The sequence below is a fragment of the Gordonia lacunae genome, assembly GCF_002149015.1.
Taxonomy (GTDB): Bacteria; Actinomycetota; Actinomycetes; order Mycobacteriales; family Mycobacteriaceae; genus Gordonia; species Gordonia lacunae.
The window spans coordinates 172,512-228,904 of record NZ_NGFO01000002.1; the positions used below are offsets into that span (position 1 = coordinate 172,512).

The following is a 56,393-nucleotide window of genomic DNA, read 5'->3' on the forward strand; positions in this document are numbered from 1 at the left end:
CGACGTCAAGATCGGCTTCTTCCTGCACATCCCGTTCCCGCCGGTCGAACTGTTCATGCAGATGCCGTGGCGGACCGAGATCGTCGAAGGCCTCCTCGGCGCCGACCTCATCGGGTTCCACCTGCCGGGCGGGGCACAGAACTTCCTCTTCCTGGCGCGGCGCCTCGCCGGTCAGGCGACGAGCAAGGGCACCGTCGGCGTGCGCTCGCGTTTCGGCGTGGTGCAGGTCGGGTTCCGGACGGTGCGCGTCGGCGCATTCCCCATCTCGATCGAGTCCGGCGAGCTCGACGCACTGTCCAAGACCCGCAAGATCCGCGAACGCGCCGCCGAGATCCGCCGTGAGCTGGGCAATCCGAAGACGATCATGCTCGGCGTCGACCGACTCGACTACACCAAGGGCATCGACGTCCGGCTCAAGGCCATCTCGGAACTGCTGGCCGAGAAGCGCCTCGACCCCGCCGACACGGTGATGCTGCAACTCGCGACGCCGAGCCGGGAACGCGTCGAGAGCTACAAGCAGATGCGCGCCGGCATCGAACAGCTCGTCGGGAACATCAACGGCACCTACGCGAGCGTGGGGCAACCCGTGGTGCAGTACCTGCACCGTCCGGTCCCCCGTGAGGAACTCCTGGCCTTCTTCGTGGCGGCCGACGTCATGCTGGTCACGCCCCTGCGCGACGGCATGAATCTGGTCGCCAAGGAGTACGTGGCCTGCCGGGGCGATCTGGGCGGCGCGCTCGTGCTCAGCGAATTCACCGGCGCGGCAGCCGAATTGCGCTCGGCCTACCAGGCCAATCCGTACGACCTCGACGGCGTGAAGGACGCCATCGAGGCCGCGGTCGAACAAAGCGAACACGAGGGCAGGCGGCGCATGCGCGCGCTGCGCCGGCAGGTCCTCGCGCACGATGTCGCGAAGTGGGCGGAGAGCTTCCTCGGCACCCTCGGCGCCGATTCCGACACCGAGCTGTCACCCAATCGGGGTGTGCACCTGGTGGGCGAGCCGGAGTGAGCGACAACGGGATTCCCGCCGAGCTCACCGACGCGCTGACGCGGGCCGCCGGTGTGGGGGTGCTGCTCCTGGCGAGCGACTACGACGGATGCGTCTCGCCGATCGTCTCGCGACCCGAGGACGCCGTCCCCGACCCCGCGTCGATCGACGCTCTCGTGGCCGCCGCCGCACTGCCCGACACCGTCGTCGCCGTGGTGTCCGGTCGCGAGCGCGCCGTGCTCGCCGCGCTGTCCGGCCTCGAGGCACCGGTGGTGCTGGTCGGCAGTCACGGCAGCGAGTTCGAGTCCGGCTTCGCGGTCGAGATCACCGACGAGGCCCGGGCCTTGCTGAACCGGCTCATCGACGAGCTGTCCTCGATCGCCGCCGACTTCCCCGGCAGCACCGTCGAGGTCAAACCCGCCAGCACCGTGTTGCACGTGCGCAATGCCTCGGAGACCGACGCCGTCGCCGCCCTCGATCGTGCTCGCAGCGGCCCGGCCTCCTGGCCCGGCGTGCACACCACCGAGGGAAAGGCCGTTCTCGAACTCGCGGTGATCGAGACCAGCAAGGGTCACGCGCTCGACACCCTGCGCGACCGGATCGGCGCCGACGCGGTCATCTACCTCGGTGATGACGTCACCGACGAGAAGGCCTTCGCCCACCTCCGGCCGGGAGACGGCGACATCGGCATCAAGGTCGGTGAGGGCGACACCGCCGCCGGATTCCGCATCGCCGACACCGACGACGTCGCAACGGTTCTCGCGTTCGTGGCCGACCAGCGGGCGCGCGCGTCGTCGACCGGTTAGGCCGACTGGGCCGGCGCCGCGACGAGCGGGTCCGTCGGCACCGCCCGGCGGGCACTCTCACGGATCACCTCGTGCACGAACCCGAGTTTGCGGACGACCGGCTCGGGGATCGTGAAGGGGTACAGCGGTCGGCGCCCCATCGCCACATTCACCCGATTCAGCATGAGCGACAACCACTTCCAGTCGTAGAGCAACCGTTCGATCGGCTCGTCGGCATACGACCGGAGCGGCACGATGTCACGCTCCATCGTGAACCGGACCTGCTGGGCATCGAGATTGAGACCGGATTCCCGTGCGGTGTCGATGGTTCCGGTGATGTGCAGGTAGTGCGCGAAGCACTCGGCGAAGTCCTCCCACGGGTGCATCGTGGCGTACTCGGAGATGAACGACTCGTGCCAGTTCTCCGGTGCCCCGAACCGGTAGTGCCGGGTGATCGCGTCGGCGTAGCTCGCGCGTTCGTCGCCGAACAACTCCCGGCACCGGTCCAGGTATCGGTCCGCGCCCGGGCCGGTCTCGACGAGGACGTGTTCGAAGTAGTGGCCGGTCTCGTGCCGGAAGTGACCGAGCATCGTCCGGTACTGCTCGCCGAGGTCGACCCGCAACCGCTCGCGATAGGCATCCTGGGTCTCGGCCAGGTCGATCGTCACGACGCCGCCCGCGTGACCGATCATCACCGGCCGGCCGAGGGTCTGACTCGACAACAGGTCGAACGCCAGGCCGCCCTCGGTGCGCCAGAACGGCTCCACCGGCAGACCCAGATCGACGAGTTGGTACACCAGCAACCGCAGATCGAACGACGCCGGCGCGAGCTTCTCCAGCGCGATGGTGTCCTCGGCGTCGGGCTGACGCCGGATCAGCGACTCCGGGAAACAGCGTCCCCGGAGACCGATGTTGTCCTCCGTGACCTCGGCCGGGGTCAACCAGTTGCAGTGCGTGCGGTCCCACAGCGAGCACCGCACCCACCGGCGCGTCTCACTCGGCCCGCCCGCTCCGCTCCCGGCGCCGGCGTCGATCTCGACCCCCTCCGGCGAGACCGCGTACAGCGACCGCGACGGCAGATGGACGCCGACCGTCGTCCCGCAGTTCGGGCACGTCTGACGGTCGAAGCCCGACAGCGCATTGCAGACCGGGCAGGTGAGCGCGTGCACGCGGCTCAGCCTATCCGGACGCGTGCGATCCCGTCGTCGATCGGAAGCTCGCCGCGCACCGTTGCGGTCACCTCGTAGGAGTTGAGGTTGATCGAACCACGATGGTTGTCGAGGAACGCGGTGTCGGCGGCATCGCGGCCGGTCGAGATCCGCACGATGCTCTGCCGCGGAGCGAGTCCGGTCGCGTCGACGACCACCCACTCGCCGTCCACGATCGCCTCGGCGACGGCGTGGAAGTCCATCGGCGAGCATCCCGGCGCGTAGACCGCGACGAGACGCGCGGGGATGTTGAGCGCCCGCAGGAGCGCGACGACCAGATGCGCGTAGTCGCGGCACACGCCCGCACCGGCGAGCAGTGTGTCCGCGGCACCGTCGATGGGGTCGGAGGTCCCGGGGATGTAGCTGAGCCGATCCGACACGAACTCGGTGACCTGGCTCAGGATCTCACCGTCGGGCAGCGACGAGTCGAACTGACCCGCGGCGAATCCGAAGAACTTGTCGCACTCGGCATACCGGCTGGGACGCAGATACGTCGAGCGATCGGCGATGTCGACGGGCAGCGGATCGGCGGGGGTGAGCACCGACGCCCAGTAGTCGATGGTCAGAACACCCCGCTCGAGTTGTAGCCGGTGGATCCGTGATCCGTGCGGGCCGATGATCTCCTCCGGGGTCACCGACCGACCGTCGAACTCGAGCTTGAGTTCCTCCTCCAGCTGGAGTCCGGGCAATCGGGCGACGGTGATCTGCATCTCCAGTTCGGTGGGGTCGTCGACCCGCACCTCGAGCCGTGCGGACACATCGCGGGGCAGCGTCATGGACTCACCGTAGGGGATGCGCGCGTCGACGGCAGCGGCAGGCGGCGGGGCGACCCGCTACAGCGTCGCCATCGCCGCGACCGGGTCCGCGTAGATGACGCTGAGCGCCACCACGACCGCCGCGCTCTCCTGCACGCGCACACCGAATCTCGAGGGCGCGATCTCCAGCGGCCAGGTGAGCGTCGTCGCCTCGTCGAAGGCCGCCTGGACCGGTGCGAGTCCGCGCGGGTGCGCGGCGAACGCATCGCCGGCGACCACGATGGCGTCGGGATTGATCACGTCCCGGATGAGCGCGACCGACTCACCGAGGACGCGGGCCCGTTCGTCGACGATCCGCGCCGACGTGGGGCTGATCCCGAGACGACGCGCCGCGGCCTCCGCGGCGTCGTCGCCGATGACGTTCTGCAACCGGACCCGGGTGAGCCCGGGGGCGAGCACGGGCGCCGTCACCGGCAGGTGGGCGATGGTGCCCGCCCCGCGTCCGGGCACATGCACCCGACCGTCGAGAGTCATTGCCATTCCCGCGGTTTCACGGGCGTAGAAGAACAACCCGGATCCGCCGCCGTCGCGCGGATGCGACAGGAGCAACTCGGCGGCGGCCATCGCCTCGACGTGCTCGCACACCGATACCGGGGTGTCGAGGTGCTCGGCAAGCGTTGCGCCCACGCCGAGCTGATGCCAGCCCAGGACCCGGTGGTTCACCACCCCGGTCTCGGCGTCGACCGCGCCGCCGACGGCGACCCCGCCCCACAGCACCCGACGCCCACTGAAACGCGCGGCGAGTTCGGCGAGCAGTGCGCTGAGGTGCTGCAGGGCGTCCTCCTGGTCGCCGGCCGGCGTCAGCACCGCGTGGCTGTGCAACGTTCGCCCACCGAGGTCGGCGATGGCGAGCACGGTCCGCCGCGCGCCGATGTGCATGCCGGCGACACACAGCGAGTCACGGTCGATCGTCAGCGGGTTCTTGGGCCTGCCAATGGATTTCGGGGTGGCAAGATCGGGGCGTTCGACGACGAGGCCGTGGGCGGCCAGCGCATGAACCTGACGGTTGATGGTGGCCGGCGACAGACCCGTCGTCGAGGCGAGCTGATCCCGGGTCACCGGTCCACCGACCCGGATCGCGTGCAGGACCGCCGCCGCCGGGGTGGAGGTCAGTTGCAGCGCTGCCGGGATCACTCCCCCACGCATGCGATGAATGTAGCAGCGCTGTCCGTAAGGTTGAGCCCATGAGCACCGACACCGCCTCCCAGTCGACGGACAACCGACCGATCGCCGTGGTCACCGGCGCGAGCTCGGGAATCGGCGCGGCCACCGCGCGGCAGCTCGCCACACAGGGCTACCACGTGGTGCTCGGCGCCCGCCGGCTCGACCGGGTGACCGCCCTCGCCGACGAGATCGGGGGCACCGGACGGCAACTCGACGTCACCGACGACGACTCCGTGGCGGCGTTCGTCGCCGGGCTCGACACGGTGAACGTGCTCGTGAACAACGCCGGTGGCGCGAAGGGCCTGGATCCGGTGTCGACCGCCGATCTCGACGACTGGCGCTGGATGTGGGAGACCAACGTGCTGGGCAGCCTGCGGGTCACCAAGGCACTGCTCCCCGCGCTCATCGCCTCCGGGGACGGACTGATCGTCTCGGTGACCTCGATCGCGGCGTTCGAGGCCTACGACAACGGCGCGGGATACACCTCGGCGAAGCACGCGCAGGGGGTCACCCACCGGACGCTTCGCTACGAACTCCTGGGAAAGCCGGTACGGCTCACCGAGATCGCCCCGGGCATGGTGGAGACCGACTTCTCACTCGTCCGTTTCGAGGGCGACCGGGAACGCGCCGACGCGGTCTACGCGGGACTCACCCCGCTGGTCGCCGAGGACGTGGCCGAGGTCATCGGGTTCGTCGCGTCCCGCCCGCCCCACGTGAACCTGGATCAGATCATCCTCAAACCGCGCGATCAGGCCTCCGCGCGGCGGAACGTCAAGACGGGCTAGCCGCTAGCGCGGCGCCGGGGCGTTCGAGGTGGGCGCCCCGCTGGGGGTCGCGGGCACCGAGGTCTCGCGGACCTCGCCCTTGATGGCCGACATGCCCTGCCAGGTCTCCCAGTCGTAGATCCAGTCGTAGATGTCGCCGTCCGCCTCCGACAACGCGATCCGGGTCCCGGTGACCTCCACCGGGTCGCCGTAGACCGCGACCCCGAAGTACCGCTCGGCGTCGGACTCGGACAGGTTGATGCACCCGTTGGTGACGTTCGCCGAACCCTGCACGTTCACGGTCTCGGGGTTGGCGTGGATGAACTCACCGTTGTTGGAGATCCGCACGGCCCAGCGTTCGCGGATGTTGAAGTAGCCCGCGGCCGGGTTGCTCATGAAGAACTCTTCGTACTTCTCGGTGACCACGTGGATTCCCGAACGCGTGACGTTCCGGTCGAGGTCACCACCGCCATAGCTGCACGGCAGGCTCATGAGTTCGGCACCGTCGCGGAGCACGACGATCTGGTGTGAGGACTCCTCGGCCTTCACCACCTGCGCCCGCCCGATGGAGAAATCGCTGGTGACGTCGGCAGCACCATAGGCCCCGCCGCCGTGGTCGAGACCGTAGAGCTTGGCGGCCATGCTGACCTTGGTGCCGGGGGCGTAGTACTCGCGCGGGCGCCAGTGCACCCGGGAGCCGTTGTCCTCGCCGAGCCACGCCCACGACCCCTCGGTAGGCGGGGTGGTGGTGACCGTCAGCGCACGCTCGACCGCCTCTTTGTCCTCGACCGTGCCGTTGAACTTCAGGATGATCGGCGCCGCGATGCCGACCTCCTGCCCGTCGCCGATGTTGACGACGACGTTCACCTGACTCGACGGGGTGAGCGTGGTGAACGTCCCGGCGACCGGCACGACCTTGCGGTCGATTCCCACCGCCGTTCCGCTCCAGGTGTATTCGGTGCCGTAGCCCAGCGGTTCGCTGATCGTGTAGGTCGTCCGGTCCTCCGACAACTGGCCCTTCACCACGACTCCGCGCGGATTGGTCAGTTTCACGTCGGGGTTGAGAAATCCGTCCGTGGCCTTCACCGAGAACTCGGCGGTCGGGCCGGCCGGTTCGGCGTCGAGTGCCGGTGTGAAGGTCAGACGGACCGAGGGGTCGGCCGGGGTGTCCCCGCCGGGACCGAGGCCGGAGCCCGAGCAGGCCGCCACCGCGACCCCGAGCGCGCCGACCCCGGCCGCGGCGAGCACGGAGCGTCGGTTCACCGAGGTCTGAGGAGTCATCACCGCAACAACAGTACCGATGCGCCGCCCCGCATCGGTGGTGTGCGGGCCGCGGAGTCGGGTGGTCAGGCGTCCGGGGCGCCCGCGGGGTCATCACCGTGCGCCGCGGGTGCGGTCCGCACGGACGGCAGATGAGCACGCTCGCCGGCGTGATCCATCATCGACAGCACCTCCGCCGGACCCTGGTACGCGCAGATCGCATGCGGGATCATCGTCGAGAACTCCGCGGCGTCGCCTTCGGGCACGAGGATCGTGCGGTCGCCCAGCCACAGCTTCACCGTTCCCGACAGCACCGTGAACCACTCGTACCCGGGATGCACACGCAGCTCACCGACGGGTTGCTCGCGGTCGAAGCGCATCTTGGCCACGGTCACGCCCTGCGGCGCGTTCTCCCGCGAGAGCAGCCACATCGTCATCCCTTCCACCGTGTGCGGCTGGGGCCGGATCACGACGTCGGTGTCATCGGCGGGCTCGACCAGCTGGTCCAGGGTCGTGCCCAGCGCCCGGGCGATCGGCACGAGCTGGTCGAGGGCCACTCGACGATGCCCGGTCTCGATCCGGCTGAGGGTGGACGGTGACAGGTAGCACCGGGCGGCGAGGGCATCGAGCGTCCAGCCCCGTGCGATCCGCAGCCCGCGGATTCGCTGGCGGACGACCGTGTCGAGTTCTTGCGTCATCGGCAAGACTGTATGCCATAGGGGCATGACGGCGCTACCGTGGAGACATGACCAGCACTCACCACCACCAGCCGGCCGCCGGACACCACGCACACACGAACCACACCGACCACCACGACCACGCCCGCCTCGCCGCGGTCCTCGACCTGGACGCCGAACTCATGGCCGACTACCTCGACGACGCCGCACGCATGATCGCGGAATCGCTGGGTCATGCGCCGGCGCGGATCGCGGATCTGGGCGCGGGCACCGGGACCGGGACCGAGGCACTCGCCCGCCACTTCCCGCAGGCCCAGATCGTCGCGGTCGACGGCTCGCCCGACATGGTCGCGCTCGTCGAGCGCCGCGCGCGAGACGGCGGTGTCGCCGAACGGGTGACCACCGTCGTCGCGGATCTCGACGACGGACTGCCGCCGCTGGGGTCGCCGGATGTCGTCTGGGCGGCCATGTCGCTGCACCACGTCGCCGATCCACAACGTCTCTTGCGGGAGGCAGCGACCTCGCTCGGGCCGGACGGGGTCCTCGCGATCACCGAGATGGCGGCCGTTCCGCGTTTCCTCCCCGCACACGATGACGTCGAACTGCGCGGCCTGCAGGAGCGCTGCCAGACCGCGGCGACCGGGGCCGGGTGGGAGGCGCTCGTGGACTGGACCGACGCGTTTGACGACGCCGGGTACGAGGTACTCCGGGCCGAGACCGTCCACGTCCAGCGCAGCGACCCGAGCCAGTCGGTCGCACGGTACGCGCGGCACTGGTTCGCCCAGTTCCGGCACCGTCTGACCGACACCCTCGATCCCGCCGACCTGGCCCTGCTCGATGACCTGACCGATGATTCCGATCCCGACGCAGCGCGTCGACTCGATGACCTGACCCTGTCTGCCGGACGGCTCCTCTGGATCGCCCGCCCGCGCACCACCACGATCTCCACCCCCGAGAGCGAGTGACGATGACCATCCCTTCGGCAAGCGAGAATATCTCCACCACAACCGAATACGACGTCGCCATCGTCGGCGGCGGCGCCGCCGGGCTCAGTGCCGCGACGGTATTGGCGCGATCCCTGCGCAACGTCGTGGTGATCGACGCGGGACAGCCGCGCAACGCGCCGGCCGCCGGAGCCCACAACGTGCTGGGACAGGACGGGATCTCCCCGCTGGACCTGCTCGCCCGCGGCCGTGCGGAGGCGACGGGATACGGGGCCGAGATCCGCCCGGGCACCGTCGTCGACGCCGCCGGCTCGGTCGACGACTTCACGCTGCGTCTGTCCTCGGACGACGTCGTCAAGGCCCGGCGCCTCATCCTGGCGACCGGACTGGTCGACGAACTCCCCGACATCCCCGGGGTCGCCGAATTGTGGGGACACGACGTACTGCACTGTCCGTACTGCCACGGCTACGAGGTGCGCGGCACCCGGATCGTCCAGATCGCGACGAGCCCGATGTCGGCACATCAGGCGCTCATGTTCCGCCAGCTGAGCGAGCAGGTCACGGTGATCGCGCACGATCCCGCCGCCTTGTCGGCCGACGATCGCGAACACTTCACGGCCACCGGGATCGACGTCGTGGACGCCCGCGTCGAGCGCGTCCGCACACGCGACGACGACGGGTCGGCCCGCCTCGACGGGGTACTCCTGTCCGACGGCGGCGTGGTCGAGGCCGACGCGGTCGTGGTCTCGCCGAAGTTCGTGGTCCGCGGTGAGCTCTACGAGCGACTGGGCGGCACCCTCGACGAGGGCCCGATGGGCGGCCTGGTCGGGACCGGCCCGATGGGCGAGACCGCACTGCCCGGCGTATGGGCAGTGGGCAACACGACCACCGTGCATGCGATGGTGACCGTCGCCATGGGCGAGGGCGTGTCCGCGGGTGCCGCGGTCAACGCCAGTCTGGTGATGGCCGAACTCGACGACAAGGTCTCCGCCCTGGCGTGACCGAGGAGCATCCGCGTCGTCGGCCGCCTACTCGGGGAAACCGTCGAGGACGGCGGCCGACGCGGACAACCCGAGTCGGGTCGCGCCGGCAGCGATGAGTTCGGCAGCGGCGTCGGCGGTCCGGATCCCACCACTCGCCTTCACCCCCACCCGATCGCTCACCGCCGCACGCATCAGTCGCACCGCCTCGACGCTCGCGCCGCCCGCCGGATGGAACCCGGTCGACGTCTTCACCATGGACGCACCGGCCCGTTCGGCGCGGCGGCACACCTCGGTGACGGTGTCCGGCCCGGCGAGCTGCAGCAGCGCCGCCGACTCGATGATCACTTTCAGGAGGGTCTCGTCCCCGACCGCCTCGCGGACCGTGAGAACGTCGGCGAACACCTCGTCGAACCGGCCGTCGACGGCCGCGCCCACATCGATCACCATGTCGACCTCGTGCGCGCCGGAATCCACGGCCAGGCGCGCCTCGGCACCCTTGACCAGGGAGTGGTGCTTTCCGGAGGGGAACCCCGCCACCACGCAGGTCCGCTGTTCCCCGGTGTCGATCGGGAGCATCGACGGCGACAGACAGACGGCGAACACCCCGAGCCGCGCAGCCTCGGCAACAGTGGCCTCCGCGTCGGCGCGGGTCGCCTCCGGCTTCAGCAGCGTGTGGTCGATGATGGCGGCGACATCGCCGCGTCGCAGGTCCTTGTTCGTCACACCGACGAGCTTGGCACACTGACTGTCGTGGCCCCCGGACAGACGACCCAGACGAGTCGAACCCAGACAGATCAGACCGAGCACCGGTACGTGCTCACGCTCGGCTGCCCCGACCGCACCGGCATCGTGGCCCGGATCTCGACCTTCCTCACCGACGTGGGCGGCTGGATCACCGAGGCGGCCTACCACTCCGACGAGGAGACCGGCTGGTTCTTCACCCGCCAGGCCATCCGCGCCGACTCGGCGTCGTCGAGCGCCGCGGAGCTCCGCGCCCGGTTCGCCGCGGAGGTGGCCGCCGAACTCGGGCCCGAGACCGAATGGCGCCTGACCGATTCGCGAGAGACCAAATCCGCGGTCCTCCTGGTGAGCAAGGAGAGCCATTGCCTCATCGATCTCCTCGGTCGCGCTCACCGAGGAGAACTCCCGGCCGAGATCCGGGCCGTCGTCGGCAACCACCGCGAACTGGAGGACCTCACCACCCGTTTCGGTGTTCCGTTCCACCATGTGCCGTTCGGGGGCGAACGCAAGGCCGAGGCCTTCGCCGAAGTCGGCCGGATCGTGGCGGGCTACGAGCCCGATGCGGTGGTGCTGGCGCGGTTCATGCAGATCCTGCCGCCGCAACTGTGCGATGCGTGGGCCGGGCGTGCCATCAACATCCATCACAGCTTCCTGCCCAGCTTCATCGGCGCCCGGCCCTACCATCAGGCCTTCGCGCGCGGGGTGAAACTGATCGGCGCCACGTGCCACTACGTCACCGCGGACCTCGACGCCGGGCCCATCATCGAGCAGGACGTCATCCGCGTCGACCACAGCGACTCGGTCGCCGACATGGTCCGCCAGGGTCGCGACATCGAGACCCTCGTACTCAGCCGCGGCCTGCGGTGGCACCTCGAAGATCGTGTGCTGGTCCACGGACGCAAGACCGTCGTCTTCACCTGATTTCCCCGACAACGACAATCGCCCCGCGACGTGATGTCGCGGGGCGATTGCCAAGTCTGTGCCGGCTTACGTCGGGTCTTCGTCGCCGCCGAGCGAACCGGTGAGTACGTTGCCGAGGATCTCCTCGATAGCGCCGGAGATGCCGCCTTCGATTGCGTCTGCCATATCTACTCCTTCGTCATCGGTGAGATTGTTCGTAGATCACCGTCCGCTCTCACCCGTGCGTCGGCTCGAAATCGACGTTACATATTCATTTCGAGAATGTCTGCCCCGTTGGCGGAATTCGACCGCTCGCTTGTGTGAGATCCGACGGCGGTCTTTTACGAAACGGCAGATGAGAGGCAATATCGGCAAAGTTATGATCAGCAGAAATCGAATCTCGCGAATACCTGAATGCATCGACAATGCAACGTGGCGGGGGTCGTTGTGCACCGTGAACGGCCACCGAAACAGTTCGGCAGTTGGTGCCGACACGCGTCACCAACTGCCGAACCGGAATTCGTCGACTCAGTTTCCGGAATCGCCGCCGTCGATCGATCCGCCGCCGATCGAACCCGCGTCTCCGAGCCCGCCGAGAATCGCCTCGACCGCCCCTCCGATCGCACCAGCGATACCGCCCTCGACTATGCCTGCCATATCCGTCTCCCTTGGTGATGGTGAGATGTCCGGGTATGCGGTCGCGCGTCTCACCTCGCAGAACGACCTGCGGGCGACGTTACAGACCGATCACGGAAACGTCCTCCGATATGAATAATTCGCAGTTTACGTTCTCAAATGGAGGGCTAACAAAAGAACGACCATGCGCTTTGTCTCGCAATAGCGCCCGGTCACCCACAACCCGCTTCGATGGCGGCGTGAATATGGTGATATGACGAGATGACCGAGGTGCAGACGACCGGTGTGCGGGTATGCCCCCTCACCGCCGACGACCGGGACCGCGCGCTCGGACTCCTCGAGAGCGGGATACGCGAGGTCCCGGTCTATCGATGGCTCCTGGGCGACGACGCCCCGGCCGAGGCATTCCGGTGGTACGGCGACATCTTGTTCACCGACCACCTGCCGGGTGCGCGCGGAATGTTCACGCCCGACGGCGAATTGATCGCCCTGATCGCCGTTGCGGGCCCCGACCACCGCACCCAGCCGGTCGACGATGAACTGGCGGCCCGATCACGGCATTTCGTGATCGCCCTCGACGGTTTCATCGCACGATTTCGTGAACTCCAGGAGAAATCGCGCGCCTGCACGGTCGACGGCGCGATCAGCATCGTCTTCGCGCTGGTCCACCCGGACCACCGCCGACACGGGACACTCGCGGCGCTGCTCGATCCGGTTCTGCGACAGGCCGCCGGCGCCGGCTCGCCGGTCACCGCCAGCACCGCGGACGCGCACATGATCGATGTGTATGCCCGCAGATGGGGTGGCCGGGTCTTCGACGAGTTCATCCTGACCGACGGCCCGACGGTCTGGTTCCTGACGGTCGATCCACCGGAGACGGTCTAGGCCCGACGCCGGAGCGCGCACCCGGTCAGACCGAGCAGCCGCCCGACTGGCCCTGTGACGACGAGCCGGTCATCTCACTGGTCAGCTGCACATCCGAACCGCTGACCCCGAACTCGAGCCCGGTGTCGGTCACCTTCAGCGAATCGACCTGCACCTCGTCGAAGAACGGGCCGAGCGACGACGTGGTGATCTGGTCGACGATCTGCTGCGCGAAGTCCGGCGGGATGCCGAAGACCAGCGCGCTGGCCTTCACGACCTCGAAGTCGACGCGACCGTCCTTCAGGACGGGCTTGATGGTCGCCGACACCGGCACCTGGAAGACCATGACCGGGAAGGCGGCCTGGACCTCGAAGGTGCCGTCGGCCGCGTTGCCGGTGATCTGCTCGACCGCGCCGACGCCACCCGCGCCGGTTCCGGTGCCGGTCCCGGCGCCGGAAGACTGCTCCTTGCTCAGCTCGACGATCCGCTCGTACGGGATGAAGCCCGTGCCGTTGAGACTGCGGATGTCGGTGGAGTTCTCGGTGCCGGAGATGCCGTCGGCACGCATGTGCAGACGGACGCCCCCCGCACTGTCATCGGTGTCGACCTGGACGAACGGGATGTCACCGCTGCCCTGCAGGAGGATCGGTTTACGGCTCAGCGAGACCTCGGTCGGCACGCCGGTGAGTCCGCTGAAGGACTCTTCGAGACAGTTGGTCACCTTGTTGCGCAGGTACAGCTCGCTGCCGACCGCAACGATGACCGCCAGGAGCAGCACGCCGACGAGGCTGAAGGCCACGATCTTGGCCGTGCTGCGCTTCTTGCGCGGTGAGGTGACGACAGGGCCGCTGCCGGTCGGGTCGGCGGGACCCGGGGCGATCGGTCCCGACGCGGTGGCAGAGGGCCCGTACGGGTCCTCACCGGGCGCGAACTGTGAGGTCGGCGGCTTGGTGCCGCCCAGATCCGCGGTGTCGCCGTCGGACGGCGGGATGGCGGAGTAGGCCTGCCCACCCGGGACGATCGGTTCGGTCGCGAACTGTTCGGTCGCCGGCGGCTCACTGTGGCCAGCGCCGGGCACCGGCTTCCATTCGCCGCCCGGTCCGGTCGGAGCCGGCTCACCGGTCGCCGGATCGGAGCGGGTGGGGTCACCGGCGTGCGGGTCGATCTCGCCGGTCTCGTCGGCGGGGTCCCCGGATGAGGAATCGGGGCGGGGCGTGTTGCTGTCGCTCATGGGTTCCGTCCTGGGTCGTCTGACTCGCGGAGCCGCGCGGGGGCCGGCGTCACGTCGTTGTCCGTTCCACCGCCGACCGGCAGGGGCCGCTCGTTGGCGAGGACCGCCAGTTGCGTACGGGCCTTCTCGACCAGTGCTAGGTCGAGGTCGTGCACGTCCACCCGGATGCTATCCGGATACGCGGCGACCAACGTACCGAACGGGTCTGTGATTTGGCTGTGTCCGATTCCGGTGGGCGCGCTCGACGACGCGGCCTTCTCATCGGTGGGGAATGCCTGGTCGACGGCCACCACGAAGGTCGTCGAGTCCAGCGCCCGGGCCGCGGCGAGCACCTCCCACTGACGGAGCTTGCCCGGACCGGCGCCCCACGAGGTGGGCACCACGATCACCTGGGCGCCCTGCCGCGCGAGGTGGGTGAACAGCGCCGGGAAGCGGATGTCGTAGCAGGTGGCGACGCCGACGGTGACGTCGCCGACCTCAAAAGTCAGTGGCTCCGAACCCGGTGCGACGTTCGTCGACTCGGTGAACCCGAACGCGTCGTAGAGGTGGATCTTGTGATATCCGAGACGCGTCCCGTCCGGCTGGGCGACGACGACGGTGTTGCGGACGCGCCCGTCCCCGGAGGGGGTGAACATACCGGCCACCACGGTGACACCCGACGCCGCGGCCGCCTCCGACACCCCGCGCGCCCACGGGCCGTCGAGGTCCTCGGCGACCGGCTTCAGCGGCACCCCGAACCGGCACATGGTGGCCTCGGGGAACACGACGAGCTCGGCGCCGCGGGACGCCGCGTCTTCGGCTGCCGAACGCAGCGTCGCCAGGTTGGCGGTCGGGTCATCGGTCGAACTGATCTGGGCCATCGCGACACGCATAGCGGCCACAGTATCTACCTGGGCGCGACCGCCTCCCACGGAACCGTGAGCACGTTGTCCGACAGGCGGCGCCTGGGCACCTCGCAGTCGACCCCACGGTCGCGCAGCAGACCGACCGCATGCACCCACCGGGCGCGCGGGCCGTACGGCGCCAGCGGCGCGGCGACATCCCAGCACTGGTCGGCCAGGGCCAGCAGCGCATGGACCCGCTCACCCGGGACATTGCGATGGATCAGCGCCTTGGGCAGCCGCTCGGCCAGTTCCGACGGACGGTCCGAATGCTCCGGCGCCCAGCTGAGGGTCAGGCTGACCGGCCCGTCGGCGTCGAGCAGGACCCAGCTGCACCGTCGGCCGATCTCATCGCACGTGCCCTCGACGAGGACCCCGCCCGGCGCAAGCGCGGAGCGCATTCGGGCCCATGCGTCGTCGACCTCGTTCTCGTCATACTGGCGCAGGACGTTGAACGCACGCACCACGCGCGGCCGCAGGCCACCCAGCTCGAAGCCGCCCAGTCCGAACCGGACACCGTCGCGAGGCTCCACGACACGGTCGGGGTCGATCTCGAGGCCGACCATCTCCAGATCCGGCGCGACCCGGCGGAGCCGCACGGCCATCTCGACGGTCGTGTCCGGGCGTGCACCGTAACCGAGGTCGACGACGAGGGGGCGCGGGACGTCCAGCGCGGACCGCACGTACGGCGAGTGGACCATCCATCGGTCCACGCGCCGAAGCCGGTTGATGTTCGTCGTACCCCGGGTGACCCGCCCCTGCGGTCTGGGTGTTCGGCCGAGACCGGGACGGCTCACAAGTTCTTGTCGACCCAGTCCTTGGCGTACTCGGCCTCGGCGCGGAAGAGGTCGACGAGGTTGATCAGGATCATCTGCTCGAGCTTGCCGTTGACGAACGGGACGAAGACCTTCGCCTCGCTGGTCCGGCGGATCGTGCAGCCACCGTTCTCCGTCGGGAACAGCTCCTGCCAGCCGTTGAGGCTGCCCGGTCCCGCCGGGATCGACGCGTTGTACGTGCCCTTGGTGTTGTCCGGATCGAACGGGCCCAGGGTCTCCTCGCGGGTGATGACCATGTCCTTCTTCATCACCGTCTGCGCCAGCGCGGGCAGTTGGTCGCGCCCGATCGTCTGCTTGAGGACCACCCGGATCCCCGTCTCGTCGGAGACGAAGGAGTCGACCTCGCAATGCGGGGAGATCATCTGGAAGCCCGCCATCATGTCGTCCCAGTACTGCTTGATGCTCTGGGCCTGGTAGAGCTTCTCCGCGGACTGTGCGTACCGAGCGGAGTAGCTGAGCCGTCGTGCCATGCAGACCAGGCTACGTCAGCGGGTTTTCGCTCTCCCACTCGACGGTGTGTCCACGCTCGGCGTCGAGCAGTGCCGACAACTCGCTGACCACCGACTTCTCGATCTTGCCGCCGAAGAGCGGCAGGTTGACCGACACCTCGGCGCGGTTGTCGGTGGTCGCCGGATCGCCGGTCGTCAGCAACGTGCCGGTGACCTCGACCGGCACCGGCGCCCCGTCGACCGTCGCCTGGGTCTCCCCCTCGATCCGGTCGCCGACCAGGCGGTATGTGTTCTTGCGCGGGATTCGGAGGTCGCCCGGCATCACCTTGGTGACCGCGGAGGGCAGCTTGTCCGCGGGGATGCCCTGCTGGATCTCCACCGTCACCGTGTCCTCGGCGATGGTCACCTTCTCGACATGCCCGTGCCCGGAGTTCATGCGCTCGACGAGGTCGTGCCAGTACTTCTCGGTGGTGTAGATCGCCCACAGACGCGCGGTGGAGAAGGGATAGGACACCGTGTGCTGCAGCTTGCTCGCCATGATGAGAACGCTACCGCCCGCCGGTTAACGTTGAGGACGTGACCGACACGCAGGCGCCGCTGAGCGCGCCCCTCGCCGAGCTGACCACCCTGCGTCTGGGCGGCCCGGCGCGCGAGATCCTCCGGTGCGAGGACACCCGAACCATCGTGGAGACCATCCTCGACCTCGACGAACGCTCCGAGCCGGTCCTCGTAATCGGTGGCGGCTCCAATCTCGTCATCGGCGACGCCGGCTTCGACGGGACCGCGGTCGTGCTCGCGAGTGACCGCATCGACTTCGGCTCGGGTCGCGAATCGGGCCGCCCGCACGTCGTCGCCGACGCCGGGGTCGGCTGGGACGAGCTGGTCGCCGCGACGATCGACGCGGGCCACGGCGGACTGGAGTGCCTGTCCGGCATCCCGGGCGCCGCGGGCGCGACGCCGGTGCAGAACGTCGGCGCCTACGGCGTCGAGGTGGCCGACATCCTGCGGTCCGTGCAGGTCCTGGACCGACGCTCCGGCACCCTGCGGTGGGTCTCCCCCACCGAACTCGGCCTGGGCTACCGCACCAGCAATCTGAAGCACCGAAACGACTTCGTGGTGGTGGCGGTGTCGTTCTGGCTGAACGAGAATCGCGCGAGCCAGCCCATCCGCTACCGCGAGCTCGCGACCCGCGTGGGCGTCGAACCGGATGATCGTGTCGACGCGGCGGAGGTCCGTGCGGCCGTCCTGGACCTGCGGGCCGGCAAGGGCATGGTCCTCGACGCCACGGATTTCGACACCTGGAGTGCCGGTTCGTTTTTCACGAATCCGATCGTGCCGGGGGTCGAGGCCCCGGCGGTACTCGAGCGGATCGCGGCGCGCGTCGGCGACGATGTCGCGATCCCGACCTATCCCGCCGGTTCCGACGACGCCGACCGGGCGATCAAGTTGTCGGCCGGGTGGCTGATCGAACGGGCCGGATTCCACCGCGGACACCCGGGTCCGGACGCGGCGGTCCGGTTGTCGACCAAACACACTCTGGCACTGACCAATCGGGGCTCAGCGACCACCACGCAACTGCTCGACCTGGCACGCGAGGTGCGCGACGGCGTCGTCGATGCGTTCGGGGTGACGCTGCGACCCGAGCCGGTCCTGGTCAACTGCAGTCTCTGACGAGGATCGTCAGACCGACTGGATGTCCTTGCGCTCCTCGGTGGCCCGCGAGCTCTCGGCGACGACCTCGTCGAGGAGCGCGTTGAAGCGCTCGGCGGCCTCGATGCTCGACATGTGCCCGACACCCTCGTAGACCACCAGGTCGCGCAGGGAACCGTTTCGGCGCAACACCTCCGCCATCTGCTCGGCGTGCAGTCGCGGCGTGAGCCGGTCCTCTGTGCCGACGACCACCGTGGTGGGCACCGACAGCACCGCGAGTCCGGCGGTGACGTCCAGCTTCCCCATCGCCGACCCCCACCCGGCGCGGGCGCGGGGCGGGCACGCCCCGATCATCTCGTCGACGAACTCCACGTGCGCCCGGCGGGCGTTGGGGCCCAGCGCGATGTAGTGGGAGAAGCGCACGCCGTAGGACGTCTTCGGGATGGGCACGGGGACCGAGGTGATCATCTTCGCGGCCGCGGGCGCGAACGGCTTGGCGTAGACGGGCAGGTCGACCGGGATCAGCAGATGGTTGTCCATGACCGCCTTGGCCGCGGTCGACACCAGGACGACCGACGACACCCGCGACCCGACCTTCTCGGGGTTCTGGGCGGCCCACGACATGATCGTCATGCCGCCCATGCTGTGTCCCACCAGGATCGCGCGCCGGTCCGCGGGCACCGCGGCGTCCAGCACCGCGTCGAGATCCTGACCGAGCATCGCGACGGTCGGCCGGCGGCGACCGCGTTCGCTGCGACCGTGACCCCGCTGGTCGTAGGTGACGACCCGCCGGGAGCCTCCCTCGGTGGCGGCGAGGTGATTGATCTGCGGATACCAGTAGGCGGTGTTGCAGGTCCAGCCGTGGACCATCACGATGACATCGCCCGTGTCGTTCACGTCGGGGTCGGCGGAATCCCCGTACACCTCGACATTGAGCCGCGTGCCGTCGGCGGTGCGGACCTCGAGGCGCTGCGGGGGGTTGTCGGGCCGGGTGAGGAGATCGTCCGGGCCGTCGTCGACGGCGACCTCGGCGTGCAGCGCCTCACGCGCGAGGCGCGTGAAGATGGTTCCGATCCCCAGCGCGACCGCGCCCACTCCGATCGCGGTGGCGACTCCGCCCGCACTGGCCAACGACTTCGTGTTCACCCGGCACTCCTCACCTCTGGAGGACCTCGCCGGCCCTCTGGCAGGCACCGAATCCGGCTCAGCGCCCCGTCTCAGGGTTTAATGTACCAACGTCCGTTGTCTCATAGTCCGGCTGTACCTGGTCCGACTCCTCGTCGGCAGGCAGGATCGGCGCGGGAACCTCGGCGTCGAAATAGGTGGCCGCCCGACCGATGGCCTTCGAGATCTGCTCGTCGAGCGCCTTGCGGAAGGTGGTCTCGACGATCTCGTGGGCGATCGGCCGGACGGTCTGGATCAGGTCGGCCATCTCGCTGACCCCGGCCTCCCCCAGGTCGGGAAGGTTCTCGTCGAAGTACTTGTCGGTGATGATCGAGACGAAGCTGGTGGCGACGTCCTCGAGGTCTTCCTGGACGCGTACCCACCGGTCGAGCAGGACATCGATGTCGACCCCGCTCTTGACCAGGATCTCGGCGCCCTCGAGTAACTCCGGGTTCCGGATGGCGTAATGCGCACCGTCCTTCGCCAGCAGCCCGAGCTTCTGACTGAGTGCGATGGACCGGTCGCTGGCATTCAGCGTCTTGCGCAGCTCGGTGATGGTGATCGTCGCGGCGCGTTTGAAGTTGCGGAACCGGCCGCCCTTCGGCGTGCCACGCAGGATCTGCTCGACCCGCATGCCGTGATGCGCCGCGTGGAGGAGCTCACTGATGGTGGCGAAGGTGTACCCGCGCTCGAGCATGCGCGAGATGAGGTTCAACCGGACGAGGTGCTGGTCGGAGTACCAGCCGGCGCGGCCGCGGATGGTGGGAGGCGGCAGCAGTCCGCGGTCTTGGTAGACCCGGATGTTGCGCACGCTGACCCCGGACGCCTCGGCCAGCTCGTTGATCCGATATTCCGCCACGACGAGTCAGGCCCTTTTGCTGAACCAGGACTTGCCCTGGATGTCGTCGACCCGTTTGCGCACGTCGACGAGGTACACGAGCATCGCGACCACACCGATGATGCCGAGGAAGTTCACCGCTCCGAAGAACCAGATGAACAGGGTCGCGGCGGCAAGGATCGAGACCCAGATGACCTTGCTCTGCCGGTCCACCGCCGGGAAGGCGTCGGGACGCTGGATGGCCGCATGGATCAGCGCGACGGTCGAGGCGATTCCCGCGACCAGCGTCAGGGTCAACATGATCAGACTCTGGCCGTACGCCAATACGCTGAAGAAGTCCACGTCGAACACTGTAGTCGCGCGAGTCCGGTTTGCTGCGACACCCTACGATGCGGGGCCCGTCACCTGCCCCGCTCGGCGTCACTCGGCGCCCGGGGGCGCCTTCTTCGCCGGCGTCTTCTTGGCCGGGGCTTTCTTGGCCGGGGCTTTCTTCGCCGCGGTCTTCTTCGCCGCGGTCTTCTTGGCCACGGTCTTCTTCGCCGGAGCCTTGGTCGCGGCGGCTTTCTTGGCCGGGGCCTTCTTCGCGGGTGCCTTCTCCTCCGGCGCCTTCGTGGCCGGGGTGGCGGCCCCCGCCGTCTTCGTGGCCCCGGCGGTCTTCTTGGCCCCCACCGTCTTCTTGGCCCCCACTGTCTTCTTGGCTGCGGCGCGTTCGGCCGCACCTCGAACGGCCGCGGCCTTCTTGGTGGCGGCCTTGGCGGGTGCCGCCTTGCCGGCGGCGGCTTTCTTCGCCGGGGCTTTCTTGGCCGGGGTTTTCTTCGCCGGGGTTTTCTTCGCCGGCGCCTTGGTCGCCGCCGTCGCTGCCGCCTTCGTGGCGGAAGCCTTCGTCGCAGCGGCGTTCTGGGCCTCGACCGGCTCGGGAGCCGTGCTCACCGGCGCCCGGTCGACGGCCGCCTTGACCTCCGCGACCTTGGCCGCCGCCTTCGGCGAGAGCGCCTTGGCTCCCGACTGCCCGGACCTCGGGGTGTCCGCCGGCGCCTCGGCATCGCCGTCGGTACGGCTGGCCAGCTTCAGGGCGCGTTCGCCGACCGCGCGTGTCTGCACCGAGATCGTGCCCAACGCGTCTTCGGTGAGGCCGACGGCGTCGTTGTACACCTTCTCGAGCTTCGGCAGGTTCTCGCCGACGAGCGGCTGGGCCTTGAGCTTCTCCACCGCCTCGTCGCGTCGTTCCGACAGCGCGGTCAACAGTCCCGCGGCCACCGCCAGGTACGCCTCGGCGACCTTACGAAGCTCCTCCGGCGAGAACCGCGCCTTCAGGTCCTCGATCTCCGCGGGCAGCTCGACCGGCAGGGCCGACAGCTTGGTCCTCGCCTCCTCGAACAGCGCCAGGGCCGTCGCGAGCGCCTCGTCGATCCGCGCCTGCGCATCGTCCCGCGAACCCGTCAACCGCGCCTCGAGTTTCGACTGTGTTGAACCGACAGTCTCGGCAAGCCTCGACTGGGTTGAACCGACAGTCTCGGCAAGCTTGGATTGGGCATCGGCGACCTTGGCCTGGGTGGAACCGACCGTCTCGACGAGCTTCGATTGGGCCTGCTCGCTCGCGGCCTCGCCGCGCTCGCGCACGTCTGCGAGCAGAGCAGCCACCTGCCCCACGGCTGTGGTCAACGGGTTCTCGCTCATCAGCTACTCCTTGCCGGTCGACTCGATCGTGTTCTCTTTTCGGAATGACTCGTAGATCTCCAGCAACATCTGCTTCTGGCGTTCGTTGATGGAGTCATCTGCGATGAGAGCATCACGGACCGGGCTCGCGGGCCGTTCTTCGAGTATCCCCGCCCGCACATACAGGACCTCGGCCGACACGCGGAGCCCCTTGGCGATCTGGGCGAGCACCTCGGCCGACGGTTTCCGCAGTCCACGCTCGATCTGACTGAGGTAGGGATTGCTCACGCCGGCCCGCTCCGCGAGCTGACGCAGCGAGACCTTGCCCGCGACGCGTTGCGATCGGATGAAGGCGCCGATGTCCTGGGCCGCGTTGGCAACCGCCTCCACCGCCTCGACAGCGATGGGGGTCGACCCGTCCTGCTCGGCTTCCGCAGAGCCGGGATCGGCTGCGGCAGTCGATGATTCGCCCGCCCCACCGGCGTCGCGGACCACTTCTGCGACCGAGGCGTCGTCCGCGTCGCGAGACGCTTCGTCCTTCTCGGGCTGCATCAAACGCTCCGTTCTCCTGGACCTGCTCCGGTGTCGTCGGTCGGGGCATTCGGCGATGTGTCCGACTTTCGCCCGTTCCCCCAGTATCAACACGACTGCTAACCCGTGCAAGCACACAGCAAACTGCCGGAGCCGCGGGCTGCCACCCCATGACTCGTCAGGAGAAGATCAGCACCGACGTGGAGTAGATGACGAGTCCGGCGAGTGCACCGACGACCGTGCCGTTGATCCGGATGAACTGCAGGTCCCGGCCGACCTGCAGTTCGATCTTGCGACTGGTGTCGTCGGCATCCCAGCCACGCACGGTCTCGGTGATGACCGAGATGATCTCCTGCGAATAGTTCGCGGCGACGTGGTGGGCGACCCTCGCCACCCAGCCGTTCATCTTCTCCTGCAGCGGGCGATCGTCGCGGATTCGCTCGGCGAGCTGGATGATCGAGTCCGACAACGTGTTCCGCAGAGTGCTGTTCGGGTCCGACAGCATCTCCTCGATCACGGCCTTGCCGGTCTGCCATGCGGTCGACGCCGCGCCGGTCACCTCGTCGCGACCCACCAGTTCGAGCTTGAGCGCCTCGAACTTCGCGATCATCTCGGGGTCGTTCTGCAGATCGTCGGCGAACTTCTCCACGAATTCGTGCATGGCGCGCCGCAATTCGTGATCGGGATCCACCCGCACCTTGTAGGTGAAGTCGACGAGTTCACGATAGATCCGGTCGCCCACGAGGCTGTTCACGAACTTCGGCGTCCACTGCGGCCCGTCCCGGTCCACCACCCGGTCGACCAGGTCCTGACTGCCGACCGCCCACTCGTGGGCGCGGTCACACAGCAACTGGAAGACCGGCTCCAACCGGTCCTCGGCGATGAGCTGTTCGAGGATGCGCCCGGTGGGCGGCGCCCACTGCGGTTCGGCCGCCCACTTCAGCGCCGCCTGGATGAGCTGTTCGACGTCCTCGTCGCGCAGCATCTCGGCGGCGAGTTTGATCGCGCGCGCGGCCTCACCGCTCACCCGCGGTGCGTTGCGCGGGTCCGCGACCCACGTCGACAGGCGCCGGGGCAGATCGAGTTGCTCGGCGCGATAGACCACCACGTCGGGCGTCATGAAGTTCTCTTCGATGAAGCCGCCGAGCTGGTCGCCGATGTCGTCCTTCTTCTTGCGGATCAACGCGGTGTGCGGGATCGGGATGCCCAGCGGATGGCGGAACAGCGCGGTCACCGCGAACCAGTCGGCGAGCGCGCCCACCATTCCGGCTTCCGACGCCGCACGGACATAGCCGACCCACGCCGCCACGTCGGCGCCGTCGCGATGCTCGAGGTAGCGGGTGAACAGGTACACGATCGCCGCGAAGACCAGGAAGCCCGTGGCCACCGCTTTCATCTTGCGTAGGTCCCTGCGCCTGCCCTCGTCTCCGGCGCTGTTCCCGCCGAATCCGGGCGCGGACGCCTTCGCCGGCGGACCCTCGTGCTGACCGGCGACTCCCGGGATGACTGTCGATGCCATGGAACCAGTGTCACCCATCGAGCGACTACGCTGGCTGCGTGATGGCCAACCGCCCGAATCCCGCCGCAGCGGCGCGCGCAGCAGTGGCGGCCGCGGCCAACGTGACGCGCGGGCTGGAACAGGTCCTGAACACCGTCAGCGAGTCGGTCGTGGAGACCGGCGCCAAACCCGACGGCCGCAAACAGCGCTGGGAGAAACACAAGCTCGCACGGCGCACCGAGCTCACCGACGGCGTCATCGCCGCGGTCCGTGCGCTGGGTGCCGACGTCGGCATGGACGAGATCGCCGCGCACATCGGCGTCTCCAAAACCGTCCTCTACCGCTATTTCGCCGACAAGAGCGACCTGGGTGTCGCGACGACGGTGCGCTTCTTCGAGACGACCATCTACCCGCGGCTGACCGAGGCGATCGCCGACGATCTCGACGAGTACACGCTCACCCACACCATCATCGGGGTGTACGTCCACGCCGTCGACGACGAACCGCAGCTGTACCGATTCGCACTGGCGAGTTCACCCACGTCGTCGCCGGCGCCGGCCGACTCCGTACGGCTGGTCACCCAGTTGGTCATGGGCAGCATCCAGATGCGGATGGCCGAACGTGGCGCGGACACCACCGGGGCCGAGCTCTGGTCCCATGCCCTCGTCGGCGGCATCCAGCATGTCGTGGACTGGTGGATGACCAAACGCACCCTCAGCGCCGACGAAGTGGTGGATTATCTGACCATGATGGTCTGGAGCGCGGTGGTGGGTGTGTGGCAGGTCAACGGTTCGCGGGAGAAGTTCCTGGCGGCGCCGCCTGCGCTCTTCGATCCCATGCCCGCCGACCCCTCCTCCGGGACCCCCGGCGCCTGATGGCACGCGTCGCTCTCGTGACCGGCGGCAGTCGCGGCGTCGGATACGGAATCGCTCGTGCGCTCGTCGAGGACGGGTGGACGACGTATGTCACCTCGCGGAGGGGTTCGGGACCCGACGGCGCCCGCGCGCTCGTCTGTGACCACGCCGACGACGCCTCGGTGTCCGCGGTGTTCGACGAGATCGCCTCGGACGCAGGTGGACTCGATCTGCTCGTCAACAACGCGTGGGCCGCGCCGAAGGGCTTCGGGGGATTCTCCGAGCCGTTCTGGAAACGTCCCGTCGATGACTGGGACACGTTGATCGGTGTCGGACTGCGAGCACATTACGTGGCTTCGGTACATGCGGCGCGGGTCATGACCGAGGCCGGCAGCGGACTCATCGCGAACATCTCGTCGTTCGGTTCGCGCGGTCATCTGCATTCGGTTCTGTACGGGATGAGCAAGACCGCTCTGGACAAGATGGCCGCCGACATGGCGGTGGAACTGCGCGGCACCGGGGTCAGTTCGATCTCGTTGTGGCTCGGGCTGATCCGCACCGAGCTGCTGTTGTCTCTCGGCGTCGACGAGTTCGCCGGGTTCTCCCTCGCGCGCGCCGAGGACCCCGAGTTCGTCGGCCGGGTCATCGCGGGACTGTCCGCCGATCCCGGGCTGCCCGAACTCAGCGGACACACCCTGGTCACCGCCGAACTGGGCCGGGCGTACGGCATCGTGAACAACGATGGCACGCCGCCGGATTCACACCGCGCCGCCTTCGGCGGAGGACCGCTGTTCCCGCCGCCGGCCGAACCCGCGGCAGACTCCGATTCCGACTCCGAGAGGACGCCGACATGAGCACCGGTTGGTCCACCCCCGCCGCCGACGTGCTGCGAGCCGGCGCCATCGGCCCGATCACGTCGTTCGACCCCGAGACGACGCCCGGCTTCCACGGCGACAAGGCCGCCGGAGCCGACCTCCTGGCACAGCGCGGCGAGGTACTCGCCGACCTACAGGAGCTGCTGTACGCCAATGGCCGGGCCGGCGATCATCGCTCGGTTCTGCTCGTACTCCAGGGCATGGACACCGCGGGCAAGGGCGGCATCGTGCGCCACGTCGGCGGGCTGATGGATCCGCAGGGCCTGTCGATCAGAGGGTTCGGCAAGCCGACGAAAGAGGAACTGCAGCACGACTTCCTGTGGCGCATCCATCGCGCGCTGCCGCCCGCCGGCCGGATCGGGATCTTCGACCGGTCCCACTACGAGGACGTCCTCCCGGTCCGAGTGCACAACCTGGTTCCGCAATCGGTGTGGGAGAAGCGCTACGATCTGATCAACCAGTTCGAGTCCGAGCTCGTCGCCGGCGGGACAACCGTTCTCAAGTGCTGCCTCGTGGTCTCCAAGGACGAACAGAAGACCCGTCTCGCGCAACGCCTGGAGCGGCCGGACAAGTACTGGAAGTACAACCCGGGCGACGTCGACGAACGCAGCCACTGGGATGCCTACCTCGAGGCGTATCAGGCGATCTTCGACCTCACCGACCGCGACTCCGCACCGTGGTTCGTCATCCCGTCGAACCGCAAATGGTTCGCGCGCCTCGCGGTGTGCGAGCTCCTCATCGACGCCCTCACCGGTCTCCATCTCGATTGGCCGCCCGCCGATTTCGACGTCGAGGCCGAGAAGAAGCGGCTCGCCGCCGCCGACTGAGCGAGGTACGCACGTTCGTCGACTGTGCGTCCAAATCCGTCGACTGTGCGTCCAAATCGGTCGACTGTGCGTCCATTCCCGTTGACTGTGCGTCCAAATCCGTCGACTGTGCGTCCATTCCCGTTGACTGTGCGCCCACTGTGTCGAAGCCACCCCGCCTCTGAGCTCTCACTTCCCACGTAACACGCCGTGCGCCACCAGCCCGACGACCAGCGCCCAGAAGGCGCCACCGATCCCGCCGAAGGTGACGCCCGCGGCCGCGGTCACGAAGGTCAGTGCCGCGGGAATGCGAAACTCCGCCTTTTCGAACGCCCCCTGGATCGACGCCACGAAGGTGGTCAACAGCGCAAGTCCCGCAACGGCTTCGAGCAATCCGTCCGGTGCGATCGCCGTGACGACGACCAGCGTGCCGGACAACGCTGCGAGCACGAGACTCGTCGAACCCGTGGCCACACCGGCGATCCACCGCCGAGACCGGTCGGCGCCGGCTTCCGGGCCCGCGGCCAGTGCGGCGGACAGCGCGGCGAGGTTGATCGCGTGCCCGCCGAACGGCGCGCCGAGCACGGTTCCCGCCCCGGTCACGAACATCGCCCGACGCCACGGCGTCGCGTAACCGAAGGACTTGAGCACGGCCACCCCGGGAACATTCTGGGAGGCCATGGTGACGATGTAGAGCGGAACGGCGAGCCCCGCGATCGCGGACACGTCGAAAGACGGTGTGGTCCACGTCAGTTGCGGCCACCACGATTCCCCCGCCCAGCCGCTGTAACCATCCAGGACCAGGTTCACCCCGATCACGATCAGCGCTGTGACCAGCGCCAGCGGCAGCGCCCACCGCGGGAGCCACCGCATCGCCAGCAACCAGACGACGAGGATCGGAATGGTCGACCACGGTTGCGCGGACAGCGAGGTCATCGGCGCGAGACACAGGGAGAGGAGGACCCCGGCGAGCATCGCCTGGGCGATCGGCGCCGGGATGCGGCCGATCAAGTCGCCGAGCGCCGGCAGCAGTCCGGTGGCGAGGATGAGCAACCCGACCACCAGGAAGGCGCCGACCGCCGCAGGCCACCCGGCGTCGTAGGACGCACCGGCCGACACGAGCAGCGCGGCCCCCGGCGTGGACCACGCCAGCGTCACCGGCCGGCGCGTCTGCACCGAGAGCAGGATCGACCCGAGTCCGAACAGAACCGTCAGGACGAGCAGACCCGAGGCGGCCTGGGTCGGACTGGCACCCACCGAACGCAATCCGGTCACCACCACGACGAAGGAGGAGGTGAACCCGACCAGCGAGGTCACCACCCCGGCGATGATCGGCTCGCTGCGAGTCGACGAGACGGGACTGGTCATGTCGCGAGCATAACGGTATCGTTCCGTAAACAGAACAACCCACACACGACGCGAAGACGAGCGCAGGCCCAGACGATGACACACGGCGATGACCGACGACGAGCCGTCGGGGCCCGGATCTCCGCCCTCCGCACGCAACGTGGCCTGAGCCTGTCCGGCCTCGCCCGAGAGGCCGGGATCGGGAAGGGATCGCTGTCCGAACTCGAAGGCGGTCACCGCAATCCCACCCTCGACACGCTCTACGCCATCGCCGGGCCGCTCGGGGTGCCGCTGTCGGCGCTCCTGGGCGAGGAGTCCGGCACCGAGGGCGCAGGCCCCCATCTCGCCGCGCGGCTGCTGCATGTCGAACACCACGACGACGGATCGGTCACCGAGGTGTTCTGGTTGCGCGTGACCCCGGGCGGCACCCGGGAGTCGCCTGCCCACGGCGCCGGCGTCGTCGAGCACGTGCACGTGGTCAGCGGCCACCTCTGCGCCGGTCGAGCCGGTGCGGAACACACGGCCGGGCCGGGCGAATCCCTGCAGTGGCTCTCCGACACCGTCCACACCTACCGCAGCGACGACGGCGCCCTCGCGGTCCTGACCATCCGGTCGCCCTGACGGCCCGCCGGATCGCGTTCCCGCGGTGCTGTTTCCGTCCCGCTGATCAGATCTCATCAGCGGGACGGAAACACCACCGCGGGACAGGGCCCTCGTCCGAGACAAGTCGCCCCGACACACGGCAACGCCCCCGCCGGAGCGGGGGCGTTGCGGGCGCGACTGTGCGCGAGCTTACTTCGCGGTGGTCGGCTTCTTGACCGGGGCCTTCTTGGCCGGCGCCCTCTTGGCGGCGGTCTTCTTCACGGCCGGGACCGGGGTGTCCTTCGCCTCGGCGACCTTCTTGGCCGGCGAGGACTTGGCGGCGCGGCCCTTGGCCTCGACAGTGCCTGCGGCGCCGTCGATCTCCTTGGCTGCGTCGGCGGCCTGCTCCTTGACGTTGCTGCCGGCCTCTTCGATCGCGACGGCGACGTCCTCGACCTCTTCGCTGACGCGCCCGGCGAGCTTCGCCGCACGGTCACCGACGAGGCGGGTCTGGGTGGACACGACCCCGAGGGCGTCCTCGGTCAGGTCGACGGCGTCGTTGTAGACCTTTTCGGCCCGCGAGAGGTTCTCCTGGACGAGCGGCTTGGTGCGCAGGCGTTCCAGCGTGGCCTCGCCGCGCTCGGCGAGCGAGGTGTAGAAGCCGTAGGCCTTCTCCACGTACGGATCGGTGATGCGCTTGAGCTCGTCGGCGGTCAGCTTGCCGCGCAGCTCGTCGAGGTCGCTGGGGACCTCGTCGGACAGCGAGCCGATGCGGGTCTTGGCCTCGTCGAAGCGGGTCTGGGCGGTCTCCGGCAGATCCGAGATCCGGGTCTTGGCCTCGTCGAAACGCGACTGAGCGGTCTCGGCGGCGGCCTCGGTGCGTTCACGCAGTTCGGTCAGCTTCTCGGTGACCTGGGCGAAGGCGTAGTCGCCGGCGCCGACTGCGGCGTAGAGGGGAGCGTAGTTGCGTTCGGTGGTGGTCACTGTGGACTCCTTCGGGGTTGGGTCACCAATCGCGCTGCAGCACATGCGGTCTCGCTCATCTCGGCATCTTCGCCGGGCGCATGTCGGAACATCCCGTCGCCTGTCGCCTCAAACGTTCGGTGTCGCAAGCCGATTCGATCCGGCTCACACCGCGCGAGAAAAGGGGAACCGCGGCGCCATCGGTATTGGTGTTTCCGATATCCAGTATCCACGCTGTGCTAGCAAATGCAAGCATCTTGCTAACACTCGTGACGGAGGTCACCCGAGGCTCCCCGCAAACCGGTCAGATCACCCGTATCGGTAGAAGCCGTGACCGGCCTTCTTGCCCAGACGCCCGGCCTCGACCATGCGCAGGAGCAGCGGCGGCGGCGAATAGAGGGGCTCTTTGAACTCCTCGTACATCTTGTCGGCGATCGCCTTGACCGTGTCGAGCCCGACGAGGTCGGCCAGCTTGAGCGGGCCCATCGGATGAGCGCAGCCCAGGACCATGGCCTTGTCGATGTCGTCGGCCGTCGCGAAGCCGCTCTCCACCATGCGGATGGACGAGAGCAGATAGGGGACGAGCAAGGCGTTGACGACGAATCCGGACCGGTCGGCCGAACGGACCACCTGCTTGCCCAGTACGTCGTGCGCAAAGGTCTCGGCGCGCTCGACGACTGCCGGCGTGGTCACCAGGGTGGTGACGACCTCGACCAGCGGGAGCACCGGGACCGGATTGAAGAAGTGCATGCCGATAACGCGGGAGGCGTTCTGAGTTGCCATGCCCAGCTTCATGATCGGGATGGACGAAGTGTTCGACGCCAGGACGGCCTCGGGGTCGGCGACGATCTTGTCCAGCTGCGTGAAGATCTCGGTCTTGACGGCTTCGTCCTCGACGACGGCCTCGCACACGAGTTGCCGATCGGCGAAGTCGCCGAGGTCCGAGGTGAAGTGGAGTCGCAGCGAGGCCTGTTCGCGCTCCCGCTCGGTCAACGTGCCGCTGGAGACGCCGCGGTCGAGCGATCGGAGAACCCGATCGCGCCCGGCGGCAGCCAGCTCGCGGGTGAATTCGTAGACGAGCACATCCGAGTGGGCCCGCGCGCACACCTCGGCGATGCCGGCACCCATCTGCCCCGCCCCCACCACGCCGACGCGGGAGATCATCTGGCTTGTCATGTCGGCTCCTCGGATGGAAACGTTCTGCGCGGCAACTGATCTCGCGAGAACATGGGTCACTCCCCGGGTACGGAACATGCCCGGATACGCCAGCAGGCGGCCCGCAGCGAAAGCCGCGGACCGCCTGACTGGTTCGTCAAATCACGCCAGAGGCGGTCGAGTTCCTAGTGGAACTGACCCTCCTCGGTCGAGCCCTTGAGCGCAGCGGTCGAGGTGTTGGGGTCGACAGTGGTGGCGATGTTGTCGAAGTACCCGGCGCCGACCTCACGCTGGTGCTTGACGGCGGTGAAGCCACGCTCCTCGGCAGCCTTGAACTCGCGGTTCTGCAGGTCGACGAACGCCGACATCTGCTCGCGAGCGTAGCCGTAGGCCAGGTCGAACATGCCGTAGTTCAGCGAGTGGAAGCCGGCCAGCGTGATGAACTGGAAGGTGAAGCCCATGGCGCCGAGCTCGTTCTGGAACTTGGCGATGGTGCTGTCGTCGAGGTGCTTGCTCCAGTTGAACGACGGGCTGCAGTTGTAGGACAGCAGCTGGTCGGGGTACTCGCTCTTGACGGCCTCGGCGAACTTGCGCGCCAGCTCGAGATCGGGGGTGCCGGTCTCCATCCAGATCATGTCGGCGTAGGGAGCGTAGGACTTCGCACGCTCGATGCAGGGCTCGATGCCGTTCTTCACGTGGTAGTAGCCCTCGGCGGTGCGCTCACCGGTGACGAACTGCTTGTCGCGGTCGTCGACGTCGGAGGTGATGAGCGTGGCGGCCTCGGCGTCGGTACGGGCGATGACGACGGTGGGGACACCGGCGACATCGGCGGCGAGGCGAGCCGAGTTCAGGGTGCGGACGTGCTGCTGGGTCGGGATCAGCACCTTGCCACCGAGGTGGCCGCACTTCTTCTCCGAGGCGAGCTGGTCCTCCCAGTGGGTACCGGCGGCACCCGCGGCGATCATGGCCTTCTGCAGCTCGTAGACGTTGAGGGCGCCACCGAAGCCGGCCTCACCGTCGGCGACGATCGGGACGACCCAGTTGTCGACCGAGTCGTCACCCTCGACGCGGGCGATCTCGTCGGCGCGCAGCAGCGCGTTGTTGATGCGGCGCACGACGCTCGGCACCGAGTTGGCCGGGTAGAGCGACTGGTCGGGGTAGGTGTGCCCGGAGAGGTTGGCGTCGCCGGCGACCTGCCAGCCCGAGAGGTACACGGCCTTCAGGCCGGCGCGAACCTGCTGCACGGCCTGGTTGCCGGTGAGGGCGCCGAGCGCGTTGATGTAGCTGCCGTCACCCTTGGTCACGCCGTCCCACAGGATCTCCGCGCCACGACGGGCGAGGGTGTGCTCCTCGACGACCGAACCCTGGAGCTCGGCGACCTGCTCGGCGGTGTAGTCGCGCTTGATGCCCTTCCAGCGCGGGTTGGTGTCCCAATCCTGCTGGATCTCTGCTGCGGTACGGGGCTTTCCGACGTTGCTCATTGGCTACTTCGCTTTCGTTGTCCTGCTCGTCCCGACCGGGGACCGGATCGGGGCGACGGCCCGGCGCGCCGCCGGAACCTCTCTGCTGACAGACAGCCGACTTCCTCGCCCGAAGGTGTGAACTCGCGGTCGGCGTCAGTCTCGGCCGAAACTTGCGAACCCTCCGACTCGGTGTCGGTAGTGCCTGCAGCAAGGGTGCCACAAGACAAACCCGCAGGTCCAACCCTTGACGACTGTAAATCTGGGTTATTTTTCGTCACCGGTGTGCAAAGTTTGCAAATATTGATCTGTGAAACACGTAGTGCCGCCCGCCAAAAAGTACGTCCGTACTGGGATTTTCTACTCCCGGGTAGGGATGCACCCGGGTCCCGGATCGCGGCCGGTGCGCACCACGGCACCGACGGACACGTACCCGAGAGTGACACCCTTCACACGATCCCGGGCAACATCCATCGCGGCCCGGTGGTCTCAGGGCGTGATGACGCGCTCGACGGCAGCGTCGAACAGCGCCGAGAAGGCAGTCGGATCGATCGGCTCGACCGGCGTGGTCGGTGGAGTGGTCGCGCGGGTCGGCGCGCCCGACACCGTCAGCTGCACCGTCACCGGCCCCGACTCCGGGCGGTCGAGCACGGCGTACCCGGCGAACCCGACCTGCCGGCGGACCCCGCCGTCGGACAGGGTGGTCGTGACGTCGGACCGGGTGAGCAGGAGTTGCTCACCCGGCAGCAACCCGCCGTCGATGTCCGGCTGGGGCAACTCGGTGTACACCGTGAGCACCCGGCTTCCCGACAGGTGGCCGGTGGTGATCTCCGTCGTGGTGCGGGAGCACCGGCCCGTCGTGGTCAGCCGGTCGGCGTCGATGTCGCGAGGTGCGGTGGTGACCAGTTCCACGAGGGTTCCCGTGGCACCGTCGCGGGCGGCCAGGACAGCGGAGTTGTCCGCGGTCAGCTGCTTGTTGAGAGCCTCGTCGGATGTCGGCCGGCAGTACTCGGGTGCGACGCGCGCCGACCGGGAGGCATCGATGGCGGCCTGGTTCCCCGCGACGAGATCGGACACGGACAGCGGGGCGGAGGTGTACCCGGGCGGCAACTGCGACGCGGACAACACCAGATCGGCGGGCCCGCGAGGAGCCTGTGCAGCCTCCGGGCCGGCTGCGCACCCCGCGACGCCGAGCGCCACTGCCGCCACCGACACGGCCAGCGCTGCCGACGAGCGGCGGCGGCCGAGGAGGGTGAGCACGCGGTCACCGTACCCTGGGGACGACGCTCGGGGCGGCGACACCTGTCCGGGAGGTGGACGATGAGCAGGACCTATGTGGGGTCGCGGTTGCGCCAGTTGCGTTCCGAGCGCGGCCTGTCGCAGGTCGCTCTCGCGCAGACCCTGTCGATCTCGGCGTCGTATCTCAATCAGATCGAGCACGACGCGCGTCCCCTCACCGCCTCGGTGCTCGCCAAGATCACCGAGGCCTTCGGCGTCGACGCCGGGTTCTTCGACTCGCAGGACGACGTCCGCCTGGTCGCCGAGTTGCGCGAAGCCCTGCTCGACGACGACCTCGAGGCCTCCCCCGGCGCGCTCGACGCACAGGGGATCAGCGCGATGGTCGCATCGCATCCCGAGATGGCTCAGGCGATGGTCAACCTGCACCGCCGCTACAGGATCGCCACCGATCAGCTCGCGGCGGCCACCGACGAACGCGGCGACCGCAGCATGCGCGGCACCATCAGCGCGCCGCACGAGGAGGTGCGCGACTACTTCTATCAGCGCCGCAACTACATTCACGAACTCGACGTCGCTGCCGAGGGGATGACCACCCGGATGCGGATGCACTCCGCCGACATCCGCCGCGAGATCATGAACCGCATCGAGAGCGTCCACGGCATCAGCATCGTGCGGCGCGTCGATCTCGGCGACTACACCCTGCATCGATTCGACCGCGAGGCCCGACGCCTCGAGTTCTCCGCATCACTGTCGGCGGGCCAGCGGACGTTCAAACTCGCCAGCGAACTCTGCTATCTCGAGTACCAGGACCTCCTCGACAAGCTGGTCGACGAGGCCAACTTCAGCAGCGAGGATGCCAGGGCCCTCGGACTCCTCGGTCTCGCGAACTACTTCGCCGCCGCAGTCGTCTTGCCCTACAGCCAGTTCCACGGCGCGGCGGAGGACTTCCGGTATGACATCGAGCGCCTGTCCGCCTTCTACTCGGTGTCCTACGAGACGATCTGCCACCGGCTCTCGACACTGCAACGACCCAACCTGCGGGGCATCCCCTGGTCGTTCGTGCGCGTCGATCGGGCGGGAAACATGTCGAAACGGCAGTCCGCCACCGGTTTTCACTTCTCTCAGAGCGGCGGAACCTGTCCGCTGTGGAATGTCTACGAGACCTTCGCCTACCCCGGCAAGATCATCACCCAGATCGCCGAGATGCCCGACGGCCGCAACTACTTCTGGGTCGCACGTACCGTCGAACGCCGCGCCACTCGCTATGGGCAGCCCGGAAAGACCTTCGCGATCGGCATGGGATGCGAACTGCGCCATGCTGCGCGGGTGATCTACTCCGACGGGCTGGAGATCGGGCCACAGGCACATGTCACGCCGATCGGTGCCGGTTGCCGGGTGTGCGAGCGGACCAACTGCGCCCAGCGCGCATTCCCCGCCTTGGGCGCCTCGCTGCGCATCGACGAACACACGAGCAGCGTCTCCCCGTACATGAGCCTCACCGAAACGCGCCCCGCGCCCTGATCAGCGTCGACACCCGTCCGGCGCGGGCAGGCCCCGCAACCGGTCGTCGAGCCAGGTCGCGGTGTCCGGGAAGCCCAGGGCGGCAGCCGAGACGTGTTCGGCCCCGTATTCGCGGTAGATCGCGGTCGCACCGAGAGCACACTGCTGGGCGAAGAGCGCCCGGGCCTGACTCGCCGGCACCCACCACTCGTAACGCCCGTGGTAGATCAGCAACGGCATCGACGCCTCGAGATCGGACATGGACGTGACCTCGAAGAGCTTCTCGGCGAGAGCGGAGTGGAAGGGATCCGGGTCGGTCGACAGCAGCTGGGTCGGCAGGTGCGCGATCCCGAGGTTGCCCATGTCGTCGGTGCAGATGTTGCGGATCTCCGATGTCGCGAGCCATCTCGCCAGGTGGTTCGACATCCGTAGGACCTCGGGCCGTTCGCGTGCGACGCCGAGCATCGCGGCGTGGAAGACCCCGGAGGCCAGGTTCGCGTTCATGGCGCCGGCGAGCGACCGGTAGTCGGCGGGCACCCCGCCGATGGCCGCCCCCACGAATCGGCCGGCGATGTCGGGTGCGTAGCGGGTGGCGAGCTTGGCCGCACCGTGGGTGGCGATCGCCCCGCCGGAGTAGCCGACCATGGCGATGGGTCCACGCGCGAAGTTCGCCGGATCGAGGGCTGCTGCCGCGCGGACCGAGTCGAGGATCACGTGTGCCGCGACATACGGCTCGGCGTAGGCCATCCGGGGACCCGTGTGATCGGGCACCAGCACCGCATAACCGCGATCGAGTGCGAGCTGGGTGTACGGCGGGATCAGATCGGTCTCGTTCGTGTTGTTGGTGAAACCGTGCGCGTAGGTGAACCCGGTCGTGCATTTGGTACCCAGTGCGACGATCGGCGAATTGTTGATCAGGACGGGCCGGGCGCCCGGACCGGTCCACGCCTTGGCCGGCACCAGGAGGGTGGCCGTGCCGAACATTGGCGCACCGTTCGCGTCGGCGGTCCGGAACTTGACCTGCCGCGCCGACCGCAGTGGGACGACGACCAGGGGCTGCGCCACCCGGGTCACCGACCGCGTGGTCAGGACCTCGCCGGGTGCCCGCGCGGCGAGGCCCGCAGGCCAGTGGTCGAAGAACCGGTCACCGCTCGGCGACGGCATGATCGCCTCGCGTAGTTCCTGGAGTTCGCGGGAGGCGCCCGGGATCCGCGATCGCTCCGGGATGCGCGACAGCTTCTCGACCGGCGGCGCCGGGATCAGCGCGTCGATGTCCTCCGGCAGTTGCGAGGGGACCGAGGTGAGATTGGGCGGCTCCGCGTCGGCAGTCCCGCTCATCCCGGTCGGACCCGCGACAAGGGTCATCGCGGCCACCGCCACCGTGGTCGCGATCGCTGCCCGTCGAGCCGCTGCTCGAACTCCCCTGGCCGGCATCGCCAACCTCCCGTCTCACCCGGTGACCGTCGAGTCCGCCGCCCCCCGGCAGCACATCTGACGACTCGAACCGCGATCACCTGTGGCCAATGCTAGATGGCGCGGATCGCCTGTGCCGTGCCGACGGCACAGGCGCGTCGTGCGTGTAGTCCGGACGGGTGACACGCGAATACGCCTTTCGCACCGGACATCACGGTTGCGTCTCGGTGCGGCGACCATCGATGTGCGAGGGGCGTCCGGGCCGGTGCAGCCGTCCCAGGGTCACGGGGAAGCGGGCGCAGCAGGGCGTCTGCGAGCGCAACACCCAGGGCGTCGTCGACGCGGAGGCACCTCATGACGAGAACCTCGCACCACCGCCGGGCATCGTGGACGGCCGGCGTCCTGCTGGTCCCCCGACGAGCAGCCGGCACATCGACGCCATCCGGGCAGCCATTCGAGTACAACCGAACACGCTGCGCGACAGCCGGATAGCGATGACCGGATAGCCGGGGAAGCTTCCTGCCGATGCAGTTGCTGTCGAACGACCCCGACCTGTTCCGGTCGCCGACCGCCGACCGGATCTCGCCGCTGGGCGCCGAGGCGTTCCGCGCCCGGGTCAGAAGACGAGGACGCGGAGATTCTCGGCGACGCAGGCGGGCTTGGTCTCCCCCTCGATCTCCACGGTGTTGGTGACGACCACGTTCACGCCCTTCGGCGTCTCTTCCACCGAGGTGATCACCGCGTTGGATCGGATCCGGGCGCCGACCTTGACCGGGTTCGGGAACCGCAGCTTGTTCATCCCGTAGTTGAGGGTCAGCTTGGGGCCTTCGACGGTGAAGATCTTGCCGGCGATCATCGGCAGCAGCGACACAGTCAGATATCCGTGCGCGATGGTCGTCCCGAACGGACCGGACCTGGCCCGCTCCGGATCGACGTGGATCCACTGATGGTCGCCGGTCGCGTCGGCGAAGGCGTCGACCCGTTCCTGGGTGATCTCGAGCCATTCGCCCGACCCCAGGTCCTCGCCGATCGCGGCCTTCAGTTCGTCGACACTGGTGAACGTCCGTGTGGTGTGCGTCATAGTCCGCGTAGTCTACCGTGGGCCCATGGGCACACCTCGCGTCGCACCAGGTGGTTTCCGGGAGCTCGGGCCGGTCAATTTCATGTTCGCGCGGGGGGCCGCACGCACGATCGGCGTCGACGACGCACACATCTTCTCCACCCTCGGGCGCGCGAAGGGGCTGTTCCGCGGTTGGCTCCACTTCAGCAGCCGGCTCATGCCGTTCGGTGTGTTGCCGCGCAAGGACTCCGAGATGGTGATCATCCGGGTGGCACACCTTCGGAAGTCCGACTACGAACTCGACCATCACCGGCGCCTCGGCCGTCGGGCCGGGATCACCGCAGAAGAGTTCGACCGCATCCTCGAGGGTCCCGACGCCGGGTGGGGCGATCGCGAACGGGCGATCCTGCGGGCCGTCGACGAGCTCGTCGAGACCAAGGACGTCTCCGACGTCGCCTGGCAGGCGCTGTCGAGGCACCTCGACGACCGGAAACTCATCGGCTTCACCCTGCTCGTCGGTCAGTACGACAGTCTCGCGACGACCATCCACACGCTGCGCATCCAGCGCGACACCCGCTCCTGAGATGGAGTCGATCGCGCAGCGACTGATGCGCAACGAGTACTTCGCCGAGATCTACGAACACCTGTGGCGGCCGACCTTCACCCGCCTCTTCAGTCTCGGCGGCCGGTCCACCGCCGACTTCGACCGTGCGCTGCGCGCCTATCTCGCCCGCCCCGGTGACCGCCTGGTCCTCGATGTCGCCTGCGGTCCAGGCAATTACACGCGTGAGATCGCCGACGGGCTGACCGGCGACGGTCGGTGCATCGGCATCGACTTCTCCGCGCCCATGCTGGCGCGGGCCGCGCAGACCAACGCCGTCGGGCGAGCCGCGTTCCTGCGCGGTGACGCGCACTCGTTGCCGTTCGCCGACAACACCTTCGACGTCGTCACCTGCCTGGCCGCGCTCTACCTGATCCCCGATCCCCTACCGGTCGTCGACGAACTGGTGCGCGTGACCGCACCCGGCGGCGAGATCGTGATCTTCACGTCGGTGACGACGCCACTCACCTCGTTCCCGGGCGTGCGGCCGCTCGCCGGCGCGAGCGGATACCGCATCTTCGACGACCACGAGATCGTCGCGCGCCTCCGTCGCGCCGGCCTGGACGACGTGGAGCAGACCATCACCGGCCAGGGGCAGTACGTGTTGGCACGCAAGCCGGGATCGTAGACACCGGCGACCGAGGTCTCAGAAGTCCCGGTAGTCGCGGACCGTCATCCGCGGGCCCCGCCGCTCGGGCCGCACGCCGCGTCGGGCGACCAGCCGGATGATCCGTTGACGTTGTCCGGCATAGGGTTCGAGGAGTTCGAGCATCCCGGCATCGTCGACGGCCTCGCCGATCAGGGTGAGTCCCACCAGTTTCGGGATGTGGTAGTCGCCCACGTTGACGACATCGGGGTCGCCGAGCGCCCGTGACAGCGTCTCCGCCTCGGTCCACTGTCCGACGCCGCGGAGCACGGTGAGCTTCCGCGCGTGGCGTTCGACATCGATGGTGGTCGCGCCACGGATGGTGCGCATCCGGACCGGCTCGATACCGCTGCGATGCCATTCCCAGCTCGGGATCCGCACCCAGTCGTCTTTGGACGGCGGCACCCGCATGGTCTCCGGAACCGGTCCGGGCGCCGGAGAACCGAAGCGGCGCACCAGGTAACGCCAGGCACGGAACGCCTCGGCGCCGACGACCTTCTGCTCCAGGATCGCCGGCACAAGGGCCTCCCACACCCGGTCCGTCCGGGACAGCCGCAGCCCTTCGGCGCGCCGGACGAGTTCCGCCACGACGGGATCCCGTGGGACGAGTGCGTCCGGGTCGTCGTGCGCGCCGAGGAAGGCCGGCATCTGGTCGAGCAACCAGTCGGCGCCCGGCCCCCACGCGCGTCCGACGACGACACCGGCGCGCACGGCGATCGTCACCGTGCCCGGCCCGTCGGGGGTGTGCACCGCTCGCCAGACCGACCCGTCACGGGCGTAGACGAACGCCGGGTCGCCCGCACCGCGACGGTGCAGGCCGACCGTCGCCCGCAGATCGAGCGGCCACGGGAGCTCCCACTCCCGGACCCGCTCGTCGGCAGTCACTCGTCTACAGGTTGATCATGTGCCCGATCGCGCCGTGGAACGTCTCCTGCAGCGCCTCCGACAGGGTCGGGTGGGTGTGCACGTTCCGAGCCAGTTCCTTGGCGGTGAGGTCCCACTTGTGGGCCAGCGTCATCTCGGGCAGCATCTCGGAGACGTTGTCGCCCACGAGGTGTCCGCCGAGGAGTTCATCGGTGTCGGCGTTCGTGACGAGCTTGACGAAGCCCGCGGTCTCGCCGAGTCCCTGCGCCTTGCCATTGGCCGAGAACGGGAAGGTCGTCGCCTTCACGTTGTATCCCTCGTCCTTGGCCTGTGCCTCGGTGAGTCCGAAGGACGCCACCTGGGGCTGGCAGAACGTGGCGCGCGGCATGAAGCGGTAGTCACCGAGAGTCATGGTCTCGGCCCCGGCGATGGTCTCGGCGGCGACCACACCTTGCGCCTCGGCCACATGGGCGAGTTGCAGTTTGGCGGTGACGTCGCCGATGGCGTAGATGCCGTCGACGTTGGTGCGCATGTAGTCGTCGATCGCGATGGCGCCACGATCGGTGAGTTCCACACCGGTCTTCTCGAGGCCGAAGCCCTCGACGCGCGGGGCGAACCCGACCGACATGAGGACCTTGTCGACCGTCAGCTCGCCCTCGTTGTCCTTGGCGTCGGTGTAGGTGACGGTGACGTTGTCGCCGTTGTCGGTGACGGACTGGACCCTGGTGGAGGTCAGCAGCTTGATGCCGAGCTTCTTGTACTCCTTGGCGAGCGCCTTGGACGAGTCGGCGTCCTCGTTGGGCAGGACGCGGTCGAGGAACTCGACGATGGTGACGTCGACGCCGTAGTTGGCGAGCACGTAGCCGAATTCCATGCCGATGGCGCCCGCGCCGACGATGACGATGGAGCCGGGCAGCTCACGGGTGAGGATCTGGGTCTCGTAGGTGACCACGTTCTCGGACAGTTCGACGCCGGGGAGCAGCTTCACCGTCGACCCGGTGTCGATGATGACATCGTCGAAGGTGATCTCCCGGTCGCCGACCTTGATGGTCTTGGCGTCGGTGAACACCCCGTACCCGTCGATCTCGGTGATCTTGTTCTTCTTCATCAGGTAGTGGACGCCCTTGACGATGCCGTCCGACACCTTGCGGCTGCGGTCGAACGCCGCGCCGAAGTCGAAGGACACGTCGCCACTCATGCCGAAGGTCTTGGCCTGGTGAGTGAAGATGTGCGCGAGTTCGGCGTTGCGCAACAATGCCTTGGACGGGATACATCCGACGTTCAGACACACACCGCCCCAGTACTTCTCCTCGATGACGGCGGTTTTCTTGCCCAGTTGAGCCGACCGGATCGCGGCTACGTACCCACCTGGACCTGCACCCAATACAACTGTTTGAAAGTGTTCAGCCACGACAGCCAGCCTACGTCGCGTCCGACCGTCGCCGCAGAGTGTCCCACTACTCGCCGGTAGCAATCCCCCGCTTTCAATCATTGATTGAAACACTGACTGAACTGTGCTTTGCTGCTCGTGTGACCCAGACCACCCGCGATGGACGGGGTGCCGGGCGTCGCGGTTCGACGCCGATGCCCACCCGCGACGCCCTGCTGACCGTCGCCGAACGTCTCTTCCTCGCCGACGGATACGACAAGGTGTCCGTCCGGGCGATCTGCGCGGCCGCCGATGCCAACACGGCGGCAGTGCACTACCACTTCGGCACCAAGGACGACCTCACCATCGCGCTGCTGCAGTCCCGGCTCGGTCCGCTGTGGGCCGACCCGCTCGCCTCCCTCGATCCGGCCGTCACGCCGATCGCACAGGTCGTCGACGTGGTGGTCAGCCCCTTCGTCGACCTGCAGGCCGACCCGACCGGACACCTGCACCTCCGCCTGCTCGCCCGGTTCGTGTTCGCCCATCCCACCGCGAGCTGGACGTCGCACTGGTTCGATCTCGACCCGTTCGCCGACATGCTCGCCGAGGCGGTCCCCGGCCTGACCGCGAGCGAGGCGCGCCGGCGCTGGGCCCTCGGTTTCCAGCTCATCCTCCTGCGGTTCGGCGGCACCGAGACGTTGAGCACCGCCGCGGTGACGGCGTTGATCGGGTTCGTCACCGCCGGATTGACCGCACCCGCCACATAGACACGAGTGAGAGGACCCGTCGTGGACAGCCCCACCACCGGACCGTTCAGCCCCGCCCGGCTGGGACCGCTTCATCTGCGGAACCGGCTGATCAAGTGCGCCACCTTCGAGGGGATGACGCCCGACGCCCTGGTGACCGACGAGCTCATCGAGTTCCATCGCGAGGTCGCGGCCGGTGGCGTCGCCATGAGCACCGTCGCCTACTGTGCGATCTCACCCGAGGGCCGCACCGACCGCCACCAGATCTGGATGCGCCCGGAGGCGGTTCCCGGGTTGCAGCGACTCACCGACGCCATCCACGCCGAGGGGGCGCTCGCCGCGGCCCAGCTGGGGCACGCGGGCGCGGTGGCGAACTCGGCGTCGAACCGGGCATCCTCCCTCGGACCGTCACGGATACCCGCGCCGATGGGGATGTCGGTGACCCGCGCGATCAGCATCGACGACATCGCCGGCCTGCGGACCACGTTCCGTCGGGCCGCTCGCCTCGCGGTGGACTCCGGCTTCGACGGGCTCGAGATCCACTGCGGGCACAACTATCTCATCTCCAGCTTCCTGTCCCCGCTGTTGAACCGGCGTCGAGACGCCTACGGCGGGAGCCTCGTCAACCGCGCACGCATCGCGCGCGAGGTGGTCGAGAGCGTGCGCGAGGAGGTCGGTGACGAGGCGGCGATCTGGGTCAAACTGAACACCTTCGACGGCGTCGGCCGGGTCGACCTCGAACGCTCGCCCGCGGCGCGGGCGCGCGGCCGGGCGCGGTTGAGTGGCTTCAACGTCGACGAGGCGTGCCAGGTGGCACAGCTGCTGGAGTCCGACGGCCACCTCGACGCCATCGAACCCACCGCGGGGAGTTCCCTTCTCAACCCGATGTACCTGTTCCACGGCGAGGCGCCGCGCAAGGAGTTCGCCGACGCCTTCTCCGGTGCGATGAAGTACGGCCTCAAGGCCTTCGCCCCGATCTTCCTGAAGCACTACCGCTATCACGACGCCTACCTGCTGCCCCTGGCGCGCGAGCTCCGCAAGGCCGTCGACCTGCCGCTCATCCTCCTGGGCGGTGTCACCGACCGGGCGTCGATGGACCTCGCTCTCGCCGAGGGCTTCGACTTCATGGCCATGGGCCGCGCTCTGCTGCGTGAGCCCGACCTTCCACTGCGTCTGGCCGCCGACCCCTCGACGGCGTCGAAGTGCGTCCACTGCAACCTCTGCATGCCGACGATCTACTCGCACACCCGATGCCCGATCCGGGCGGGCGAAGTCCCCGACCCGGTGACTGCCGTTCACTAGGATCATGCGCATGCCTCCCCGCCGCCGCAAGGACACCCCGCCGCCGGCGACCGGCGCCTCGGAGAAGGAGGTGCTGGTCGGTTTCCTCGACTATCTGCGCACGTCGGCGGTGGCCAAACTCGACGGCGTCGCCGAGGACGACGCCCGTGCGGCCGCGGTTCCGTCGGGCACCAGCCTGCTCGGCCTCGTCCGACACCTGACCTTCGTGGAACGGTTCTTCTTCCTGGGCGAGGATGCCGACGACTGGCAGTCGACGTTCACCTGCCCGGACACCGACACCGTGGCATCGGTCCAGGACGCCTACCGCCGTGCGGTGTCCGAGGCCGGCACGGTCATCGAGTCCTACACCGATCTGGCCGACCCGGCGCCGAGAGCGAGCGGACGACGCTCCTCACCTTCCATGCGGTGGGCGCTGACCCACCTGATCGAGGAGACCGCACGGCACGCGGGTCATCTCGACATCATCCGCGAGGGCCTCGACGGCAAGACCGGCCGCTGAGCGTCACCGCCGGATGAACTCGCCGTTGCTCTCCTCGTCGTCGTAGTACTCGATCGTCATCCGCGGCCCGTCGAATCTCACCTGTGAGATCGAGCCCGGCTCGGCGTTCTCGTTGAGCAGGGTGAAGGTGAAGGTGTTGCCGTCCCGATGGGCGAGCTCGTGTGTGCGCACCCCGCCCGGACCCATCTCCAGGACGAGTTTCCCGTCGCGCTCGACGACCTCGGCGGGTCCGTACACGGGATTGGCGTAGGTGCCCACATACGACGGCAACGGCTGCGGCGGAGCGGGATTCGACGGCGGTTCCTTGCCGACGAGTTCCCCCTCCGGCACGCTCAGCGGCGCATAGGCCTTGGCGTAGAGGTCGCGCCAGTCATTGCGGATCTCACCGAACTGCACGAGGTCCATGAACTCGGCGGCGATCGCGTCCACCGCACCGAGGGGCGCGGCGTTGGAGAGCACGACGATGGCGGTGTCGCCGGACGGCAGGATCGAGAAGACCGTTCCGGCGCCCGAGGCGAAGGCGCCGGCGTGGTTGAACTGTGTCCGCGCGTCCTCGGTGACCCCGACGTTGAAGCCGTAGCCGTACGATCCGGCGCGCGAGTCGGGTGTCTGGGGCGGGTTGGACACGATCTGCGGGGAGACCGCCGGGAGCAGGGCGTCGGGAGCCACGACCTCCTGGCCGTTGTGCTTGCCTTGGGCCAGCACCATCTTCAGCCAGATCGCCATGTCGTTCACGGTCGAACTCACGCCGCCCGCCGGTGACTGGGCGTCGGGTTCACGCGGGATCGGGGTCTTGACCCACTTGTCGTCTTCCTTGATGTGCCCGACCGCGCGGTCCGCCCGGCGCTCGAAGTCGACGAATCGCGAGCTGGTGCTGGTCATGCCCAGCGGACCGTAGACGAGGTCCTGGGACAGCGTCGCCCAGTCCGTCCCGGCTTTCACCGCCACCGCCTCGCCACCGGCAGTGACCCCGAAGTTGGTGTAGGCGTAGCTGATCCGGAACGGATCGAGGGGCATGAAGCGCATCCGCTGCAGGATCTCGTCGCGCGAGTAGCCCATGTCCTCGAGTTTGTCGCCTGCATGGTCCGGGAGGCCGGACCGGTGGGAGTACATGTCGCCGACCGTGACCGTGCGGGTGACGTACGGTTCGGCGAGCGCGAACCAGGGCAGTGCTTCCACGATCGGCATCTCCCAGGCGACCGTCTTGTCGGTGACGGCGGCCGCGACCACCGTCGATCCGACCGACTTCGACACCGACGCGAGCTGGAAGACGGTGTCCGCGTCGACCGCGTCACCGGTGGTGATGTCCTTGACGCCGAACCCCTTGGCGTACTTCGTCTCCCCTCCCGACACCACCGCCACGGCCACCCCCGGGATCTTCGTCGACTCCATCATCGAGTTGACGAGGTCGTCGAGCTGACCGACCGCCTTGTCGACGGCGTCGGACGGCAGCGGTTCGGCGGCGACGGAATTCGGATTGGCCGGCGCGGACCCCGACGGCGGAGCGCCGGTCCCCGACGACCCGCTGTCGCAGGCGGCGACGAGTGCGATCACCGCGACCGCGGAGCAGGCGGCCGTCGAGAGACGACCCCATCTCGACGCCCGGGGCGAATCCTGGCCGGGACCGCGGACGGGAACGGAATGGGCAGTGGCCATGGGGGTCTCCTCGACGTCGCTGCGTCACGATACCCCGGCGAACAGGCCCCGAGGAGGCGTTTTGCCTGGGTCGGTGCCCCGAGGTCCACACGCTCGGAATCGGCCGGCCCGGACGCCCGCGTAGGTTGGACGCCATGACCGAGCACGGCGACGAGCGCACCGCGTCCACCGACACCGATCCGTACCTGTGGCTCGAAGAGGTCACCGGCGACGAGGCGCTGTCGTGGGTGCGCGCACACAACGAGCCCACGGTGGCGGCGCTGACCTCGTCGGAACGATTCCGCGAGCTGGAGGCCGCGACGCTGGCGGCCCTCGACACCGACGATCGCATCCCCTACGCACGGCGGCGTGGGGAGTATCTCTACAACTTCTGGCGCGACGCGACCAACCCGCGCGGACTCTGGCGTCGCACGACGTACGACTCCTATGTCACCGACTCCCCGGACTGGGATGTCCTCATCGACGTCGATCGACTGGCTGCAGACGAAGACGAGAACTGGGTGTGGGCCGGCGCCACCGTGCTGCGCCCCGAGTACGAGCGCGCGCTGATCTCCCTCTCGCGAGGCGGCGCCGACGCCTCCGTGGTCCGCGAGTTCGACATCCCGTCGCGCAGCTGGGTGGCCGACGGATTCGTGCTGCCGGAGAACAAGTCCGACGTCGGCTGGATCGACCGCGACACCGTTTACGTCGGAACGGATTTCGGAGTGCAGCCGGACGGGCACGGCTCGTTGACCGACTCCGGTTATCCCCGCGTCGTCAAGCGATGGACACGCGGTACGCCGCTGTCGGACGCGGTGACGGTCTTCACCGGCGAGACCGGCGACGTGTCGGTGCGCGCGAGCTACGACAGCACTCCGGGATTCGAGCGCCACTTCGTCGGACGCGCCACGGACTTCTTCAACTCACTCGACTACGAACTACGCGACGGCACTCCCGAGTTGCTCGACGTCCCCACCGACGCCCACGCCGGGGTGCGGATGAACTGGCTGCTGGTGCTGTCGCGGTCGGAGTGGGAGGTCGACGGCACCACCCACGCACCGGGCACGCTGCTGGCCTTCGACTACGAGTCCTACCGGTCGGGCGATCGGGACGCGACCGTGCTGTTCGCACCCGACGCGCACACGAGTCTCGTCGACTACGCCTATACGCGGTCGCATCTCATCATCGTCAAGCTCCACGACGTGCACACCAGGGTCGAGGTCCGCGAACTCGGGACGTGGCAGGTCGTCGACATGCCGGGCCTACCCGACCTGGCCACCGTCTCCGTGCTCGACACCGACGCCGACGAGAGCGACGAGGTGTTCTGGTCGGCGACGTCGTTCACCGATCCGCCGAGTCTGCTGCACGGCGACAGCGGCCACGCGCCCGAGGTGATCAAGCGCAGTCCGGCATTCTTCGACGCCGACTCGGTGACCGCGGAACAGCACTTCGCGACCTCCGACGACGGAACGCAGGTCCCGTATTTCGTCGTGCGGCGCCGCGACGTGTCCCACGGTCCGACCCTCCTGTACGGCTACGGCGGGTTCGAGAACGCGCTCACCCCGAGCTACCTCGCCATCGCCGGCCAGAGCTGGATCGAGCGTGGCGGGATCTACGTCATCGCCAACATCCGCGGCGGCGGCGAGTACGGACCGTCGTGGCACACCCAGGCCCAGAAGGCGGGGCGGCACAAGGTCTACGAGGATTTCGCCGCGGTGGCACGTGCCCTCGTCGACACCGGCCTGACGACACCGGCGCAGCTGGGCGCGCAGGGCGGTTCCAACGGCGGGTTGCTCATGGGCGTGATGCTGACCCGGTATCCCGACTTGTTCGGCGCGCTGGTGTGCCAGGTGCCGCTCATCGACATGAAGCGCTATCACCTCCTGCTGGCCGGGGCGTCGTGGATGGCCGAGTACGGCGATCCCGACGACCCCGAGCAGTGGGAGTTCATGAAGCCGTTCTCGCCGTATCAGAACGTCGACGCCGAAACGACCTACCCGCCGATCCTGGTGACCACCTCGACCCGCGACGACCGGGTCCACCCCGGCCATGCGCGCAAACTCGTTGCACGCCTGGAGGAAACCGGTCACGACGTGCAGTACTACGAGAACATCGAGGGTGGCCACGGCGGCGCGGCGGACAACAAGCAGGCCGCGTTCAAGTCGGCGCTCGCCTACGAGTTTCTCTGGCGGACACTGTCTCCCGAGTCCTGAGCGGACTGGAAGACCACCACGGCCGCGGGACGGACCGAACGCTCCCCGACGACGAGCCCGGGACGGAGCAGCTCGGCGACCGTGCGGTCCGCCGCGGTGTCGGTCGCCGCTCGGACATCGACCGCTTCCATGGTGCGGGCATCGAAGCCGGCACCGGGGAGTGGGGCGACGACCGCACCGCCGCGGCCGACGATGAGCCGTTCCAGTCCGGCGCGCAACAGCTCGAACGCGGGCCGATCGGCCTCCGACGCGGAGGCCGCACACGTCGCCGCATCGGTGTGGAGCGCGAACAGGTCGACCAGAAGCGGAACGTCGGCCGCAGCGGACCCGGCCGGTCGCTCGGCCCCGTCGACGAGGCGTTCGATCGTGCGGGTCTGCCGCGCCACCACCACTGCGAGATCGGACACCTGCTCCCGCAACTGCTCGAACCCATCGGTGCGGTCGGGTGCAGCGGTGCGGTCGGGTGCAGCGCCCTCCGGAGACGTCATTCCGCCAGCGTAATCAACACCCACCCACTCCTCGGCCGACACCGGCGAGACCGTCTGCGCTGCTAGCATCCCCGATCGTGGGCGTAATCGGGATCGACCTGGGAACCACCAACTCGGCGATGGCGACGATCGATGCCGACGGTCGCCCGGCGGTGATCGTCGGCCTGACCGGCGCGCCGACCACCCCGTCGACGGTCCTGCTCACCTCGCCCACCGACCACGTCGTCGGCGAAGGGGCGCGCCGGCAGGCCCGGCTCGACCCCGAGAACGTCTGCAGCCTGGTGAAGCGGCGGATGGGCGACGCGCAGTGGCGTTTCGTCGCGCACGGCCAGACCTGGTCGGCCCCGGCGATCTCGGCGCTCATCCTCAGATCGCTGGTCTCCGACGCCGCCTTCGCCGGTGAGCAGGTCGACCGCGCCGTGATCACGGTGCCCGCGTACTTCGGCGACGAGGAGCGGCGCGCGACGATCCAGGCGGGTACGTACGCGGGTCTCGACGTCGCGGGGGTCCTGTCCGAACCGATCGCCGCGGCACTGTCCTACGGGTTCAGCCGGCTCACCGACCCGCTGGCCAAGGGCACACCCGACGAGACGGTCCTGGTCTATGACCTCGGCGGTGGCACCTTCGACGCGACGGTCATCGAACTCGCCGACCGCCGGATCACCGTGCTCGCCGTCGACGGTGATCATCAACTCGGCGGTGCCGACTGGGACGAGCGGCTGGCGCTCCATCTGTCGCGTACCTTCTGCGCCGAACATCCCGACGCCGAGGACCCGCTCGACGACTCGGCCGGTTCACAAGCGCTCATCCTCGCCGCGGAACGCGCGAAACACGAACTGACCGCATCCGATTCGACGTCGGTGATCGTCGCTCACGACGGTGCCCGGTCGGTCATCCCGCTCACTCGTGCCGACCTCGAGGAACTCACCCGCCCACTACTGGCCCGGACCGTCGAACTGACGCGGTCGTGCCTGGCCGCCGCCGAACGTCGAGGGGTGTCCGCCGTCGACCGGGTCCTGCTGGTCGGCGGCTCGTCGCGGATGCCGATGGTCGCGCGAGAGCTCGCCGCCGCACTGGGGAAGACACCGGAACTCGACGATCCCGATCTCGCCGTCGCCCGGGGAGCCGCCATCTACGGTGAGAAGCTGGAGATCGAGCGACTCGTCCGCGCCGACCTCGCTGCCCGCGGCCGCCTCCGCGAGGACCGTGGACTCGACGGCGTCGCCCCGACCGATCTCGACGAATCGTGCACACGGGTCGCGCACGCGTTCGCACTGCCGGTCAGCAGCGTCCGGCGAATGCTCGAGGTCCGCGTGGACACGGTGGTCTCCCGTGGGTTCGGGGTGCTGGCGGTCAACGGTCACAGCGGCGAGCTGGAAGCCAGCTGGCTGGTCCATCGCAACCAGACGCTGCCGATCCAGGTGCGCCGGTCGTTCGGGACCATGCGACGCGACCAGTCCCGCATCGAACTGGTCGTGCTGGAACAGCAGGGACAGGCCGCCTCCCCCCGTCCCGAAGACGCCAAGGTCCTGATCGAAGGTGCGATCACCGACATCCCGCCCGGATACGACGAGGGCAGCGAGGTGTCGGTGACCTTCGAGATGGCCTTCGACGGCGTCCTGCACGTCACCGCGTTCCACGTCGATGCCCGGATCCCGCTCACGCTGTCGGCCAAAACCGGTGCATCGCTGTCGAAGTCGGAGGTCGAACGGGAACTCGAGCAGGTGCACCGGTCCCGGCGCCGCGAGCAGTGACCGATCTCGGGTGAGGCAGGGGACCTGATGGAACCGTTCGTCGGCAACGACTATCGCAAGCGCGTGCTCGCCGCGGTCGAGAGACGTGGGGGTCCGAACGAATCCGATTCGTTCGAGCTGTACGACCTACCGATCGAGGAGGCCGAGCGGCTCGACGACGACGCCGTCGCCGCTCGACTCGACGAGGTGTGGGCGTTCTGGCAGAAGCATCGCGACCACCCGAAATACCGCATCCTGGTGGCCCGGCTGGTGGCCGAACACGACGAACGGTCGGCGCCGTTGCGGCACAAGACCGGTCGCATCGCCGAAGCACGCGCGGTGAGTACCCGGCGTGAACTGCGCGATCAGCAGCGGTTCGAACTCCTCGACAACGCGGTCGCGCGACTCAACGAGCGTTACGGCGGGATACCCAGGTCCAAGCGCGCCGGGCTCGACGAGATCGGCGCGATGGGCGGCCTCGATCCGGCGGAGGTCGCCACCCGGTTGCGGCGCCACCGCATCGTCGACGATGCACCGGCCGCGCCCGCCGCCCCGATGCCGCCGCGGGTGGCGTTGACCGCGCAGCGACGAGCCCAGATCGTCGACCTGCTGGCCGAGTTCGACCGACTGCGCGACGGCGACCCGACCCCGACCCTGCTGACCCTGTTGCATCTCGACACCGACGCGGCCGCCGACCGCGGTGTCATCGAGTCGCGGGCCGTCGCGCTCAACGACCGCGCCCGCGAACTCGCCGCCGGCCGGTTCCGCGCCGTCCTCGACGAACTGCTGGTCCATGTACACGACATCCTGCTCACCGATCCCGCACTGGCGCAGGACTATCGGCAATCGGTCGTCGACACGGTGACCGACCATCTCCGGCCGCGGGTCCGGGCCGCGGTCCTGGTCGAGGACGAACTGGGCGCGCAGGACCATGAATTCCTGCTCGACGAGGCCCGCGCCGGCGGACTCGGCGCACGCGATGCGCGCACCGTGATCGCCTCGCTCGCCGCCGAATTCGGCGCGGCCGTGAACCCGCCGGCCGGCGGCCCTGCGCGGGCCGAGCCCCCACCGACGAGGCTGTGGGCGAACGATCTCCGCGCCGCCCGCGCCGCACTGCGGGACGCCCTGCCCGTCCGGGCGCGTTCGGCGATCGCGGACGCGCGCGCCTCGGCCGGCGACGATGGTGAGGCGCTCCGGCAGATCGCGGCGGTTGCCGACGAGGTCGAGCGGGTCATCCGCCAGGCGGTGACGGATGCGCGCCGGGCGCGCGACCTCGCCGACGAGAAGCGTCATGTCGCGGCACTCGAACTGCTGGAGGGTGTGTTCCGGCGGGCCCGGGACATCGACCTGCTCCCCGAGGCGGGCGATCGCCTCGCCGAGCGGCTCGAGCAGTCGCGCGATGTCGTCGCCCGAGCCGACGCGGCCGCCCGCGCGGCGTCGGCAGGAGACCCGGCGAGCCTGTCCGCCGCGGCCCAGATGCGGCGTCAGATCGTGGATCACGATGCCCTCGACATGTCGGCGGCCGGTGTCACCGTGGACCCGCCGCGCAACGTCCGGTCGGTCGCCGACGGTGGCGCGATCACCGTCTCCTGGGATCCGTCCGCGACCGAGTCGGTGACGTATCGGGTCGTGCGGATCGCTGCCGACGGCTCGACCCGGACGCTGGGCCGCACCACGTCGACCGAACTGTCCGACGGCAGCGCACCCGACCCGGTCCCGCCGGTCTACGAGGTCATCGCCCTCCACGCCGGACACCGGTCCGAGCCGGCCCGCACCGGCTCCACGTCCGGCCCGTCTGCCGATGCCGGGAGCACGGTACCGGTACGAGCGGTCAGCCCTCGACCCGACGACCCGCCACCGGTCACGGCGGTCCGTGTCGAGGGAAATACCGTGTGCTTCGAGTGGCCTGTCGGTGTCACCGAGGCGATGGTCGTCATTCGTCCGGATGCCGCTCCGGATCACCCCGCGGACCCGGCGGCGGTCGCGTCGAAGGTCACCAACACCCGGTATCAGATCGACGGCGGTTACCCGATCCCGTCGAACATCCCACGTCCGTGCCATGTCGCGGTGGCCAGCTGCCGCCGAACTCCTCAGGGGAAGCTCGACGTCGCGTCGGTGTTCGGTCCGTCCGCACGGGCCCAGGCGCCGGCAACGGGCGCCGCCGGATGACGGTGGTCCACTACGCTGGGCGCCAACACCTGCGGCGAGTGTGTTTTCGCCGTCCGATCACCGCACCCGACGACGATGTCACCACGACGAGATGAGGAACCGAGATGGGGATCGATTACACCAAGCGTCCGAAGGCCCAGCCGCCGCAGCCGCCTGCCCAGCCCCCATCCGCGCCCGCCGGCTACGGTCAGCAGCCACCCGCCCCGGCGGGTTACGGCCAGCAGCCGCCCGCTCAGCCGGTCTCGCTGTCGAAGATCACCCTCACCAAGTCCGCGCCGAGCATCTCGCTGAGCAAGCAGGGTGCGACCACCGGCCAGGTGCGCGTCAATCTGAGCTGGACCGCGAATTCGAAGGGCGGCGGTCTTTTTCGCAAGGCGCAGGGCATCGACCTCGACCTCGCCTGCCTGTGGGAGTTCACCGACGGCAGCAAGGGCATCGTCCAGGCACTGGGCAACTCGTTCCGGGCGCCCCGTGACGGGCAGCCCATCATCTACCTCGACGGCGACGACCGATCGGGTTCCGGCGGCGAGAACATGTACATCGACCTCGCCGCCACCAACCGGATCCGGCGAATCCTGATCTTCGCCTACATCTACGAGGGCACCCCCAACTGGGCGGGCGCCAACGGCGTCGTCACCCTGTTCCCGGCCAACGGCCCGGAGATCGAGGTCCGGCTCGACGAGGCCGACCAGTCGGCGCTCTCCTGCGCGATCGCGCTGTTCGAGAACCGCGGCGGTGAGCTGGTGCTCAACCGCGAGGTGCGCTACATCCGCGGGGCGCAGGACAAGGTCGACGAGGCGTACGGCTGGGGCATGAACTGGCGCGGCGCACGCAAGTAGTCGAGGACTCCGCCATGACCACAACCACTCTGGCCGGTGTCGTCGCCGGCCTCGCCGACGGATCACTCCGCGTCATCGACCTGACGACCCCGTTGAGCGCCTCGACGCCGGCACTGCGGCTTCCCGCCCCGTTCGCGAACCTGATCGACTTCAGTCTCGAAGAGGTCAGCGCCTACAACGAGCCGGGGCCGTACTGGCGGCACAACAACATCCACACCGGGGAGCACATCGGCACCCACCTCGACGCCCCGATCCACTGGATCAGCGGACGCGACGGTGACGACGTGTCGCAGATCCCGGTGCAGCGCCTGATCGGTCCCGCGGCGGTCCTCGATCTCACCCGGGTGGTCGCCGCCGACCCGGATCATCTGTTGAGCGTCGCCGAGGTCGAGGCGTGGGAAGGCGAACACGGACGGCTCACCGCCGGTACCTGGTTGCTGCTCCGAACCGGATGGGAGTCGCGTGGGGGCTCCGAGGCCGAGTTCCTCAACGCCGACGAGACCGGGTCGCACACGCCCGGGGTGTCGGTGGAGTGCGCACAGTGGCTGGCCACCGAACGCGAGATCACCGGGCTGGGCGTCGAAACCGTCGGTGTGGATGCCGGTCTCGCGGGTGGCTTCGATCCCGCGTTCCCGGTGCATTACCACTTCCTGGGCAACGACAAGTACGGGCTCACCTCGCTGCGCAACCTGGGCGCGCTTCCGCCCACCGGCGCGGTGATCGTGGTCAGTCCGCTGCCGATCGTCGGGGGCACCGGCAGTCCGTCGCGCGTCCTGGCGATCGTCGAGGGCTGATGGACGCACCCGGCCGCTACGGCCCGACGGTCGCCGACGTGGCGGGCCGGGTACTCGCGGATCTCGGTGTCGGCCACGCGTTCGGAGTGGTCGGCAGCGGGAACTTCGTCCTCACCAACGCATTGCGCGAGGGCGGGGTGCCGTTCACCGCCGCCCGTCACGAAGGCGGCGCGGCCAGCATGGCCGACGCCTACGCGCGGATGTCGGGACGCGTCGCCGTGCTGTCGGTCCATCAGGGCTGCGGGCTGACCAACGCGATGACCGGTATCGCCGAGGCCGCCAAGAGCCGGACGCCGATGATCGTGTTGACCGCCGACTCCCCCGCGTCCGCGTTGCGCTCGAACTTCCGCATCGACCAGGAGTCCCTGGCCGCGAGCGTCGGCGCCGTGAACGACCGGGTCCACGGACCGGCCACCGTGGTGTCGGACGTGACCCGCGCCTTCCGGACCGCGGTGACGCAGCGCCGGACCGTGGTGCTCCATGTCGCAATCGACATCGCCTCCGCCGCCGCGGATTTCGACGGTCCCGGGAAGCTCTCCGTCGAGCCGCCGCGGGTCCGGCCGGCGGCCCGGTCGGTGGCGCGGCTGGCCGACGCCATCCGCGCCGCCCGGCGTCCGGTCTTCGTCGCGGGCCGAGGTGCGCGCGCTGCCGGGCCAGAAGTCGCGGCACTGGCCGAGGCGACCGGTGCGCTGCTCGCGACCTCGGCAGTCGCGAACGGACTGTTCACCGGAAACCCGTTCTCGCTCGGCATCTCCGGCGGCTTCTCCTCACCCACCACGGCCGAACTGATCGCTGGTGCCGATCTCATCGTCGGATGGGGGTGCGCGCTGAACATGTGGACGATGCGGCACGGTCGGCTCATCAATGCGAACACCACTGTGGTTCAAGTCGACGTCGACATCGACGCCATCGGCGCGCATCGCCCGGTCGATCTCGGGGTGGTCGGCGACTGCGCCAAGACCGCCGCCGACGTCCGCACGGTCCTGTCGGCTGATGGCCGCGCCACCGGTTATCGCACCGACGAGGTCAGGGAACGGATCTCGGCGTCATCGAGGTGGCAGGACGTCCCCGTCACCGGCAAGGTGACGCCCGGCAGGGTGGATCCACGGGCGCTGACGATAGCGCTCGACGAGATACTCCCGGCGGAACGCATCGTGTCGATCGACTCCGGGAACTTCATGGGGTACCCGTCGACCCATCTGTCCGTGCCCGACGAGTACGGCTTCTGCTTCACCCAGGCCTTCCAGTCGATCGGACTCGGCCTCGGGACCGCCATCGGCGCAGCCTTCGCCCAACCGGGCCGGCTCCCGGTCCTCGGCACCGGGGACGGCGGATTCCTGATGGCCATCGCCGAGTTGGAGACGGCCGTCCGACTCGCACTGCCGTTGGCCGTCATCGTCTACAACGACTCCGCCTACGGCGCCGAGGTGCACCACTTCGGGGATGCCGACATGACGACGGTGACGTTCCCAGAGGTCGACATCGCCGCGATCGCCCGCGGCCACGGCGCCACGGGCGTCACGGTCACCGGACTCGCCGACCTCGACGAGGTCCGGAGCTGGGTCGAGTCACTGCCCTCCCCCGAACCGCCGGGGCCACTGGTCATCGACGCCAAGATCGCCGACGACGGCGGCTCGTGGTGGCTCGCCGAGGCGTTCGCGGGTCACTGACCCTGCCGGACAGGGGCCTGTTTCACGCTGCGGCGTTGTGCGGCGTCGGGTCGATGTCACCGGGTGGGATGGCGTTGCCCGGCGCCACGCCGATCCTCACACCTCGACGAGCGATTCAGCGCCGCCCGATGATCAACCGCCCCAGGACGCCCACCGCGAACATCGCGACACCCACACCGCCGACGATCAGTGCGACGCGGGTGACGTCGTCGTAGGCGCCGTCGATGATGAGCTCGGCGACCTGCCGGCCCGAACTCTCGGCCCCGGCCACCTCCTGCTTGGCGCGGTCGGCGAAGAACAGACCCATGGCCCAGGTCGACACCCCCGCCGCGACGACGCCCAGCCCGAGCCACGCGAAGACGGTTCCGCGTCGTCGTGCGATCAGCAGTGCGAGCACCGCCGAGATCACGGCCACCGCGGCGGAACCCCAGGCGAGCAGCGTGATCTGGCCACCCACCTCGGCATACCGGCCGGCCTCGAGACCCGATGCACCGTTCGTCAGTTCGACGACCACCGGACCCTCGATCTCGTTGCCGCCGGACAGGTTCAGGGCGCGGTTGATCATGTCGGTGATGTCGAGTTGCATCACCGAGGTGTCCGACCCGGGTGCGGGCTCTTCGAAGAGGAAGTCGTGCTGCTGCCCGACGACGTCGGCGAAGTCCTGCTGGAACTGGTCGCTCTCGGTGTAGCGGCCCGCGAGCGGACGCACCAGGACACCGGCGATCGGCAGGTCTGTGCGGGCCGTCGCCTGCGCGGCGATCTCATCCGCCAGATAGTTCTTGACCTCCTGGTTCTGGGCCATCGGCGCGACCGTCGAGACGAATCCCGCTCGGTCGACGATGCGCTGGTCCAGCCAGAAGGACGGCACGGCGAGAACGGTCGCCGCGATCGCGACAAGTGTCAACAGGGCACTCAGGAAGCTACGCACAGCCACGAGGCTACCGAGCCGGGGAACTACTCCCCGATCACATCCGCGGCGCGGCCGACGATCAGCGGGTCGGGCGTACCCACGAACGACTCGTTCTTGCCGTCGTAGTCGAACAGGCTCAACACGTGGCGCATCGCGTTGATCCGTGCCCTCTTCTTGTCGTTCGACTTCACCACCGTCCAGGGCGCGTGGTCGGTGTCGGTGGCGGCGAACATCGCTTCCTTCGCCTCGGTGTAGGCATCCCACTTGTCGAGCGACGCCAGGTCCATGGGCGACAACTTCCATTGCCGCACCGGGTCGATCTGACGGATGGCGAACCGGGTCCGCTGCTCGAGCGGGGTGACCGAGAACCAGAACTTGACCAGGTTGATCCCGTCGTCGACGAGCATCTTCTCGAACGCCGGGACCTGCGCGACGAACTGCGTGTACTGCTGCGGGCTGCAGAATCCCATCACCCGCTCGACGCCGGCCCGGTTGTACCAGGAGCGATCGAAGAACACCATCTCACCACCGGCGGGCAGGTGCTGGACGTAGCGCTGGAAGTACCACTCGGTTGCCTCGCGTTCACTGGGCTTCTCGAGTGCGATGGTGCGGGCACCGCGCGGGTTGAGATGTTCGTTGAAGCGTTTGATGGTGCCGCCCTTGCCCGCGGCGTCGCGACCTTCGAAGACCAGCAGATGCCGCTGTCCGGTCTGCTTCGACCACTTCTGGAGCTTCAGCAGCTCGATCTGCAGGCGTCGCTTCGTGACCTCGTACTCGCGGCGGCTCATCCGCTCCTCGTACGGGTAGTCCTCGCGCCAGGTGTCGACGACGTTCCGCTCGGGCAGCGTGAGCAGGACCGGGTCGTCGTCATCGTCGTCGTTGACCGTGAAGTGGGTGGTGTCGTGGAGGTCGACGAGCTGCTGGAGCGCTTCGCGGCCGTTCAGCACGCTGAAGTCGGGGCCGATCTGGGTGTCGGGACTGTGGAGGTCGGTCACTCCACAACGATAGGACGAAGGGACGAACGACGCCCGACGCTCCGGTGAACGACCGTCGCGTCGGGCGTGTCCTGTCTCTCAGATGTCGTCTACTGCGGTTCAGTTCCGCAGGTCGATCGACCCGGAATGCAGGCAGGCCTTGCCGGTACTGGTGTCGAACGCGGCTGCGAAACCACCGCTGCACCGGGCACCTTCGGGGCCGG

Annotated in this window: 56 protein-coding genes (2 of these 56 cut by a window edge); 24 read left to right on the top strand and 32 right to left on the bottom strand. The window is 68.6% G+C overall.

What is annotated here, in order from left to right; genetic code table 11:
* Both CA982_RS02585 and otsB read left to right on the top strand, forming a co-directional pair.
* Positions 1–1,009, top strand: partial view of an alpha,alpha-trehalose-phosphate synthase (UDP-forming) gene (locus CA982_RS02585; RefSeq protein ID WP_086533779.1) — the 3' portion only. 521 nt of this gene lie to the left of the window's left edge; only the last 1,009 of its 1,530 coding nucleotides appear in the window; the start codon falls outside the window, past its left edge; its stop codon occupies positions 1,007–1,009.
* Complete coding sequence (otsB, locus tag CA982_RS02590; RefSeq protein ID WP_086533780.1) at positions 1,006–1,794, top strand: trehalose-phosphatase; 789 nt, start codon at positions 1,006–1,008, stop codon at positions 1,792–1,794. Before CA982_RS02585 ends, otsB begins: the two co-directional genes overlap by 4 nt.
* On the opposite strand, the gene CA982_RS02595 is transcribed toward otsB, so the two are convergent.
* From CA982_RS02595 to CA982_RS02605, 3 genes are read right to left on the bottom strand one after another with little or no spacing between them, the layout of a single operon-like run.
* Complete coding sequence (locus tag CA982_RS02595) at positions 1,791–2,942, bottom strand: zinc-binding metallopeptidase family protein (protein ID WP_086533781.1); 1,152 nt, start codon at positions 2,940–2,942, stop codon at positions 1,791–1,793. The genes otsB and CA982_RS02595 overlap by 4 nt on opposite strands.
* A gap of 5 nt (positions 2,943–2,947) precedes the next feature.
* Positions 2,948–3,757 (bottom strand): transglutaminase-like domain-containing protein, encoded by an 810-nt coding sequence (locus tag CA982_RS02600; protein WP_086533782.1) that lies wholly within the window; start codon positions 3,755–3,757, stop codon positions 2,948–2,950.
* 57 nt (positions 3,758–3,814) lie between these two features.
* A complete protein-coding gene (locus CA982_RS02605; RefSeq protein WP_086533783.1) occupies positions 3,815–4,942 on the bottom strand; it encodes an ROK family transcriptional regulator in 1,128 nt (375 codons plus the stop codon).
* A gap of 38 nt (positions 4,943–4,980) precedes the next feature.
* Between CA982_RS02605 and CA982_RS02610 the strand changes: the two genes are divergently transcribed.
* Positions 4,981–5,745: an SDR family NAD(P)-dependent oxidoreductase gene (locus CA982_RS02610; protein ID WP_086533784.1), complete on the top strand. Its 765-nt coding sequence runs from the start codon at positions 4,981–4,983 to the stop codon at positions 5,743–5,745.
* Positions 5,746–5,748: 3 nt separating this feature from the next.
* On the opposite strand, the gene CA982_RS02615 is transcribed toward CA982_RS02610, so the two are convergent.
* Both CA982_RS02615 and CA982_RS02620 read right to left on the bottom strand, forming a co-directional pair.
* The gene (locus tag CA982_RS02615) at positions 5,749–7,005 is read right to left on the bottom strand and encodes a L,D-transpeptidase (RefSeq protein WP_167383324.1); all 1,257 of its coding nucleotides are present in this window, start codon (positions 7,003–7,005) and stop codon (positions 5,749–5,751) included.
* A gap of 65 nt (positions 7,006–7,070) precedes the next feature.
* A complete protein-coding gene (locus CA982_RS02620) occupies positions 7,071–7,682 on the bottom strand; it encodes a helix-turn-helix domain-containing protein (RefSeq protein WP_086533785.1) in 612 nt (203 codons plus the stop codon).
* A gap of 47 nt (positions 7,683–7,729) precedes the next feature.
* Here CA982_RS02620 and CA982_RS02625 point away from each other — a divergent pair, with 47 nt between their 5' ends.
* Together CA982_RS02625 and CA982_RS02630 are read left to right on the top strand one after the other, a co-directional pair.
* The gene (locus tag CA982_RS02625; RefSeq protein WP_086533786.1) at positions 7,730–8,626 is read left to right on the top strand and encodes a class I SAM-dependent methyltransferase; all 897 of its coding nucleotides are present in this window, start codon (positions 7,730–7,732) and stop codon (positions 8,624–8,626) included.
* Between the two features lie 2 nt (positions 8,627–8,628).
* Positions 8,629–9,606, top strand: a complete 978-nt coding sequence (locus CA982_RS02630; RefSeq protein WP_086533787.1) for an NAD(P)/FAD-dependent oxidoreductase — start codon at positions 8,629–8,631, stop codon at positions 9,604–9,606.
* A 27-nt stretch (positions 9,607–9,633) separates the two neighbouring features.
* On the opposite strand, the gene deoC is transcribed toward CA982_RS02630, so the two are convergent.
* Positions 9,634–10,311: a deoxyribose-phosphate aldolase gene (deoC, locus tag CA982_RS02635; RefSeq protein ID WP_208617863.1), complete on the bottom strand. Its 678-nt coding sequence runs from the start codon at positions 10,309–10,311 to the stop codon at positions 9,634–9,636.
* Between the two features lie 27 nt (positions 10,312–10,338).
* Here deoC and purU point away from each other — a divergent pair, with 27 nt between their 5' ends.
* Positions 10,339–11,250 (top strand): formyltetrahydrofolate deformylase, encoded by a 912-nt coding sequence (gene purU, locus CA982_RS02640; protein WP_086533788.1) that lies wholly within the window; start codon positions 10,339–10,341, stop codon positions 11,248–11,250.
* Positions 11,251–11,757: 507 nt separating this feature from the next.
* Here purU and CA982_RS27045 read toward each other — a convergent pair.
* Entirely contained in the window at positions 11,758–11,886 is a 129-nt protein-coding gene (locus CA982_RS27045; RefSeq protein ID WP_279627953.1) for a hypothetical protein, read from the bottom strand.
* Positions 11,887–12,126: 240 nt separating this feature from the next.
* On the opposite strand from CA982_RS27045, the gene CA982_RS02645 reads away from it, so the two are divergent.
* On the top strand, positions 12,127–12,750 hold the full coding sequence (locus CA982_RS02645; RefSeq protein WP_086533789.1) for a hypothetical protein: 624 nt from the start codon (positions 12,127–12,129) through the stop codon (positions 12,748–12,750).
* 25 nt (positions 12,751–12,775) lie between these two features.
* Here CA982_RS02645 and CA982_RS02650 read toward each other — a convergent pair whose 3' ends face one another.
* The 5 genes from CA982_RS02650 to CA982_RS02670 all read right to left on the bottom strand — a co-directional run bounded on the left by CA982_RS02650 (position 12,776) and on the right by CA982_RS02670 (position 16,664).
* A complete protein-coding gene (locus CA982_RS02650) occupies positions 12,776–13,960 on the bottom strand; it encodes a hypothetical protein (protein WP_086533790.1) in 1,185 nt (394 codons plus the stop codon).
* Positions 13,957–14,832: a carbon-nitrogen hydrolase family protein gene (locus tag CA982_RS02655; protein WP_086533791.1), complete on the bottom strand. Its 876-nt coding sequence runs from the start codon at positions 14,830–14,832 to the stop codon at positions 13,957–13,959. Before CA982_RS02655 ends, CA982_RS02650 begins: the two co-directional genes overlap by 4 nt.
* Positions 14,833–14,846: 14 nt before the next feature.
* Positions 14,847–15,542 (bottom strand): class I SAM-dependent methyltransferase, encoded by a 696-nt coding sequence (locus CA982_RS02660; RefSeq protein WP_244176104.1) that lies wholly within the window; start codon positions 15,540–15,542, stop codon positions 14,847–14,849.
* Between the two features lie 92 nt (positions 15,543–15,634).
* A complete protein-coding gene (locus CA982_RS02665) occupies positions 15,635–16,147 on the bottom strand; it encodes a DUF2505 domain-containing protein (protein ID WP_086533793.1) in 513 nt (170 codons plus the stop codon).
* Between the two features lie 10 nt (positions 16,148–16,157).
* On the bottom strand, positions 16,158–16,664 hold the full coding sequence (locus tag CA982_RS02670) for a DUF2505 domain-containing protein (protein ID WP_086533794.1): 507 nt from the start codon (positions 16,662–16,664) through the stop codon (positions 16,158–16,160).
* 38 nt (positions 16,665–16,702) lie between these two features.
* Between CA982_RS02670 and CA982_RS02675 the strand changes: the two genes are divergently transcribed.
* On the top strand, positions 16,703–17,797 hold the full coding sequence (locus tag CA982_RS02675) for a UDP-N-acetylmuramate dehydrogenase (protein WP_086533795.1): 1,095 nt from the start codon (positions 16,703–16,705) through the stop codon (positions 17,795–17,797).
* 9 nt (positions 17,798–17,806) lie between these two features.
* Here the strand turns inward: CA982_RS02675 and CA982_RS02680 are convergent, their stop codons facing one another.
* The 6 genes from CA982_RS02680 to CA982_RS02705 all read right to left on the bottom strand — a co-directional run bounded on the left by CA982_RS02680 (position 17,807) and on the right by CA982_RS02705 (position 23,484).
* Positions 17,807–18,922, bottom strand: coding sequence for an alpha/beta fold hydrolase (locus CA982_RS02680; RefSeq protein ID WP_086533796.1), 1,116 nt, complete (start codon positions 18,920–18,922; stop codon positions 17,807–17,809).
* Positions 18,923–18,980: 58 nt separating this feature from the next.
* Positions 18,981–19,799, bottom strand: a complete 819-nt coding sequence (locus CA982_RS02685; RefSeq protein WP_086533797.1) for a MerR family transcriptional regulator — start codon at positions 19,797–19,799, stop codon at positions 18,981–18,983.
* 6 nt (positions 19,800–19,805) lie between these two features.
* Entirely contained in the window at positions 19,806–20,129 is a 324-nt protein-coding gene (locus tag CA982_RS02690; RefSeq protein ID WP_086533798.1) for a DUF2516 family protein, read from the bottom strand.
* Positions 20,130–20,198: 69 nt separating this feature from the next.
* Positions 20,199–21,455, bottom strand: a complete 1,257-nt coding sequence (locus CA982_RS02695) for a histone H1-like repetitive region-containing protein (protein ID WP_086533799.1) — start codon at positions 21,453–21,455, stop codon at positions 20,199–20,201.
* Positions 21,456–21,458: 3 nt separating this feature from the next.
* A complete protein-coding gene (locus tag CA982_RS02700) occupies positions 21,459–21,986 on the bottom strand; it encodes a helix-turn-helix domain-containing protein (RefSeq protein WP_086533800.1) in 528 nt (175 codons plus the stop codon).
* Positions 21,987–22,143: 157 nt separating this feature from the next.
* Positions 22,144–23,484 carry a DUF445 domain-containing protein gene (locus CA982_RS02705; RefSeq protein WP_086533801.1) on the bottom strand — a complete coding sequence of 447 codons (1,341 nt, stop codon included), beginning with the start codon at positions 23,482–23,484 and terminating at the stop codon, positions 22,144–22,146.
* 41 nt (positions 23,485–23,525) lie between these two features.
* Here CA982_RS02705 and CA982_RS02710 point away from each other — a divergent pair, with 41 nt between their 5' ends.
* The 3 genes from CA982_RS02710 to CA982_RS02720 are packed head-to-tail and all read left to right on the top strand — an operon-like array spanning position 23,526 to position 26,019.
* Positions 23,526–24,338, top strand: coding sequence for a TetR/AcrR family transcriptional regulator (locus CA982_RS02710; protein ID WP_208617864.1), 813 nt, complete (start codon positions 23,526–23,528; stop codon positions 24,336–24,338).
* Complete coding sequence (locus CA982_RS02715) at positions 24,338–25,171, top strand: SDR family NAD(P)-dependent oxidoreductase (RefSeq protein WP_086533803.1); 834 nt, start codon at positions 24,338–24,340, stop codon at positions 25,169–25,171. The genes CA982_RS02710 and CA982_RS02715 overlap by 1 nt, the downstream gene beginning before the upstream one ends.
* A complete protein-coding gene (locus tag CA982_RS02720; protein WP_086533804.1) occupies positions 25,168–26,019 on the top strand; it encodes a PPK2 family polyphosphate kinase in 852 nt (283 codons plus the stop codon). The genes CA982_RS02715 and CA982_RS02720 overlap by 4 nt, the downstream gene beginning before the upstream one ends.
* A gap of 168 nt (positions 26,020–26,187) precedes the next feature.
* Here CA982_RS02720 and CA982_RS02725 read toward each other — a convergent pair whose 3' ends face one another.
* Positions 26,188–27,366, bottom strand: coding sequence for a benzoate/H(+) symporter BenE family transporter (locus CA982_RS02725; RefSeq protein ID WP_086533805.1), 1,179 nt, complete (start codon positions 27,364–27,366; stop codon positions 26,188–26,190).
* A gap of 75 nt (positions 27,367–27,441) precedes the next feature.
* Between CA982_RS02725 and CA982_RS02730 the strand changes: the two genes are divergently transcribed.
* On the top strand, positions 27,442–27,966 hold the full coding sequence (locus CA982_RS02730) for a helix-turn-helix domain-containing protein (RefSeq protein ID WP_086533806.1): 525 nt from the start codon (positions 27,442–27,444) through the stop codon (positions 27,964–27,966).
* 171 nt (positions 27,967–28,137) lie between these two features.
* Here CA982_RS02730 and CA982_RS02735 read toward each other — a convergent pair whose 3' ends face one another.
* From CA982_RS02735 to CA982_RS02750, 4 genes are all read right to left on the bottom strand, one after another.
* A complete protein-coding gene (locus CA982_RS02735) occupies positions 28,138–28,911 on the bottom strand; it encodes a heparin-binding hemagglutinin (protein ID WP_086533807.1) in 774 nt (257 codons plus the stop codon).
* A gap of 288 nt (positions 28,912–29,199) precedes the next feature.
* On the bottom strand, positions 29,200–30,066 hold the full coding sequence (locus CA982_RS02740) for a 3-hydroxybutyryl-CoA dehydrogenase (protein WP_086533808.1): 867 nt from the start codon (positions 30,064–30,066) through the stop codon (positions 29,200–29,202).
* Between the two features lie 164 nt (positions 30,067–30,230).
* Positions 30,231–31,526, bottom strand: coding sequence for an isocitrate lyase (aceA, locus tag CA982_RS02745; RefSeq protein WP_004022743.1), 1,296 nt, complete (start codon positions 31,524–31,526; stop codon positions 30,231–30,233).
* Between the two features lie 468 nt (positions 31,527–31,994).
* The gene (locus CA982_RS02750) at positions 31,995–32,765 is read right to left on the bottom strand and encodes a hypothetical protein (RefSeq protein ID WP_086533809.1); all 771 of its coding nucleotides are present in this window, start codon (positions 32,763–32,765) and stop codon (positions 31,995–31,997) included.
* A 60-nt stretch (positions 32,766–32,825) separates the two neighbouring features.
* Here CA982_RS02750 and ramB point away from each other — a divergent pair, with 60 nt between their 5' ends.
* Positions 32,826–34,265, top strand: coding sequence for an acetate metabolism transcriptional regulator RamB (gene ramB, locus CA982_RS02755; protein WP_086533810.1), 1,440 nt, complete (start codon positions 32,826–32,828; stop codon positions 34,263–34,265).
* Here the strand turns inward: ramB and CA982_RS02760 are convergent, their stop codons facing one another.
* Positions 34,266–35,678, bottom strand: a complete 1,413-nt coding sequence (locus tag CA982_RS02760) for a lipase family protein (RefSeq protein WP_086533811.1) — start codon at positions 35,676–35,678, stop codon at positions 34,266–34,268.
* A gap of 595 nt (positions 35,679–36,273) precedes the next feature.
* Complete coding sequence (locus tag CA982_RS02765) at positions 36,274–36,738, bottom strand: MaoC family dehydratase (protein ID WP_086533812.1); 465 nt, start codon at positions 36,736–36,738, stop codon at positions 36,274–36,276.
* 25 nt (positions 36,739–36,763) lie between these two features.
* Between CA982_RS02765 and CA982_RS02770 the strand changes: the two genes are divergently transcribed.
* Complete coding sequence (locus CA982_RS02770) at positions 36,764–37,300, top strand: carboxymuconolactone decarboxylase family protein (RefSeq protein WP_086533813.1); 537 nt, start codon at positions 36,764–36,766, stop codon at positions 37,298–37,300.
* Between the two features lies 1 nt (position 37,301).
* Entirely contained in the window at positions 37,302–37,946 is a 645-nt protein-coding gene (locus tag CA982_RS02775) for a class I SAM-dependent methyltransferase (protein WP_086533814.1), read from the top strand.
* Between the two features lie 18 nt (positions 37,947–37,964).
* On the opposite strand, the gene CA982_RS02780 is transcribed toward CA982_RS02775, so the two are convergent.
* Positions 37,965–38,849, bottom strand: a complete 885-nt coding sequence (locus tag CA982_RS02780) for a DNA-3-methyladenine glycosylase family protein (RefSeq protein WP_086533815.1) — start codon at positions 38,847–38,849, stop codon at positions 37,965–37,967.
* Positions 38,850–38,853: 4 nt separating this feature from the next.
* Entirely contained in the window at positions 38,854–40,239 is a 1,386-nt protein-coding gene (gene lpdA / locus CA982_RS02785; protein WP_086533816.1) for a dihydrolipoyl dehydrogenase, read from the bottom strand.
* A 119-nt stretch (positions 40,240–40,358) separates the two neighbouring features.
* Between lpdA and CA982_RS02790 the strand changes: the two genes are divergently transcribed.
* The 3 genes from CA982_RS02790 to CA982_RS02800 are packed head-to-tail and all read left to right on the top strand — an operon-like array spanning position 40,359 to position 42,744.
* On the top strand, positions 40,359–40,964 hold the full coding sequence (locus tag CA982_RS02790) for a TetR/AcrR family transcriptional regulator (RefSeq protein ID WP_086533817.1): 606 nt from the start codon (positions 40,359–40,361) through the stop codon (positions 40,962–40,964).
* A 21-nt stretch (positions 40,965–40,985) separates the two neighbouring features.
* Complete coding sequence (locus tag CA982_RS02795; RefSeq protein ID WP_086533818.1) at positions 40,986–42,245, top strand: oxidoreductase; 1,260 nt, start codon at positions 40,986–40,988, stop codon at positions 42,243–42,245.
* A gap of 10 nt (positions 42,246–42,255) precedes the next feature.
* Positions 42,256–42,744, top strand: coding sequence for a DinB family protein (locus CA982_RS02800; RefSeq protein ID WP_208617865.1), 489 nt, complete (start codon positions 42,256–42,258; stop codon positions 42,742–42,744).
* Positions 42,745–42,747: 3 nt separating this feature from the next.
* Here the strand turns inward: CA982_RS02800 and CA982_RS02805 are convergent, their stop codons facing one another.
* Entirely contained in the window at positions 42,748–44,400 is a 1,653-nt protein-coding gene (locus CA982_RS02805; protein ID WP_244176106.1) for a serine hydrolase, read from the bottom strand.
* A 134-nt stretch (positions 44,401–44,534) separates the two neighbouring features.
* On the opposite strand from CA982_RS02805, the gene CA982_RS02810 reads away from it, so the two are divergent.
* Positions 44,535–46,592: a prolyl oligopeptidase family serine peptidase gene (locus CA982_RS02810; protein WP_086533821.1), complete on the top strand. Its 2,058-nt coding sequence runs from the start codon at positions 44,535–44,537 to the stop codon at positions 46,590–46,592.
* Here CA982_RS02810 and grpE read toward each other — a convergent pair.
* The gene (grpE, locus tag CA982_RS02815) at positions 46,553–47,080 is read right to left on the bottom strand and encodes a nucleotide exchange factor GrpE (RefSeq protein WP_244176107.1); all 528 of its coding nucleotides are present in this window, start codon (positions 47,078–47,080) and stop codon (positions 46,553–46,555) included. The two genes, CA982_RS02810 and grpE, sit on opposite strands and share 40 nt — an antisense overlap.
* A gap of 77 nt (positions 47,081–47,157) precedes the next feature.
* Here grpE and CA982_RS02820 point away from each other — a divergent pair, with 77 nt between their 5' ends.
* From CA982_RS02820 to CA982_RS02840, 5 genes are all read left to right on the top strand, one after another.
* Positions 47,158–48,834, top strand: coding sequence for an Hsp70 family protein (locus tag CA982_RS02820; RefSeq protein ID WP_086533823.1), 1,677 nt, complete (start codon positions 47,158–47,160; stop codon positions 48,832–48,834).
* Positions 48,835–48,861: 27 nt separating this feature from the next.
* On the top strand, positions 48,862–50,982 hold the full coding sequence (locus CA982_RS02825; protein WP_086533824.1) for a SaeA-related protein: 2,121 nt from the start codon (positions 48,862–48,864) through the stop codon (positions 50,980–50,982).
* A 104-nt stretch (positions 50,983–51,086) separates the two neighbouring features.
* Positions 51,087–51,821 carry a TerD family protein gene (locus CA982_RS02830; RefSeq protein WP_086533825.1) on the top strand — a complete coding sequence of 245 codons (735 nt, stop codon included), beginning with the start codon at positions 51,087–51,089 and terminating at the stop codon, positions 51,819–51,821.
* 14 nt (positions 51,822–51,835) lie between these two features.
* Positions 51,836–52,615, top strand: a complete 780-nt coding sequence (locus CA982_RS02835) for a cyclase family protein (protein WP_086533826.1) — start codon at positions 51,836–51,838, stop codon at positions 52,613–52,615.
* On the top strand, positions 52,615–54,285 hold the full coding sequence (locus tag CA982_RS02840; RefSeq protein ID WP_086533827.1) for a thiamine pyrophosphate-binding protein: 1,671 nt from the start codon (positions 52,615–52,617) through the stop codon (positions 54,283–54,285). The genes CA982_RS02835 and CA982_RS02840 overlap by 1 nt, the downstream gene beginning before the upstream one ends.
* A gap of 115 nt (positions 54,286–54,400) precedes the next feature.
* On the opposite strand, the gene CA982_RS02845 is transcribed toward CA982_RS02840, so the two are convergent.
* From CA982_RS02845 to CA982_RS02855, 3 genes are all read right to left on the bottom strand, one after another.
* A complete protein-coding gene (locus CA982_RS02845) occupies positions 54,401–55,213 on the bottom strand; it encodes a hypothetical protein (RefSeq protein WP_086533828.1) in 813 nt (270 codons plus the stop codon).
* 26 nt (positions 55,214–55,239) lie between these two features.
* Entirely contained in the window at positions 55,240–56,190 is a 951-nt protein-coding gene (gene ppk2, locus CA982_RS02850) for a polyphosphate kinase 2 (protein WP_064569191.1), read from the bottom strand.
* 99 nt (positions 56,191–56,289) lie between these two features.
* Positions 56,290–56,393 carry the 3' portion of a DUF6764 family protein gene (locus CA982_RS02855; RefSeq protein ID WP_086533829.1) on the bottom strand. It continues 418 nt past the right edge of the window, so the window shows 104 of its 522 coding nt (coding positions 419–522); its start codon lies off the right edge, out of view — the gene reads right to left on this strand; it ends in the stop codon at positions 56,290–56,292.

Excerpts from the sequence above, each read along its gene's own strand:
- CA982_RS02760 (WP_086533811.1), bottom strand. The coding sequence starts at position 35,678 with ATGCCGGCCAGGGGAGTTCGAGCAGCGGCTCGACGGGCAGCGATCGCG.
- CA982_RS02765 (WP_086533812.1), bottom strand. The coding sequence starts at position 36,738 with ATGACGCACACCACACGGACGTTCACCAGTGTCGACGAACTGAAGGCC.
- CA982_RS02705 (WP_086533801.1), bottom strand. The coding sequence starts at position 23,484 with ATGGCATCGACAGTCATCCCGGGAGTCGCCGGTCAGCACGAGGGTCCG.
- CA982_RS02665 (WP_086533793.1), bottom strand. The coding sequence starts at position 16,147 with ATGGCACGACGGCTCAGCTACTCCGCTCGGTACGCACAGTCCGCGGAG.
- grpE (WP_244176107.1), bottom strand. The coding sequence starts at position 47,080 with ATGACGTCTCCGGAGGGCGCTGCACCCGACCGCACCGCTGCACCCGAC.
- CA982_RS02770 (WP_086533813.1), top strand. The coding sequence starts at position 36,764 with ATGGGCACACCTCGCGTCGCACCAGGTGGTTTCCGGGAGCTCGGGCCG.
- CA982_RS02645 (WP_086533789.1), top strand. The coding sequence starts at position 12,127 with ATGACCGAGGTGCAGACGACCGGTGTGCGGGTATGCCCCCTCACCGCC.
- CA982_RS02650 (WP_086533790.1), bottom strand. The coding sequence starts at position 13,960 with ATGAGCGACAGCAACACGCCCCGCCCCGATTCCTCATCCGGGGACCCC.
- CA982_RS02835 (WP_086533826.1), top strand. The coding sequence starts at position 51,836 with ATGACCACAACCACTCTGGCCGGTGTCGTCGCCGGCCTCGCCGACGGA.
- CA982_RS27045 (WP_279627953.1), bottom strand. The coding sequence starts at position 11,886 with ATGGCAGGCATAGTCGAGGGCGGTATCGCTGGTGCGATCGGAGGGGCG.
- CA982_RS02720 (WP_086533804.1), top strand. The coding sequence starts at position 25,168 with ATGAGCACCGGTTGGTCCACCCCCGCCGCCGACGTGCTGCGAGCCGGC.
- CA982_RS02700 (WP_086533800.1), bottom strand. The coding sequence starts at position 21,986 with ATGCAGCCCGAGAAGGACGAAGCGTCTCGCGACGCGGACGACGCCTCG.
- aceA (WP_004022743.1), bottom strand. The coding sequence starts at position 31,526 with ATGAGCAACGTCGGAAAGCCCCGTACCGCAGCAGAGATCCAGCAGGAT.
- CA982_RS02800 (WP_208617865.1), top strand. The coding sequence starts at position 42,256 with ATGCCTCCCCGCCGCCGCAAGGACACCCCGCCGCCGGCGACCGGCGCC.
- CA982_RS02775 (WP_086533814.1), top strand. The coding sequence starts at position 37,302 with ATGGAGTCGATCGCGCAGCGACTGATGCGCAACGAGTACTTCGCCGAG.
- CA982_RS02670 (WP_086533794.1), bottom strand. The coding sequence starts at position 16,664 with ATGGCGAGCAAGCTGCAGCACACGGTGTCCTATCCCTTCTCCACCGCG.
- CA982_RS02730 (WP_086533806.1), top strand. The coding sequence starts at position 27,442 with ATGACACACGGCGATGACCGACGACGAGCCGTCGGGGCCCGGATCTCC.
- CA982_RS02805 (WP_244176106.1), bottom strand. The coding sequence starts at position 44,400 with ATGGCCACTGCCCATTCCGTTCCCGTCCGCGGTCCCGGCCAGGATTCG.
- ramB (WP_086533810.1), top strand. The coding sequence starts at position 32,826 with ATGAGCAGGACCTATGTGGGGTCGCGGTTGCGCCAGTTGCGTTCCGAG.
- CA982_RS02825 (WP_086533824.1), top strand. The coding sequence starts at position 48,862 with ATGGAACCGTTCGTCGGCAACGACTATCGCAAGCGCGTGCTCGCCGCG.
- CA982_RS02615 (WP_167383324.1), bottom strand. The coding sequence starts at position 7,005 with ATGACTCCTCAGACCTCGGTGAACCGACGCTCCGTGCTCGCCGCGGCC.
- CA982_RS02630 (WP_086533787.1), top strand. The coding sequence starts at position 8,629 with ATGACCATCCCTTCGGCAAGCGAGAATATCTCCACCACAACCGAATAC.
- CA982_RS02600 (WP_086533782.1), bottom strand. The coding sequence starts at position 3,757 with ATGACGCTGCCCCGCGATGTGTCCGCACGGCTCGAGGTGCGGGTCGAC.
- CA982_RS02610 (WP_086533784.1), top strand. The coding sequence starts at position 4,981 with ATGAGCACCGACACCGCCTCCCAGTCGACGGACAACCGACCGATCGCC.
- CA982_RS02715 (WP_086533803.1), top strand. The coding sequence starts at position 24,338 with ATGGCACGCGTCGCTCTCGTGACCGGCGGCAGTCGCGGCGTCGGATAC.
- CA982_RS02625 (WP_086533786.1), top strand. The coding sequence starts at position 7,730 with ATGACCAGCACTCACCACCACCAGCCGGCCGCCGGACACCACGCACAC.
- CA982_RS02695 (WP_086533799.1), bottom strand. The coding sequence starts at position 21,455 with ATGAGCGAGAACCCGTTGACCACAGCCGTGGGGCAGGTGGCTGCTCTG.
- CA982_RS02710 (WP_208617864.1), top strand. The coding sequence starts at position 23,526 with ATGGCCAACCGCCCGAATCCCGCCGCAGCGGCGCGCGCAGCAGTGGCG.
- CA982_RS02655 (WP_086533791.1), bottom strand. The coding sequence starts at position 14,832 with ATGCGTGTCGCGATGGCCCAGATCAGTTCGACCGATGACCCGACCGCC.
- CA982_RS02660 (WP_244176104.1), bottom strand. The coding sequence starts at position 15,542 with ATGGTCCACTCGCCGTACGTGCGGTCCGCGCTGGACGTCCCGCGCCCC.
- CA982_RS02725 (WP_086533805.1), bottom strand. The coding sequence starts at position 27,366 with ATGACCAGTCCCGTCTCGTCGACTCGCAGCGAGCCGATCATCGCCGGG.
- CA982_RS02840 (WP_086533827.1), top strand. The coding sequence starts at position 52,615 with ATGGACGCACCCGGCCGCTACGGCCCGACGGTCGCCGACGTGGCGGGC.
- CA982_RS02605 (WP_086533783.1), bottom strand. The coding sequence starts at position 4,942 with ATGCGTGGGGGAGTGATCCCGGCAGCGCTGCAACTGACCTCCACCCCG.
- CA982_RS02830 (WP_086533825.1), top strand. The coding sequence starts at position 51,087 with ATGGGGATCGATTACACCAAGCGTCCGAAGGCCCAGCCGCCGCAGCCG.
- CA982_RS02810 (WP_086533821.1), top strand. The coding sequence starts at position 44,535 with ATGACCGAGCACGGCGACGAGCGCACCGCGTCCACCGACACCGATCCG.
- CA982_RS02740 (WP_086533808.1), bottom strand. The coding sequence starts at position 30,066 with ATGACAAGCCAGATGATCTCCCGCGTCGGCGTGGTGGGGGCGGGGCAG.
- CA982_RS02620 (WP_086533785.1), bottom strand. The coding sequence starts at position 7,682 with ATGACGCAAGAACTCGACACGGTCGTCCGCCAGCGAATCCGCGGGCTG.